Genomic DNA, 57,671 nt, shown 5'->3' on the forward strand with positions numbered 1-57,671 from the left:
TACGCGGTGACGAAGCAGCACGAAAACGCATGATCGAAAGTAACCTGCGCCTCGTGGTGAAAATTTCACGCCGTTACAGCAATCGTGGTTTAGCATTACTTGATTTAATCGAAGAAGGTAACTTAGGCCTTATTCGCGCCGTTGAAAAGTTCGACCCAGAGCGTGGCTTCCGTTTTTCTACCTATGCAACATGGTGGATTCGCCAAACTATTGAACGCGCTTTGATGAATCAAACTCGAACCATTCGTTTACCTATTCACGTCGTTAAAGAGCTGAATATTTACCTGCGTACTGCTCGAGAGCTTTCACAAAAGCTTGACCATGAGCCGACAGCAGAAGAAATCGCGTCTAAGCTTGATAAGCCAGTTGATGACGTTAGCAAAATGCTGCGCCTGAATGAGCGTATCAGTTCGGTTGATACACCGATTGGTGGTGATGGCGAGAAAGCATTGTTGGATATTATTCCAGATGTTAATAACTCAGACCCTGAAGTCTCAACTCAAGATGATGATATTAAAAACTCTCTGATTCATTGGCTTGACGAGCTTAACCCTAAGCAGAAAGAAGTACTGGCGCGTCGTTTTGGTTTGCTTGGTTATGAACCATCGACCTTAGAAGAAGTTGGTCGAGAGATTAACTTAACACGTGAACGTGTTCGTCAGATCCAGGTTGAAGGCTTACGTCGCTTAAGAGAGATCTTAATCAAGCAAGGCTTGAGTATGGAAAATCTGTTTAGTGTTACGGAAGAATAGATTAAAGCCGGTAAAGATAAGAAAGCCTTGGCATTGCCAAGGCTTTTTGTTTGCGGGCTATTTAACTAATGGAGGGAAGACTTTGACCAGTTTGATACGATTCTCTTCAAGTTCAACAATCTCCATTGGGTGACCAGAAACCTGAACGCTCAAGTGACTCTCCGGAATGTCTTCTAAGTGCTCTAAGATCAAGCCATTTAAAGTTCTAGGACCGTCTGTTGGTAATTTCCATTTGAGTCCTTTGTTGATATCTCGAATATTGGCGCTACCTTCGATCAAGAAGCTACCATCTCCTTGTGGTGTGATCTCTTCAGATAAGCTTGGCGCAATCGAGGTGGTAAATTCACCGACGATTTCTTCAAGGATATCTTCGAGTGTGACAAGGCCAATAATGTCGCCGTATTCATCTACAATAAGACCAATACGCTGCTTGTTGCGCTGAAATTTCAGCAATTGCACGTTTAACGGTGTACTTTCAGGAATGAAGTAAACCTCATCGGCGGCACGAAGCAGGGTCTCTTTGGTGAATTCGTTTTTTTCGAGCATCAGTCGATATGATTCGCGAAGGCGTAGCATGCCGACTACTTCATCAATTTGATCTCGATATAATACTACTCTGCCGTGAGGTGAGTGGGTTAGTTGGCGAACAATGGATTTCCAGTCATCATTAATGTCGATGCCGGTGATCTCATTACGTGGCACCATAATGTCGTTAACTGTTACATGTTCTAAGTCCAGGATAGAAATCAACATATCTTGGTGGCGGCGAGGAATAAGAGTGCCGGCTTCATTTACCACTGTTCTTAGTTCGTCTGAGCTTAAGTGGTCATCGGCGCCATGATTGGCCTTTATTCCTAATAGTCGAATGAAACCATTGGTAATCATATTGACCAACATAACTAACGGTGAGAGCACCTTCATTAGAATCGTTAGTACAATACTGCTGGCGTAGGAGACTTTTTCTGGGTAAAGAGAAGCAAGTGTTTTTGGAGTCACTTCAGCAAAAACCAGTACGATTAAGGTTAGAAGACCTGTCGCAATGGCCACACCAAGATCACCATATAAACGCATACCAAGAATGGTAGCAATAGCTGAGGCGAGGATGTTAACAAGGTTATTGCCGATTAGGATAAGACCAATTAAGCGGTCTGGACGGTCGAGCAGTTTTTCGACTCGTTTAGCACCTTTATGACCGTTGTTTGCCAAGTGCTTTAGGCGGTAGCGGTTCAAAGCCATCATCCCTGTCTCTGAACCTGAAAAATATCCTGAAATTACGATAAGACACGCGAGTAGCGCAAATAAGATACCCGTTGATATGTCGTCCAAAGCTTATCTTTTCCTTGTTGGGTTTGGTTAATTTATGACCTAATTAATCGTTTAAGTCAATCTAGAATAGGGTGTATTGTATTGTAAAAGAAAGGTGCATTTGATGCACCTTAGCTTGACTGTTATCTAAGAATAATTTCTTGTACAAACCGACTGCCAAAATAGGCAAGGGTTAATAGTGTAGCGCCGGCAACCGCAAACCAAGTGATCTTACGTCCTCGCCAGCCTTTTTGGTAATGGCCCCATAGCAGGGTTGAATAGATCAACCAAGCCACAAAAGAGAGAATAGCTTTGTGCGCTTTACCTTGAGCAAACATATCCTGAACAAAGACAAATCCAGTTAGCAGAGTCCCTGTTAAAAGCAGGGTACCCAGTAAAATGATATTGAACAGTTGTCTTTCTACCATTAACAGTGGCGGTAAGTTAGGGTTAATGGCCAATGCTTTTTTTGCCTTTAATTTGTGGTCAAGCCAAGCTAACTGCAGAGCGTAAAGTGCGCCAATAGTTAAGGTTGAATAAGAGAATAAAGCAAAAGAAATATGGATCAGCAGCTTAGGGTCTTGCTCTAAGTGCGTGATAAAGGTGCTTGGTAAAAAAGCAGCTGCACTTAAATTAATCGCAGAAAAGCTGTAAACCACCGGTAATAGAAACCATAACCGGGTTTTGAGCATGGCCACACTCATGACCACCGAGATAATAAAACTAATTAATGAGGCAACATTGAGGATACTCAGGTTCTGTCCCGAGGTCTCAATAATTAAATCACTGAGTAACCAGGCATGAAAAATGAGCGCTAATGAGGCGCTGATGAATACGGTCTTAGCTCTGATCCCAGTTTGATTTACAAGTCCTGGTACGATTGTCGCGATGGCTAAGAAATAGAGTATTGCAGCAACAACGGCGATTAAGTTGTCCATAGTTCTCTATAAGCTGGTGGATTTTTAACAAATTATACCTTGCATCAACAGCTTGAGCTATGACTTATCTCCCTCATTTACGTGACATGAGATGTCAAAAGTTATTAAGGCAGTGTCCAGTAAGGGTTGGCTAAGGTATAATCACAATAATTGTCGCTAAAATTAACGGGCGAGCCTTCTTGTAAACCGCCTAAGTAAGAGACTTAAGATGTTTGAGAATTTAACGGATCGATTGTCCAAAACGCTGAAAAATATCAGCGGTAAAGGTCGCCTGACTGAGGACAATATTAAAGATACATTACGCGAAGTGCGTATGGCGCTGCTAGAAGCAGACGTTGCACTTCCTGTTGTTCGCGATTTTATTAAACGCGTTAAAGAAGCGGCTGTGGGTGTTGAGGTATCGAAATCTCTGACTCCAGGCCAAGAATTCATCAAGATCGTTCAAACTGAACTTGAAGCGGTGATGGGGGAGTCGAATGAGGCTCTGAACCTAGCTGCGCAGCCACCGGCTGTTATCTTGATGGCGGGTCTACAAGGTGCGGGTAAAACCACATCGGTAGGTAAGCTTTCTAAATTGCTTAAAGAGCGCGAGAAGAAGAAAGTTCTCGTTGTGTCTGCCGACGTTTATCGTCCTGCGGCTATTAAGCAGTTAGAAACGTTAGCATCGGATATCGGTGTTGATTTCTTCCCATCATCTGCAGACCAAAAGCCGATTGATATTGCTAACGCTGCAATTGATCACGCCAAGAAGAAGTTCTACGACGTCTTGGTTGTCGATACGGCGGGTCGCTTAGCGATCGATGAACAAATGATGGGTGAAATCAAAGAGCTTCACTCTGCGATTACACCAGTCGAGACTCTGTTTGTTGTTGATGCGATGACAGGTCAAGATGCGGCGAATACGGCTAAAGCATTCGGCGATGCACTGCCGCTAACGGGTGTTATCCTGACGAAAGTCGACGGTGATGCTCGAGGTGGTGCTGCGCTATCTGTTCGCCACATCACAGGTAAACCAATCAAATTCTTAGGTGTTGGTGAAAAAACTGACGCGCTAGAACCATTCCACCCAGATCGTGTCGCTTCCCGTATCCTTGGTATGGGCGATGTATTGTCTTTAATTGAAGACTTACAACGCAACGTCGATACTGAGCAAGCTGAGAAGCTAGCGAAGAAGTTCAAAGAGAAAAAAGGTTTTGACCTTGAAGACTTCCGCGAGCAGCTTGGTCAGATGCAAAACATGGGTGGCATGATGGGCATGATGGATAAGCTACCAGGCATGAGCAACTTGCCGGACAACGTTAAAGATAAAGTTGACGACAAGATGTTCAAACAGATGGAAGCAATTATCAACTCGATGACAATGAAAGAGCGTCAACGCCCAGAACTAATCAAAGGTTCTCGTAAAAAACGTATCGCAGCGGGTTCTGGTACCCAAGTGCAAGATGTTAACCGCCTGCTTAAGCAGTTCACTCAAATGCAGAAGATGATGAAGAAAATGCAAAAGGGTGGCATGAAAGGCATGATGCGCAATATGCAAGGCATGATGGGTGGCATGGGCGGTATGGGTGGCGGTTTTAATCCGTTCGGTCGCTAATCTCCTGAGACACGAAAATTCAAGGTGTTAGCTAAGTCACAAACTTGGATCTCTCAGATTGTTTTGGAAGAAAAAAAGTAGTTGGCGAAAAAATAGCTAAAGACCTTGCATTGCTTCGGAATAAGAGTAAAATTCCGGAGCTTTATTTTGGCACGAGCCCCAAAATTGTTTATGAGTCATAAATGATTTCTGGGGTTAATTTTATTTTTGAGAAAGCAAAGAGGACGACATGGTAACCATTCGTTTGGCACGTCACGGCGCTAAAAAGCGTCCATTTTATCAAATCGTAGTAGCGGACAGCCGCAATGCAGCAACTGGCCGTTTCATCGAGAAAGTTGGTTTCTTTAACCCAACTGCACAAGGTCAAGAAGAAGGTCTACGTCTAGACCTAGATCGCGTTAACCACTGGGTTGGTCAAGGCGCATCTCTATCTGACCGCGTTGCTAAGCTAGTTAAAGACGCTCAAAAAGCGGCTTAATTCTTACTTAAAAGAAGAAATTAGCTTATGTCGATGAAAGGTAATGAAACGATGAGCGAAGACAAGATTGTTGTGGGTAAGTTCGGTGCTTCTTACGGCATTCGTGGTTGGCTTAAAGTTTTGTCCTACACAGACAATGCTGAAAGCATATTTGATTACGCGCCTTGGTTTGTGAATCAAGGTGGACAGTGGGTTGAGTACAAAGCTGAGAGCTGGAAGCGCCATAACAAAGGTTTGGTGGTAAAGCTTGAAGGTCTGGATGTGCGCGAAGAAGCGCAATTACTGACAAATTTTGAAATCTCAATTGACCCTGCGGTATTACCAGAATTGCCATCAGACGAGTTCTATTGGCGTGATTTGATTGGAATGCAAGTAGTAACTGATAAAGGTTACGATCTAGGTACTGTCTCTGACATGCTAGAAACTGGCTCCAACGATGTTCTAGTAATTAAAGCAAATCTAAAAGATGCTTTCGGGCAAAAGGAACGATTAATCCCGTTTCTTGAAGAGCAAGTGATCAAAAACATTGATCGCGAAGCTCAACGGATCGAAGTTGACTGGGATCCTGGATTCTAATTCCAAAATTACAGAGCGAGAGAACACATGTGGGTCGGCGTAATTAGCCTTTTTCCTGAAATGTTCCGTTCTGTTACTGATTTTGGAGTAACAGGTCAAGCGGTTAAAAAAGGTCTTTTATCTATTGAGACATGGAGTCCTCGTGATTTCACTCATGATAAACATCGCACTGTTGATGATAGACCTTACGGTGGTGGTCCTGGCATGTTGATGATGGTACAGCCTTTGCGCGATGCTATTCAGACAGCCAAACAAGCCTCACCGGGTAAGACGAAAGTCATTTACCTATCACCTCAAGGTCGTAAACTCGACCAACAAGGGGTTGAAGAGCTGGCAACGAACGAGAACTTGCTTCTTATTTGTGGCCGTTACGAAGGGGTAGATGAGCGTATCATTCAATCCGAAGTTGACGAAGAATGGTCAATTGGGGATTTTGTGATGACGGGTGGTGAGATACCAGCCATGACGTTAATTGATTCTGTATCTCGGTTTATTCCGGGTGTACTTGGAGATTTTGCGTCAGCAGAGGAAGATTCTTTTGCGAATGGTTTGTTGGATTGCCCTCATTATACGCGTCCTGAAGTGTTGGATGGCAAAGAAGTACCAGCGGTACTGATGTCAGGCAATCATAAGGACATTCGTCACTGGCGATTAAAACAATCGTTGGGCCGTACTTGGCTAAGAAGACCAGAACTCCTGGAAAACCTAGCTCTGACTGACGAACAGGAACAATTACTGGCCGAATTTATTAAAGAGCATCGCTCTGGTAAAAAGTAAGCAGTAACCTATTTAATTAAGTATCAGTTTATTCTAGGAATTTATTAAAATGAGTAACATCATCAAGGCTCTTGAAGAAGAGCAACTAAAATCAGGCCTACCTAAATTTGCACCAGGTGACACTGTTGTAGTTCAAGTTAAGGTAAAAGAAGGTGAGCGTGAGCGTCTACAGGCTTTTGAAGGCGTTGTAATCGCAATCCGTAACCGTGGCCTACACTCTGCTTTCACTGTACGTAAGATCTCTAACGGTGAAGGTGTTGAGCGTACGTTCCAAACACACTCTCCAATCGTTGATAGCATCGAAGTTAAACGCCGTGGTGCAGTACGTCGTGCCAAGTTGTACTACCTACGTGAGCGTTCTGGTAAGTCAGCTCGTATTAAAGAGAAACTTGCTAAGAAGTAATGCTATAACTAGCGTTCTCATATTAAACGGAGCCCATGTGGCTCCGTTTTTTTATTTTAGGCACTATGCTAGTGGTATTTCACGATAGCGTCGGCGTCGGTACTCATTTACTGGCGTAAACTCCGTTCCTCCTTCTTGCTCTCGTAAAATACTCCTGCGCATATCGCTCTAAAATATAGAAAGTTAGGTAAGAAAAAAAGCCGATGTTTTCACATCAGCTCTTTAAGGTTTCGTCTCTTCGTTAGTGGCGACTTAATATTGGTCTTCTGACCATCCATCTGAATCAGACATATCAGGCGCGCCTGGGATGCTGTTCTCTTCATCTGCCCATTCACCAAAATCAATCATTTGGCACTGTTTGCTACAAAAAGGGCGGTAAGGGCTTTGCTCACCCCATTTAACGTCGCTGCCACACTGTGGGCAAGGAACAATGGTAATTTTCGACATGCTTGTTCTCTAGTCAGAGGGAATAGATAGGTTTCTAGTATAGTAAGGTATGCTTAGCTTAGCTGCACACCGCTAACTTGAATTCAATATTGGCAGTTGAAGCTTGCCCTGATTCAAATTCAATGAACTTGATGGCAAAGCGGTTCTTATGACCAGAGATCATCGGATAGACGCCAAACTCCATGGGGATTTCTAGACGTAGGATATTGGCCTCGTCGGCATCACTTTGATAAAAACCTGCTTGAGCGCTTCTTGGTGACAAATGGCCGGTTTCACGAGTCAGTTTTAGCCAAAGCTTAAGAGCATCGGCGAGTGGTTGTAGTGAGTTGAGCCAATGATTCGCATCAGATTGCTTTTGCGCAATAGGAAGGTGCAACCAATGATGCAGAGCGGGTAAATCAAAGCAACAAGAGCCGCCTGGTAGATTAAATCGTTGGCGAATCGCACTAAGAAAACGATCTTCTTTTAAACTTTGACCAAAACGTTCTGCCGCCATAAGTTTGCTGTGTGCGGTATCGACTTCACGCAAGATCCCTGTCAGCATTTCTTGATCAACGCCATCGACATTGAGCCAAGCTCGATAGGTCAGGCGCTGTTTTTCAATATCTTTCGCCAATTCACTTTTCAGTTGGATTTGTTCGAAAATTTCCAACAGATCGAACAGTGAGCGATAAAAGACTAAGTGCTGCATATCGTCACCAAAATCGGCTGCCAAACGCAACTGATTAAGTAACGCTTCCACTCTTAGGTAGATGCGTGTTTTTTCATTCAATGGGTGTTCGAAGTAATGAGTGGTCATTTAAATGCAGTCGTGAATGGCTCTTCCTTTATTCTCACAGATCTTCCCTACACATTTCTAGGAACTTTTGATGTAATTCTGTGATTTGAGGCAAAAGTTTTTGGTTTTCTGTATCATTTTTAATCACGTGGTCAGCGATTGCTAACCTTTGCTCTCGAGTTGCCTGAGAGGCCAGAATCGCTTTTGCTTGTTTATGGTCGACATTATCGCGATCAATGGTTCGTCTTAGCTGTGTTTCTTCCTCGACATCGACCACGATAACGGTGTCAGCAAGGCTTTGTAGCCCGTTTTCTGCCATTAAAGGAATGACCAATAAGGCGTATTCTGAGCGTGTCTTATCGAGGTCATCAAGCATCTTTGCTCTGATCATTGGATGGAGCAGTTGATTGAGCCACTCTTTTTCGTCTGGATGAGCGAAAATGATCTCTCTAAGTTTAGCGCGATCAAGTGTCCCATCGTTTCGCAATATGCTTCGACCAAACTTATCTATAATAGCATTAAGCCCTGAACTGTTCGGCTCGACCACTTCTCTGGCAACGATATCAGCATCGACAATATCAATGTTGTATAGCTGATTAAACAGGTTGGCAACCGTGGTTTTTCCACTGGCAATCCCTCCGGTTAATCCTACGACAAATGGCATGTTAGTATCCTAAAAGTTGGGTTAAGTACCAGTTCCAGATTTGATCGCCCCACATCATGCTTATCCAACCCGCAATTGCTAAGTAAGGGCCAAATGGGAAGGCTTTATCGATACCTTGCTTTTTGAGACGTAATTGAATTAAGCCAAAGACGACACCGACAAGTGATGAGCCAAGGATGATCATTGGTAATTGCTGCCAACCAAGCCAGGCGCCCAAGGCTGCTAGGAGTTTAAAGTCGCCATAACCCATACCTTCCTTACCTGTCACCAGTTTAAACAGCCAATAGACCGACCAGAGAGCCAAGTAGCCGGCCATGGCACCAATCACAGAATCTTGGAGACTTATTGGGCTGATTTGCAATAGTGCTAATGCGATACCAGCCCAAGTGAGTGGCAAGGTGAGTGAGTCGGGCAATAGCATGGTGTCGAGGTCGATAAAAGTCGCCGCAATAAGAACCAGAGTAAACGCCATCAATGCAATCGCGTAATAGCTAAATCCCATTTGACTGGCGATTGCAAAGCAAGCGATGCCACTGAGCAATTCTACCAGTGGATAGCGAGCACTGATTGGGTGGCTGCACTTGCGACATTTTCCTCGCAACATCAACCAACTAAAAAGTGGGATGTTGTCTAAGATACGGATCGGAGTGTTACAGCTTGGGCATGTAGAACGGGGAACACTAAGGTTATAAGCCCCTTCTGGAGGTGTGATTTTGTATTCAGGAAAGCTTTCTGCGCACTCTTGTCGCCACTCTCGCTCCATCATTTTAGGCAATCGGTGAATAACCACATTGAGGAAACTACCAATGATCAAACCAAATAGTGTGGCAAAAGTAGGGAATAACCACGGGTAGTAATAAAACAGGTCTATCAAACTCATATCGCCTTAGAATTCATTTGCAGTGATTCTATCCTAACACGCTCATTAAGTTAAAGATTGGCAAATACATCGCGACAACTAGCCCACCGACTACGACCCCGAGAAAAATGATGATCATTGGCTCTAAAATTTTGCCCAAGTTATCGACGGTGCTATCGATTTCAAATTCATAGATGGTTGCCACGCGGTTGAGCATCTCATCTAAGCTGCCAGACTCTTCACCTATCATCACCATCTGCAAGACCATTTCAGGAAAGGTATCTGAGTTTCGCATGGCGATATACATAGGCATGCCAGCGGCGGTATCGCTGTGGACTTGGGCAATAGCGTTTTGATAGTGGATATTGTTGGCTGTTTTAGCTGAGGTTTTAAGCCCTGCAAGAATAGGAATACCAGCACTAAAACTGGTTGCCAGTGTTCGGCTGAACTTTGCAATGGAGGCCTTGCTGATGATAGTGCCGACAACTGGGATCTTTAAGCTGGCGCGACTAGATATCAGCTTGATACGAAATGATCGTTTGCGAGCAATGTGCAATGAGAACAAAGCGGCGAGTAAAGCAAGAAAAACAAAGCCACTGTATGCCTGCACCCAATGGGATAAGTGTAATACTTGGGAAGTAAACCAAGGCAAATCGGCGCCAAATCCGCTAAACATAGACTCAAACTCTGGGATTACCATAGTCAGCATAAGGTAAGAAACAGCCAAGGCGGTCAATACCACCATGCTTGGGTAGATCAGCGCTTTGATGACCTTTGCTTTTAGTTGTTCTGATTTTTCACGGTAGTGTGCGATCCGTTCAAACACTTCGGCTAAGTTACCAGACTGTTCACCTGTCGCAACCAAATCAATATAGAGTGAATCAAAGTGGTGGCTTGCAGCACTGATCGCACGTGATAATGGAGTGCCGGACTCCACGCTTTTAACAATTTGTGCCAAGATGGATTTCATCTCAGCTTTGTTGTGGTTATCCGCGACGAGTTGTAATGCTTGAACGAGTGGTACGCCAGTAGTTAGCATGGTCGCGAGTTGGCGGGTTAAGAGAGTAATATCTTTTCTTTTGACGCGTTGAGTCAGTTTATTGAAGAATGAAATATTTCGTTTCTTCAGTTTTTTGACTTGGATACGTTGCTGTTTGAGTTTGTCTCGTACTTCGGTTTCGCTTAACGCCAGGAACTGGCCAGAAACTGATTTTCCATTGGCACTGATGCCTTTCCAGCGATAGCTTTTTAGCTGATGGGGATGCTTTTTCTTCAATGCTTCAGCTCCATACTATAAGAACAACACACGCTGTAGTTCCTGTAAGCTAGTCATGCCTTGGCAGAGTTTTTCAATACCTGACTCTTTTAAGGTTTGCATGCCATTTTGTTGTGCAGCAGATTCAATTTGTTGAATCGATGCACCGTCTGCGACCGCTTGGGCAAGTTGGCGATTGAACGTCATTACCTCATAAATCCCAATGCGACCTGAGTACCCATTGTTGCATTCGGAGCACCCTTTCGGATTCGCCTGATAAATATTAGCGTCTTTTGGTAGTGTCAATTGGTGCAGACTTTCGTCTTGATAAGGCACGGCTTTTTTGCAATGAACGCAGAGCTTACGAGCCAGTCGCTGCGCAATAATCAAGCTGAGTGAGGAGGCAATATTAAAAGGCGCAATACCGATGTTACTGAGTCGAATGACGCTTTCTGCTGCAGAGTTGGTATGTAAGGTCGACAAAACTAAATGGCCTGTTTGAGCTGCTTTTACCGCGATTTCTGCGGTTTCGAGATCGCGAATCTCACCGACCATCACAATATCAGGATCTTGGCGTAAAAAGGCGCGCAGAGCTTGGGCGAAACCAAAGCCGATTTGTGGTTGAACTTGCACTTGGTTAATACCTGACAAATTAATCTCTACCGGATCTTCTGCGGTCGCAATATTGACTTCTGGAGTGTTCAAAATCTTCAGGCCAGTATAGAGAGAGACGGTTTTGCCACTGCCTGTCGGCCCCGTCATTAAGATCATACCTTGCGGCTTTTTAAGAGCTTGTAGGTATTGTGACTTTTGCTGATCGTTGTAGCCTAAGGTATCGATGTTTAAGCTCGCCTCACTGCTATCGAGTAGGCGTAAAACGATCTTCTCTCCCCACATGGTCGGTAATGTGGACACTCGCATATCTATCGCTGTTTGCGCGCCGAGTTTGAGTTTTATTCGACCATCTTGTGGCAAACGACGTTCGGCAATATCGAGCTTAGAGAGAATTTTGACTCGAGCCGCTAAGCGTCGGCTAAGGTGATGATCGGGTTGCTGAACTTCAATCAGAATACCATCGCATCGCAGTCGCACTCGATAGGACTCTTCATAAGGTTCAAAATGGATATCAGAGGCTCCCTTTCTAACTGCGTCGAGTAAGATCTGGTTAATGTAGCGACTGACAGGGGCATCATCTTGGCTAAGATCTTCGATTTGACTGATTTCATCGTCAGAGATATCGACCAGGCTTGCCAACTCCTGCTCGTTGATCTCTTTATTGTGGTTTTGGTTGGTCTCGAGCGTGCGCCCATACAAGCGGCGAATAGCACTTTGCAGGGATTTAAAATCACTAAGAACCAGTTCGACTCTTAAACCTGTGGCAAAGCGAAATTCATCTTCAATATCGAGGTTGGTTGGGTCGGCAACTGCTACAATGAGCTGCTGTGAACTGCGATGGAGAGGCAATGCTTGAAAGCGAGTGATCAGTTCACGCAGGCCCAATTGTTGACAGAGTGGGGCGTAGTCGTATTGATCGATATTGGTTTCTGGTAAGCCAAAGATGTTAGCTAGCTGCTGAGCCAGTTCATTGTTATGTATTAGGTTTAATGCAATCACCGCCTCAGGCGTAGATTGGCCTGAGGCGCTAACATACTCAATAATCTGTTGTTCTTGCGCCGAGTCTAACAAGTTGGCCTGGCGCAATATTGAGGGGAGGTTGGTTAGCACTATGAACAGCCTGTAATACTTACAGCAGATGAAACAGTACAATTCCAATTACCATCAGAATTACGTTTTAAGGTAACTAGTTGGCCTTTTCCCGAGCCCTTAGTAATAGAGGCAACGATATCGTTGGTATTAGAGCCTGTAGCTATAGCTCCTGAAGTAGCGGTGATGGTCCCTATTCCAAATGCTTGGGAAATTGCAGGGAAAGAACCTTCCATCGCTATTGAATCTTCAGCAATAGTCTTATATGCAGTTGCTGAAGCAAGTGCAGTTCCTAATGCTCCTTTTTTGACATAGTTTTGGTACTGAGGAATCGCAATAGCGGCTAGTACACCAATAACTGCCACGACGATCATCAGTTCGATAAGGGTAAAGCCTTTTGCCTTACGATGGTTTTGCTTTTGCATTGTTCTCTCCATAAGTGAATGCGATATGTGCTGGAGAGCATAAAAGGGATGCTGGGTTGTAGGTATGTTCTCACCCGAGCTTTCCGAGTGAGCGAGAGAAAGTTGATGTTTGCTTACATTGGGTCAGCAAAACTATTCGAGCAAGTGCAAGGTTTAATCTTAGTATGGGGACGGAAATAAAAAACAGAGACTTAAAAATCTCTGTTTAGTATTTGATAATTAAAGGTTTTTATCAATAACCATTTGGTGCTTTTTATTTAAAACGCATTGATAAATCTAATGCTTTTAGGTGTTTTGTTAATGCGCCAACCGAAATGTAATCTACACCAGTTTCTGCATATTCACGCAATGTGTCTAGAGTGACGTTACCTGAGTTCTCAAGAGCTGCGCGACCAGCGTTTAATTTAACCGCTTCACGCATCATGTCGGTGGTGAAGTTATCTAGCATGATAATGTCGGCGCCGGCATCAATCGCTTCTTGTAGCTCTGCTAGGCTTTCTGTTTCGACCTCTACAGGTTTTCCCGGATTTAGCTCTTTGGCCGTTTTAATGGTTTGAGCAATGCCACCATTGGCGATGATGTGGTTCTCTTTGATTAGATAAGCATCGAATACCCCAATTCGGTGGTTGAAGCCACCACCACACGCGACTGCGTATTTCAGTGCACTGCGCAGGCCAGGAATGGTTTTACGTGTATCCAGTAATCGGCAATCCGTCCCTTCCAGTTCCGCAGCGTATTGAGCGGTAATTGTGGCGCAACCTGACAGTGTTTGGATAAAGTTCATTGCATTGCGCTCACCAGTCAGTAAAGCACGAGAAGGGCCAGACAGTGAACAAAGTACTTGATTCGGTTCGACTTTGTCACCATCTTGAACATGCCATTCGATGGTAACTTCACCACCAAGTTGCTTGAAGACTTCATCTGCCCATGCCTGACCACAGAATACCCCGTGTTCGCGAGTGATAATGGTCGCTTCATTTTGTGCATCGGCAGGAATTAGACTTGCGGTAATATCAGCGGCAGGGTCGAGTGTGCCACCGAGATCTTCTTTGATTGTCTCAGCGACAGCGCGAGAGATTTCTAAAGGAAGTTGTTGCTTCAAATATTCAAGGCGTTCTTGGCTATTGTGTGTGTTTTTCATCGCAAATCTAATAGTCAGTTGGACAAGAGGTGGGCATGATACGATGACTAGGTACGAAATTCAGCCATTAATCTCGCATTTAGTTATCAAAAAGCTAAAATCGCGGAGTAATTGTAATCAATGGGCCAAAACATGATTGATGCACAAGGTTGGTATAGTGGTGCTAGGCATGTACCTTCGCCATTTTATGATCAAAGAAGTGATTCAGCGGATATTTCGCTGTTGGTGGTACATAACATTAGTTTGCCACCGGGTCAGTTTGGTGGGCCGTATATCGAGCAGTTTTTTACGGGAACATTAGACCCTGACGCGCACCCATTTTTTAAAGTGATTCACAAAATGGGAGTGTCTGCACATTGCTTGATTCGGCGCGATGGAGAAGTGGTTCAGTTTGTCCCATTTAGCAGTAGGGCGTGGCATGCTGGAGTATCAAGCTTCGCTGGAAGAGATAAGTGTAATGACTACTCGATTGGTATTGAGCTTGAGGGGTGTGACAATCTCGCCTACACCGATGCGCAATACCGGGCATTGACAGAGTTAACCAAGCAGATTCAGCAGCAGTATTCGTTGATTACCTTGCCACGAATTACGGGCCATCAGTATATTGCGCCGCTGCGTAAAACTGATCCTGGTTTGGTGTTTGATTGGGTGAGGTTTAGGAGTGGGCTAGGGGATTGATTTGGCACTAGAGAGGCTGTGGTCATTTTATTGTGTGACGAAGGAGCAAGTAGGGAGTCTCTTTAGGTTTCTAATCGCTTTAAGAGATTCCCTACTTGGTCGTCTTTCCCTCTCAGGAATGACGATGTTTAATTAGCTCAAACTGTCTCTTACAGTGTTTCTTGATATTCCACTAAGATTTGCTCTACCCAAGTGGCTATGCGCTCATCACTGAGCTCATATTGAGAATCTTCATCTAGCGCTAAACCAACAAACTGGCTCTCATCTTCAGTCAGTGCTTTTGACGCTTCGAACTCATACTTTTCATCATTGGGCCAATAACCAATGAAATTAGCTCCAGTTGCTTTGAGCTCATCGTGTAGCATACCCATTGCATCCAGATACCACTCTCCGTACCCCTCTTGGTCACCTAGGCCAAACAGTGCCACTGTTTTACCATTCAGGGAAAGTCCGCTCACTTGATCCCAAAGCTCATTCCAATCTTCTTGGATTTCACCAAAATCCCAAGTTGAAATACCCAGAATTAACAAATCGTAGTCGGCCATTAAAGACAGCGGTGTCTCTTTCACATTGTGGAGGTCGATAAGATCTTCCCCGATAATCGCACGCATTTTTTCTGCTGCCATTTCGGTATAACAAGTGGTTGAGCCGTAAAATAGACCGATTTTCATAACTTTTTGTTTCTTTCCAAGGAGTCGATAGCGAATTCTAACCACAAAATGGCGAGCTTTGCAGCGAATATCCACTGGAAGAGGGAAATTTTATGGCTTTATTGGTCGATGACACTTACATTGAGGCCATCATCATAAATCGAGGATTAGCGTGTCTGAAGTAATGTCTCCCGATCAAGGGATAGTTGAACAGTTTCTGGATGCGATGTGGATGGAGCGCGGGTTGTCAGAAAATACGCTTGCCTCCTATCGAAATGATTTAACCAAGCTGTTGCAGTGGATGACTGATAATAACTATCGTCTAGATTTCATTAGCTTATCAGGTTTACAAGAATATCAAGCTTGGCTTGTCGACCAAGAGTATAAGCAGACTTCACGTGCGCGGATGTTGTCGGCGATTCGACGCCTGTTTCAATACTTGCATCGTGAAAAAGTACGTGCTGACGATCCGAGTGCGCTGCTTGTGAGCCCGAAATTACCTAAGCGTCTGCCTAAAGACTTGAGTGAAGAACAAGTTGATGCTCTGTTAGATGCTCCGGATCCAAATGATGCGATGGAACTTCGTGATAAAGCCATGCTTGAACTTCTGTATGCTACAGGCCTGCGTGTAACTGAGTTAGTCAGCTTAACGATGGAAAACATCAGCTTACGACAAGGTGTAGTTCGCGTTACAGGTAAAGGTGGTAAAGAGAGGTTGGTGCCAATGGGCGAAAATGCCATCGATTGGATTGAAACTTTTCTTCGGCAAGGCAGGTCTGAGTTACTTGGGGAGAATACCTCTGATGTGGTTTTCCCAAGTAAACGTGCAAGACAAATGACTCGCCAAACCTTTTGGCATCGTATAAAGCACTATGCTGTGATTGCAGGGATTGATAGTGAAAAGCTTTCACCCCATGTATTGAGACACGCATTTGCAACGCACTTGCTCAATTATGGTGCCGACCTGCGGGTTGTACAGATGTTGCTAGGACATAGTGACTTGTCTACCACGCAAATTTATACTCACGTTGCAACAGAACGATTGAAACAACTACATAGCGAGCACCACCCAAGAGCGTAGGCTCTCGCAAACTATTTAAGGTGAACTGAATGAGCGTATTACGCCGAATGACTCTACTTACGTTGCCATTATTGCTAGCCGCACAAACGGTATCGGCAACTGAAGTTAAATTTGATCAAGCACAGCTGCAAAAGCGATTCGCTCAGTTGGGTTTAGAAGTAACCAAAGTGGTACCTGCTGATATTGAAGGTCTTGTCGAAGTCCAAACTAGCGGCGGCGTATTATTCGCTTCCCCAACCGGTGACTATTTCTTAGCAGGTACTTTGTACAAGCTCGATGGTAATGGCCAGTATGAAGATGTGTTGGCTAAACGTCAGGCTCCAATTAATGCAGCAAAAATCGAGTCATTTAAAGACAGCATGATTGAGTTTAAGGCTGATGATGAAAAATACGTCGTCACCGTCTTTACTGATATTACCTGTGGTTACTGTGTACGCCTTCATAATCAGATGAATGGCTATAATGATTTAGGTATTACTGTTCGCTACATGGCGTATCCTCGCCAAGGAAATTCTGGTTCTGTTGCGGATCAAATGGCGGCAATTTGGGGAGCTGAAAATCCTCAATCAGCGATGCATGATGGTAAGGTTAACCGTCAATTCCCAGAGAAAGGCAAAGACTTTGCTAAGTATCAGCAGATCATCAAAGATCATTACAACCTAGGCCGAGAGTTGGGCATCAGCGGTACGCCTGCGATTTTCTTGCCTAACGGTGAAATGGTAGGTGGTTACCTGCCGCCAGAAAAACTGTTGCAGCGTCTTCAGCAAACTCAATAACGAACCCAGATTTTTATGATAGAAATTCAACGTCGCCCGGAAGTCGACTTAACTCTACTTCCGGATAGCATCGCGCCTCTTTTAAGACGTCTGTACATTAGCCGAGGGATTACATCGCCTCAGCAGCTAGAAACGGCGGCTCGCGCGTTGCACTCATATCAAAAACTTCATGGTATTGAGGCGGCAGTTGAATTGCTGTTTGCTGCCATTACTCAGCAGAAACGTATCATCGTGGTTGGAGATTTCGATGCTGATGGCGCAACCAGTTCAGCGTTGTCGGTACTTGCTCTGCGTATGCTGGGCTCCAACAACGTGGATTACTTGGTTCCGAATCGATTCGAAGATGGCTATGGCCTTAGTCCAGAGGTCGTTGACCAAGCTATTGAGATTGGCGCAGAAGTGATCATGACGGTAGATAATGGGGTCTCTTCAATCGAAGGAGTCCGTTACGCCAAAGAGCAAGGTCTGCAGGTTTTGGTGACTGACCATCACTTACCGGGCCATGAGCTACCGATTGTTGATGCAATGGTTAATCCTAACTTACAAGAGTGTGCGTTCCCATCGAAAGCATTGGCGGGGGTTGGGGTCGCGTTTTATCTGATGATGGCATTGTGTGTTCACATGCGTAAGTTGGGTTGGTTTGCCGAGCAAGGTATGGCAGAGCCGAAATTGATGGAGCTTATCGATTTGGTTGCGTTGGGTACCGTTGCTGATGTGGTACCGCTGGATGAAAACAATCGTATTTTGGTCCACCAAGGTTTACAACGTATTCGAGCTGGTAAAGCGCGCCCGGGCATTCAAGCGTTAATTGAAATTGCGAAACGAGATGCTCGCCGTTTGGTGGCTGCCGATTTTGGTTTTGCCTTAGGTCCACGAATTAACGCTGCTGGTCGCCTTGATGATATGTCGTTTGGTGTTGAGCTGCTGATGAGTAATAACATTCATGCAGCTCGACGCATGGCGAGTGAACTCGATGGGCTAAATCAAACACGCAAAGAGATCGAAGAGGGGATGAAGCAAGAGGCAATGGCATTTTGTGAGCGTCTTCAATTTGGTGAAAACAGTGCCTTACCTCATGGTTTAGTGTTGTTCCAACGTGATTGGCACCAAGGTGTGATTGGTATTTTAGCTTCACGCATCAAAGACAAATTCCATCGACCGGTGATTGCCTTTGCTGATGGCGGTGAAGGGAGTATCAAAGGCTCCTGCCGTTCTATTCCCGGCTTGCATATGCGTGATGCACTAGATCGAATTGATACTCAAAACCCAGGCTTGATCATCAAGTTTGGTGGTCATGCAATGGCTGCGGGTTTGACTATCATGGAGAAAGATTTTGATCGATTCTCCAAACTGTTTGATGACACCGTTAAGCAAGAGCTGGATGAAGCTGCGCTTAAAGGTGTGATACTTTCTGATGGAGAGCTGGCTCCAGAAGAGTTCTCTATGCATGTCGCAGAGATGCTGCGCGCTGGTGGCCCTTGGGGACAGACTTTCCCTGAGCCATTGTTTGATGGCGAGTTTAAGGTCTTGCACCAAAAGCTGGTGGGAGAAAAGCATTTGAAGTTGATGCTAGAGCCACTACATAAAGGGCATCCAACCAATATTATGATTGATGGGATAGCCTTTAATGTCGACCTACGCCGCTGGCCTGATGCGTCTGTAAAGACCGTTCGGTTAGCTTATAAACTAGACATTAACGAGTTCCGTGGCAATCAGTCTCTACAGCTGATGATTGATCATATTGAGGCTAGGTAGTCTTTAAAATATCTCATACCTAAAATCAGTCATTTCATAGACTGATGAAGAAAAGAGTAGGGGATCTCTAAAGCTTTCTACAGGTTTTTAGAGATCGTCAATTCATTTGTCTCTCACTTTTGAGGTGACAGTCGTCCCATTTTATTACTCTTGTAAACCATCTATCCCCTCGCACTTTTCAACGTATCCACTAACAACCTTTCATATTTCTTTAAAACTGACCAATTAAAGTGTGATACCTAGCACGCTTCATCCCCATCTGTTTATATTTTGTAATTGGTCTGACCAATTTGATTGCCGTTTTAATCTGTTCTTGTTAACAAAGTGTTGAAGCGTGACTCGTTCTATGATTTGGGTCAATTTTTGACTGGAACTTGCGTTTTAATTATGTTAATTTTCTCGCCAATAAAAAATTGGTAATACCAATTGACTGCAAAGAGTAAGAAGAAAAATAACTATGGCTTATCAAAGGATTCGTCAGCCAAAACTCTCAGATGTTATTGAACAAGAGTTAGAAAGGTTGATTGTGGAAGGAACACTGTCTCCGGGGCAACAACTGCCACCTGAGCGGGAGCTGGCTAAACAGTTCGATGTGTCTCGTCCTTCAATCCGTGAAGCGATTCAACGCTTAGAGGCTAAACGTCTTCTTACTCGTCGTCAGGGCGGTGGTACATTTGTTAGTGAGAATATCTGGACAAGTTTTTCAGATCCTCTGCTAAATTTATTGTCTAGCCACTCTGAAACTCAGCTCGATTTACTAGAAACGCGTCATGCGATGGAAGGTATTTCAGCTTATTTTGCAGCCGTTCGTGGTACCGATGAAGACTTTGCTCGTATTCAAGCTTGCTTGAAAAACATCAGCGAAGAGCAAACTAAGAAAAATGTGGAAGCAGAAGCCGCTGCAGTAATGCAGTTCTTGATCGCTTTAACCGAAGCCGCTCACAACGTGGTACTTCTTCACATTGTTCGAAGTTTAGCGCCTTTGCTTGAGCAAAATGTCTTACAGAATTTAAAGCTCTTGCATCGCCGCGATGAAGTGGTCGATAAAGTAAGTAAACATCGAGCTAATATTGTGGATGCGATTGTTTCTGGTCAGCCTGAGAAGGCGCGTGAAATGTCACATTCTCATTTAGCTTATATCGAAGAGACATTGTTGGATTTGACTCGTGAAGAGTCGCGTAGAAAACGTTCTTTACGTCGAATTCAGCAAGGTAACGATTCTTAAAACAAGAAACGGTTACTTTAAATAACTAGATCCAACCAATAGAAGGATAGATCGCCATGTCTGACATGAAGCATGACGTAGACGCACTGGAAACTCAAGATTGGCTACAAGCCCTTGAATCAGTTGTTCGTGAAGAAGGTGTAGAACGTGCACAGTTTCTACTAGAAACAGTTCTAGAAAAAGCACGTCTAGACGGCGTTGATATGCCAACAGGTATCAACACAAACTACATTAACACGATTCCAGCAGCACAAGAGCCAGCTTACCCAGGTGACACGACTCTTGAACGCCGTATTCGCTCAATCATTCGCTGGAACGCAATCATGATCGTATTGCGTGCATCTAAGAAAGACCTCGACCTTGGTGGTCACATGGCTTCTTACCAGTCAGCGGCTGCATTCTACGAAGTATGTTTCAACCACTTCTTCCGCGCTCCAAATGAGACGGACGGTGGCGATCTAGTTTATTACCAAGGTCACATCTCACCAGGTATCTACTCTCGTGCATTCGTTGAAGGTCGTCTAACTGAAGAGCAGCTAGATAACTTCCGTCAAGAAGTAGACGGCAAAGGTATCCCATCATACCCGCACCCTAAACTGATGCCTGAATTCTGGCAGTTCCCGACAGTATCTATGGGTCTTGGCCCAATCTCTGCGATCTACCAAGCGCGTTTCCTTAAGTACCTAGAAGGTCGTGGTCTGAAAGATACTTCTGCTCAACGTGTATACGCTTTCCTAGGCGACGGTGAGATGGATGAGCCAGAATCACGTGGTGCTATCTCTTTCGCTGCGCGTGAGAAGCTAGACAACCTATGTTTCCTAATCAACTGTAACCTACAGCGTCTAGACGGCCCTGTAATGGGTAACGGTAGCATCATCCAAGAACTTGAAGGCCTATTTAAAGGTGCAGGTTGGAACGTTGTTAAAGTTATCTGGGGTAGCAACTGGGATTCTCTACTAGCTAAAGACACTACTGGTAAGCTTCTTCAACTAATGAACGAAACTATCGATGGTGACTACCAGACATTCAAATCTAAAGATGGCGCATACGTACGTGAGCACTTCTTTGGTAAGTACCCAGAAACAGCTGCACTAGTTGCAGACATGACTGACGACCAAATCTTCGAACTGAAGCGTGGTGGTCACGATTCTTCTAAACTGTTCGCTGCATTCAACAATGCAAAAGAGACAGGCGGCAAGCCAACAGTAATCCTAGCTAAGACAGTTAAAGGTTACGGTATGGGTGAAGCTGCTGAAGGTAAGAACATCGCGCACGGTGTTAAGAAGATGGACATGACTCACGTACAATACCTACGTGACCGTCTAGGCCTACAAGACATCCTTTCTGATGAGAAAGTGTCTGAGCTTCCTTACCTGAAACTGGAAGAAGGTTCTGCTGAATACGAATACCTACATGCTCGTCGTAAAGCCCTACAAGGTTACACGCCAGCGCGTCTGCCAAAATTCACTCAAGAATTCAAAGTACCAGAGCTAGAAGAGTTTGCTCCTCTACTAGGTGCACAGAAGCGTGAAATTTCAACGACTATGGCTTACGTACGTACGCTAAACATCCTACTGAAAGACAAGAACATTGGTAAGAACATCGTTCCTATCATCTGTGATGAAGCTCGTACGTTCGGTATGGAAGGTCTGTTCCGTCAAGTTGGTATCTACAACCCACACGGTCAAGAATACACACCTGAAGATAAAGGCATCGTTTCTTACTACAAAGAAGCAACATCAGGCCAAGTTCTTCAAGAAGGTATCAATGAACTAGGCTCAATGGCATCTTGGGTTGCTGCTGCTACGTCTTACAGCACAAACGATCTGCCAATGATCCCGTTCTACATCTACTACTCAATGTTCGGTTTCCAACGTATTGGTGATATGGCATGGCTAGCAGGTGACCAACAAGCTCGTGGCTTCCTATTAGGTGCTACAGCTGGTCGTACAACACTGAACGGTGAAGGTCTACAGCACGAAGATGGCCACTCGCACATTCAAGCGAACACTATCCCTAACTGTATCTCTTACGATCCAACATTCGCTTACGAGCTAGCAGTAATCATGCAAGATGGTATCCGTCGTATGTACGGTCCTGAGCAAGAAAACATTTACTACTACCTAACAGTAATGAATGAAAACTACGCAATGCCAGCAATGCCAGAAGGTGCTGAAGAAGGCATCCGTAAAGGTATCTACAAGCTTGAGTCTCACGAAGGTGCTAAGGGTAAAGTTCAGCTAATGAGTTCTGGTACTATCATGAACGAAGTGCGTAAAGCAGCGACTATCCTAAGTGAAGAGTACGGCGTAGCGTCTGATGTATTCTCTGTAACGTCTTTCAACGAGCTAACTCGTGATGGCCAAGATGCAGAGCGCTACAACATGCTTCACCCAGAAGCGGAAGCGAAAGTACCGTACATCACAACAGTTCTTGGCAGTGAGCCAGCAATCGCTGCGACTGACTACATGAAGAACTACGCTGAGCAAGTGCGTGCATTCATGCCTACTGAATCATACAAAGTACTGGGTACAGATGGCTTTGGTCGTTCAGACAGTCGTGAGAACCTACGTCGTCACTTTGAAGTTAACGCGGGCTACGTTGTGGTCGCTGCACTAACTGAACTAGCGAAACGTGGTGATGTTGAGAAGTCTGTTGTTGCTGAAGCAATTGCTAAGTTCAACATCGACACTGAAAAAACAAACCCACAATACGCTTAATACAGCGCTTAACTAGAAGGTAAATAAGCAATGGCAATCGAAATTAATGTACCTGACATTGGTGCGGATGAGGTTGAAGTTACTGAGATTCTTGTAAGCGTTGGCGACAAGGTTGAAGAAGAACAGTCTCTGATCACTGTTGAAGGCGACAAAGCTTCTATGGAAGTTCCAGCGTCTCAATCAGGTATCGTTAAAGAAATCAAAGTAGCTGAAGGCGATTCAGTAACAACTGGTTCTCTTATCATGATTTTCGAAGCCGAGGGTGCAGCTGAAGCTGCACCTGCTCCTGTGGCGGAAGCGGCTCCAGCTCCAGCTCCAGCAGCAGCGGCAGCAGAACTAAAAGAAGTTCACGTTCCTGATATCGGTGGCGACGAAGTAGAAGTTACTGAGATCATGGTTAAAGTTGGCGATGCAGTAGAAGAAGAGCAATCACTTCTAACTGTAGAAGGCGACAAAGCTTCTATGGAAGTACCAGCACCATTTGCAGGTACGGTTAAAGAGATCAAGATTGCTGAAGGTGATTCAGTAACAACTGGTTCTCTAGTGATGGTATTCGAAGTTGCTGGTTCAGCACCTGCAGCAGCTCCGGCTCCTGCGGCGGCAGCACCAGTTGCAGCGGCGCCAGCAGCATCAGCTGAAAAAGAAGTAAACGTTCCAGATATCGGCGGTGACGAAGTAGAAGTTACTGAGATCATGGTTAAAGTTGGCGATACAGTAGAAGAAGAGCAATCTCTGATCACTGTAGAAGGCGACAAAGCTTCTATGGAAGTACCAGCACCATTCGCAGGTACCGTTAAAGAGATCAAGATTACTGAAGGCGGTTCAGTAACGACTGGCTCTCTAATCATGGTATTTGAAGTGGCAGGTTCAGCTCCTGCTCAAGCAGCGGCACCTGTAGCAGCACCAGCTGCAACTCCAGCTCCTGTGGCAGCATCTGCTCCAGCAGTAAAAGCTGAAGCTCCTGCAGCTAACGACTTCCAAGAGAACGGTGACTACGCACACGCATCTCCAGTTGTTCGTCGTCTAGCTCGTGAATTTGGCGTTAACCTTTCTAAGGTTAAAGGTACTGGTCGTAAGAGCCGTATCCTGAAAGAAGACGTTCAAGCTTACGTTAAAGATGCACTTAAGCGTCTTGAGTCTGGTGCTGCGGCATCTGGCAAAGGCGGTGACGGCTCTGCGCTTGGTCTACTACCTTGGCCAAAAGTTGATTTCAGCAAGTTCGGTGAAACTGAAGTTCAGAAGCTTTCTAAGATCAAGAAGATCTCTGGTGCTAACCTACACCGTAACTGGGTAATGATCCCTCACGTTACACAGTGGGATAATGCTGACATCACAGAGCTAGAAGCATTCCGTAAAGAACAGAATGCAATCGAAGCGAAGAAAGACACTGGTATGAAGATCACGCCACTTGTGTTCATCATGAAAGCAGTAGCGAAAGCACTAGAAGCATTCCCAGCGTTTAACTCTTCTCTTTCTGAAGATGGCGAAAGCATCATTCTTAAGAAGTACGTAAACGTAGGTATCGCAGTAGATACGCCAAACGGCCTTGTTGTTCCAGTATTTAAAGATGTGAACAAGAAAGGTATCTACGAGCTGTCTGAAGAGCTAATGGCTGTGTCGAAGAAAGCACGTGCTGGCAAGCTAACTGCAGCTGACATGCAAGGTGGTTGTTTCACAATCTCTAGCCTTGGTGGCATCGGCGGTACTGCATTTACACCAATCGTAAACGCTCCAGAAGTGGGTATCCTAGGTGTATCTAAGTCTGAAATGAAGCCAGTGTGGAACGGTAAAGAGTTCGAACCACGTCTACAACTTCCACTATCTCTATCATACGACCACCGTGTGATTGATGGTGCTGAAGGTGCACGTTTCATTACGTTCCTAAATGGTGCGCTATCAGACATTCGTCGTCTTGTTCTTTAATCGAAACTAGATGACAGAGAGGCGGCAAGTGAGCCGCCTCTATTACGAATAATTACCAAACAATTTGATGCGAGACCTTAGTATAAATAGGGTTTTCTCAATTGAATTGTTGTCTAGCTCACAGGCTAAATTGATTTACTTTTCACTCCATTAACATCTCTGTAAACTGTTGGCGGTCTGAAAAATAACTGTTTAAAACAAATCGACTTGAACAAATAAATCAATACCCACTCAGCCTGTTAGGGATAATGACTACAAGAGGTCACAATGAGCAAAGAAATTAAAGCCCAAGTTGTTGTACTTGGTTCTGGTCCTGCTGGTTACTCAGCTGCATTCCGTTGTGCAGACTTAGGTCTTGAAACTGTACTTATCGAGCGCTACAGCACCCTAGGTGGTGTATGTCTGAACGTGGGTTGTATCCCATCAAAAGCGCTACTTCACGTATCTAAAGTAATCGAAGAAGCGAAAGCAATGGCTGATCACGGCGTTGTATTCGGTGAGCCGCAAACAGACATCAACAAGATTCGTATCTGGAAAGAGAAAGTTGTAAACCAACTGACTGGCGGTCTTGGCGGTATGGCTAAGATGCGTAAAGTTAACGTGGTAAACGGTTACGGTAAATTTACTGGTCCTAACTCTATCCTTGTAGAAGGTGAAGGCGAGTCAACAACAGTTAATTTCGATAACGCTATCATCGCGGCGGGTTCTCGCCCTATCAAGCTACCATTTATCCCGCATGAAGACCCACGTATTTGGGATTCAACGGATGCACTAGAACTTAAAGAAGTTCCTGGAAAACTACTTATCATGGGCGGTGGTATCATCGGTCTAGAAATGGGTACGGTTTACCAATCTCTTGGTTCTAAAGTAGACGTGGTTGAAATGTTCGACCAAGTTATCCCTGCTGCGGATAAAGATATCGTTAAAGTTTACACTAAACGTGTGAAGAACAAGTTCAACCTAATGCTAGAAACGAAAGTGACAGCGGTTGAAGCTAAAGAAGACGGTATCTACGTTTCAATGGAAGGCAAAAAAGCGCCAGCAGAAGCTGAGCGTTACGATGCTGTTCTTGTTGCCATTGGCCGTGTACCAAACGGTCAGCTAATTGATGCAGAGAAAGCGGGTCTTGAAGTAGACGAGCGCGGTTTCATCAATGTTGATAAGCAGATGCGTACAAACGTACCTCATATCTTTGCTATCGGTGACGTTGTTGGTCAACCAATGCTTGCGCACAAAGGTGTGCATGAAGGTCACGTAGCAGCTGAAGTTATTTCTGGCAAGAAGCATTACTTCGACCCTAAAGTTATCCCATCAATCGCTTACACTGAGCCAGAAGTGGCATGGGTTGGTAAAACAGAGAAAGAAGCGAAAGCAGAAGGCATTAACTACGAAACAGCAACATTCCCATGGGCTGCTTCAGGTCGTGCAATCGCATCTGACTGTTCAGACGGTATGACTAAGCTGATCTTTGATAAAGAGACTCACCGCGTAATTGGTGGTGCTATCGTTGGTACAAACGGTGGTGAACTACTAGGTGAAATCGGTCTTGCTATCGAGATGGGTTGTGATGCTGAAGATATCGCTCTAACTATCCACGCTCACCCAACTCTACACGAGTCTGTTGGTCTAGCGGCGGAAGTGTTTGAAGGTTCAATCACTGACCTTCCAAACCCTAAAGCGAAAAAGAAGAAGTAATCGCTTCTAAATAGATAATAGAAAGCCGCTGAATCTGTTCAGCGGCTTTTTTGTTTGTGTGACAAATTTTAGTAATGCTATAAAAAAAGCTGACACCTAAGTATCAGCTTTTTCTCATCGATAACTGCGATTAGTGGTCGCGGTTATAAATACACAGCATATCTAAGTAACTTTGTGTTAGTTTGTTCAGTGCTTCAGGATTTTGTACACGGTTTGCCTGTACAAACAGAGAGTAACAAATTCCGTGGAACAGCGTCGCAAGATCAGCTGGGTCGTGTTGATCGCACACTTCACCACGCTCAATCGCTTTAATGAACATATTTTGAACCAGCAATTGGTTAGTGCGATTTGTGGTGACAAACAGCGGCCACACTTCATCACGTGTTGATGCACTCCACTCAAACCACACTTTAAGCCAGTGACAATCATTCACTACCAAGTCTACCATTGCAGATGTTAGGTTCTGTAAATTGTCTTTTGCGTGTAAGTCTAAGTCGATGTTATCAGATAGAAAGTTAGAGAATTGGCGTACGACGTAGTTGAGTACGTCATCAACGAGGTCTTCACGAGTTGGGAAGTAGTTAAAAACCGTCGCGACTGAAACCTGAGCGATTTCAGCAATGTCTGCATGACCACCACGACCGATACCGCGGCGTGCGAACACTTCCAGTGAGATTTCCATAAGTTGTTGTTTTCTCTTTTGCGGAGAAAGACGCGTGCGCGGCCTTTTAGCTATAGAGTCCATATCAATTTCCTTGCCATTTGAGTTGTAGTGGGCTTTGCCCTATTTAGTATTTTATTATTTGCTTAAAGCATAATGAGTGTAATGGTGCATATAAAATAGGTCAACGTTTTCAGTACACTTTATAACCATAATTGTTAATATCCGTGCTACGTATCATATGGTTTGCGTTGTTGATGTTTGTTTTCTGATGCATGAGACTGTTTCATTGCGCTGCAGCAGTGTTAAACTACGCGCTCGAAAACATCAGCTAGTATTTAGTTGGACTAAATAGTAGACAACGTGATAAATGAGATTGGTATGAAACATACAGTAGAAGTAATGATTTCTGAGCAAGAGGTTCAGGAGCGTGTACGTGAACTTGGTAAACAAATTACTGCTCACTATGAAGGTAGTGAAGATTTGGTTCTAGTCGGCCTACTGCGTGGCTCTTTTGTCTTTATGGCAGATTTAGCTCGTAGCATTGAACTGACTCACCAAGTGGACTTTATGACCGCTTCTAGCTATGGCAATACCATGGAAAGCTCGCGTGATGTTCGTATTCTCAAAGATCTTGATGATGACATCAAAGGTAAAGATGTGCTTTTAGTCGAAGATATTATCGACACCGGGAATACGTTAAACAAAGTGAAAGAGATCTTGAGCCTTCGAGATCCTAAATCTGTTCGCATTTGTACTTTACTTGATAAGCCTTCTCGCCGCGAAGTAGATGTGCCTGTTGAGTGGATTGGTTTTGAGATTCCAGATGAATTCGTTGTCGGTGTTGGTATCGACTATGCTCAAAAATACCGTCACCTACCATATATTGGTAAAGTAGTACCTCAAGAGTAGTTCAGCTCTAGAGTTGATATAAAAAACGCCCGCTTAAATAGCGGGCGTTTTACTTTCCTAGCGTGTAATTATCGACACAGCAGCTTATGATCTGGATTGAGGATCGACTCCATCGCTTTTTGATAGGAAGTTTCGACCGACTCACGAGAGCTAGAGCGCACGCCTAAATACTCTAATTTCCCATCTCCGATTCCGTAGACAACGCCGTGAATCTCAACATCTTGGCCACGCTCCCACGCGTTTTGCATAATGGTAGAGTTACCTAAGTTGTAAACTTGCTCAGCTACGTTTATTTCCCCTAATTTGTCCGCTCTATCAGCGACAGGCATGTCATCAAGGTACTTGCGATGTTTAAAGTACAGATCGCGGATATGTAATAGCCAGTTGTTGATCAGTCCAAGTTGCGGGTTATCGATAGCGGCATTTACACCACCACACCCATAGTGACCACATACAATAATGTGTTTTACCTTGAGTACATCAACAGCGTATTGAACGACAGATAGGCAGTTGAGATCGGTATGAATCACTTGGTTGGCGACATTTCTGTGAACAAATAGCTCGCCAGAGTAGAGGCCTGTAAGTCGTTCAGCAGGCACACGGCTATCTGAACAACCTATCCATAGAAAGCCTGGATTTTGTCCATCTTCCAATTTAGTAAAGTACTCTGGTCGTTCAGCTTTAATAGACTCAGACCACTTTGAGTTATTTTCAAATAGCTGCTTAATTTCTGGCATTTTCTTCATCAATCCCTAAAAAAAACTTGCACCACTATACACAATGTTACAATTTCCTTCCTGTTAAAAATGCGTAAAAAGGCACTCATCTGACGTGTTTGAGCGCGAAAAATCATAAACTTAGGCGCGATCCGAACCAAAAGTTATAAAGTATGAAATATGAGATACGATTAACACTTATCTCGTTCGAGTAACATTTGGTAAAGTGATGAAATTTGCTGCATTTCAACGAAGATTACTACTTATCTACGGAGATGCACTTTTAAAATTCGCGGTTATATTTTTAAATCGTGGTTGGATGTCGTAGTTGTTTATTTTGCATGGAGCAGAGTTGTGTTCGGACGTCGTTTTGAAGATATCAATCTCAAAGGAGATTTGTTTGGTGGTGTAACGACTGCCATTATCTCGTTACCACTTGCATTGGCCTTTGGTGTTGCTTCGGGTGCTGGCGCGGAGGCTGGCTTGTGGGGCGCGATTATGGTCGGTTTGTTTGCCTCATTGTTTGGAGGATCTAATACACTGATCTCTGAGCCAACCGGCCCAATGACGGTGATCATGACCGCCGTTTTGACCAGTATGATGGTCAAGTATCCTGAAACAGGCATGGCGATGACGTTTACTGTCGTGATGATGGCAGGTGCTTTCCAAATACTACTAGGGACATTGAAGTTAGGAAAATACGTAACTTTGATGCCATATAGCGTGATCTCCGGCTTTATGTCAGGGATCGGTGTTATATTGATTATTCTGCAACTCTCGCCACTACTTGGTCACGCAGCCCCTTCTGGTGGGGTGCTTGGTACGCTATCGGCACTGCCTGACACCATCTCTAATTTGAAATTTAGCGAGCTGTTTCTCGGTTTATTGACTCTCGCTATTCTGTTTGGTTTTCCGAAAAAATACCGTAAATATGTACCGGCTCAGTTGGTTGCCTTAGTTGCGGTGACGCTTCTATCAGTTACGTTTTTCGATATGGACTCGATTCGTCGAATCGGTGAAATTCCAGCAGGTTTACCTTCTCTTGTCGTTCCGCACATTAACCCTGACATGTTTGTTGAGATGGTGATTGATGCACTCGTCCTCGGCACATTAGGCTGTATTGATACCTTGCTTACTGCTGTTATCGGTGACTCACTGACACGTAAAGAGCATGACTCGGACAAAGAGCTGCGAGGCCAAGGTTTGGCTAACATGATCTCTGGTTTGTTTGGTGCGCTTCCAGGTGCGGGTGCAACAATGGGGACAGTCACCAATATTCAGGTAGGCGCTCGTTCTCCGCTGTCAGGCGTTATTCGAGCCTTGATGTTAGCATTAGTCGTACTTGTTGCTGGTGGACTGACTGAACCGATCCCGATGGCAGTATTGGCAGGCATTGCGGTTTATGTTGGTTTTAATATTCTCGACTGGAGCTTCATTCAACGAGCGCACAAAGTCAGTTTTGCTGGTATGGCGATCATGTACGGCGTGATGCTATTAACGGTGTTTGTTGACTTAATTGTCGCGGTAGGGCTAGGGGTATTTATTTCTAACGTGATTATCATTGAGCGCTTGAGCCGTGAACAAGCTCGCCAAGTTAAGGCCATCAGTGACGCCGATGAAGATGATGTGCCGCTTACAGACAGTGAACGTGGCTTGCTCGATATGGCCAATGGCAAGGTGCTGTTCTTTTACCTTTCTGGCCCGATGATCTTTAGCGTTTCGAAAGCGATCTCTCGTCAACATACCAGTATTTCAGATTATGAGGTGATGATTCTCGATCTGACCGATGTACCAATGATTGATGTGACGGTCGGATTAGCATTAGAAAACGCGATTAAAGATGCACTGGATGCGAATTGTCAGGTCTATTTGTTGTGCCCGAATGAGCGCACCAGACAGCAACTTGAGAAGTTCCACGTTATTGACTTAGTGCCTGACGATAACACGTATAAGTTCCGCTATGAGGCATTGAAAGCGGCGATTCGTCACGTTGAAAGCGATGAGCATCAGTTAGAGTCAGTCTAACTACTTAAAGAACTTGTAGTGAATAAAGCGCCATAGAGGAAAACTCTACGGCGTTTTTTTATTGTTAATAGTTATGATATTTCCAAAAGAATCGAAAGGTTTAATTGTAATCATCGTTATTCAACGATAAACTAATTTGAAAATAATAGAATAGATAGCAATGTTATGTACGCTCTAGAAATAGAACAGCTGCGCAAAACCTATGCTGGAGGTTTTGAGGCACTGAAAGGTATTAGTCTCAAGGTTGAAAAAGGTGACTTTTACGCTTTGCTTGGGCCCAATGGCGCAGGTAAATCAACCTCGATTGGCGTTATTTCGTCTTTGGTTAACAAGACTTCAGGCACTGTGAAAGTGTTTGGCTACGATATCGATACTGACCTCGAACTGGCTAAGCAAAATTTAGGCTTGGTTCCACAAGAATTCAACTTTAATCAATTTGAAACCGTAGAGCAGATCGTGCTTCAGCAGGCGGGCTATTATGGTGTGCCTAAGTCTGTGGCAAAAGAACGTGCGCAAAAATATCTGACTAAGCTCGATCTTTGGGAAAAGCGCAATGAGCGTTCACGCAACTTATCTGGTGGTATGAAGCGTCGCTTGATGATCGCGAGAGCGTTAATGCACGAGCCACAATTGTTGATTTTGGACGAGCCTACAGCTGGTGTTGATATAGAGCTTCGCCGCTCTATGTGGGGATTCTTAAAAGAGATCAATAGTGAGTTAGGTATTACGATCATCCTGACGACACATTACTTAGAAGAAGCGGAAATGCTCTGTCGTAATATTGGCATCATCAATAAAGGTGAGTTGATTGAGAACACCACCATGAAAGCGCTACTCGGTAAGTTGCATGTGGAGACCTTTATTCTCGATCTGGAGGAAGGTTGCCCTGAACCTGAGTTGTCAGGTGTGAACTCGCAGGTCTACGTGAATGGTTCATTGGAGATTGAAATCGACAAAAGCCAAGGGCTCAATGCCATCTTCACTCAATTGACGGAACAAGGCATTAAAGTGCTTTCTATGCGTAATAAAGCCAATCGTCTTGAAGAGTTGTTTATCCACATTGTACGCGAACAGAGTGCGGAGGCGTTGTAATGTATCAGTTGTATTGGGTTGCTTTTCGCAGCTTGTTAGGCAAAGAGGTCAACCGTTTTGCCCGTATTTGGGTACAGACCTTAGTGCCGCCTGCGATCACTATGACGCTTTATTTTATTATTTTTGGCAACCTTATCGGATCGCGTATTGGCGAGATGAATGGTTTTAGCTATATGGAATATATCGTCCCTGGTTTGATAATGATGTCGGTGATCACCAACTCGTACTCAAATGTTGCTTCATCTTTCTTTAGTGCTAAGTTGCAGAAAAATATAGAAGAGCTACTTGTTGCACCTGTACCAAATTACGTGATCATTGCTGGTTATGTGATGGGTGGTGTGACGCGAGGCTTATTAGTTGGTGCAATCGTAACTTTCGTTTCGCTATTTTTTGTTGATCTGCAAGTAGAGCATTGGGGCATCATTGTTGCCACGGTATTTATGACCTCGGTGGTGTTTGCCTTGGGCGGTTTGATCAATGCCGTGTACGCAAAAACCTTTGATGACATCTCGATTATTCCGACATTTGTTTTAACGCCGCTGACATACCTTGGTGGTGTTTTTTACTCAATCAGCTTATTGCCTGAGTTTTGGCAAGGGGTGTCTAAGATTAACCCAATCGTCTATATGGTGAATGCATTCAGATACGGGTTCTTAGGTGTTTCTGATGTAGGTATTGTGACATCGTTCAGCGTTCTCGGTGTATTTATTGTTGCGCTTTACGCGGTAGCACACTATTTAGTGACACGCGGAATTGGCTTACGTAGTTAGAAACAAAAAAGGGTTGATGCTTTCACATCAACCCTTTTTATCTTGTCACTGAGCTCTATTCAGCGCTTTCTGGTGGTGTCTCAGAAGCTTCTTCTTCTTTCGACTCTACCACCATCTCAACAACTTGGTTATCGATTAAACGGGCTTTTCCTAAGAACGCAGCCATTAGAATCACCGCTTGAGTAGTATCTTCTGTCACAGTTTGTAGTGTACGTGCATCGCGTATAAAGATTTCGTCTGGCTGTAGACCAGCAGCGCGAAGTTGATCGCTTGCATCTTCAATCACAGAATCGTAATCATCACGACCGCCACGTATTGCGCTACTGATCCAGCGCATCGTGCGTGCAAGCACTGGTGCACGTTGACGTTCATCTAGAGTAAGTAGGCCATTGCGTGAGCTCATGGCTAAGCCATCCATTTCACGTACGGTCGGTACACCAATGATTTCGATATCTAAAGCCAAGTCTTCGGTCATCTTGCGAATCACAGCCAATTGCTGGAAATCTTTCTCACCAAAGCAAGCGACATCCGGCTGAACAATGTTGAACAGCTTGGTCACGATAGTGGAGACACCGCGGAAGTGACCCGGACGAGATGCGCCTTCAAGAATCGTTGAAAGTCCAGGTACGTCGACAGAAGTTTGTGTATCCAATCCTTCAGGGTAGATAATCTCTGGCGTTGGCGTAAATACTAATTCTACCGATTCACCGCCCAGTTTAGCTAAGTCGTCTTCAAGAGTGCGTGGGTAGTTGTTCAAATCGTCTGCACGCTCAAACTGCATTGGATTGACGAAAATACTTACTACCACAACATCAGCATGTTCGCGGGCTTTTTTGACCAAAGTTAGGTGACCTTCGTGAAGGTTACCCATGGTTGGTACAAAAGCGATCTTTCGACCATCACGCTTAAACTGTTTAATTTGCTCACGAAGAGCAGCAATTTCAGCAAAAGTCTGCATGATATTTATCCTTAGGCAATGGTATGAGCTTCGTCAGGGAAGGCTCCGCTTTCTACATCTTGTTTGTATTTTGCGACTGCTGCTCGCATCTCGCCAGTTTCAGCAAGGAAGTTCTTTGAGAATTTCGGCATATAGTTCGCAGCAATACCAAACATATCGTGCATCACTAGGATTTGACCATCAGTGACGTTACCTGCACCGATACCAATGACTGGAACTTCACACACCTCGGTAATACGCGCTGCCAATTCTTGAGGTACACACTCAAGTAGGATGATTTGTGCGCCAGCTTCTTGTAGAGCCAGTGCATCACGTACCATACGATCTGCTTTTTCTTGTTCACGTCCTTGAACTTTGAAACCGCCAAAAATGTTGACTGACTGAGGTGTTAAACCTAAGTGAGCACAAACTGGAACCGCACGTTCAGTCAGTATTTTTACAGTGTCGACTAACCAATCGCCACCTTCAATTTTTACCATGTTTGCACCAGCACGTATTAGCTGACCAGCACTCTCACACGCTTGCTCTGGAGTCGCATAGCTCATGAATGGCATATCAGCCATTAGAAGGCAGTTTGGGCTGCCAGCACGAACACAGCGTGTATGGTAAGCGATCTCTTCAACCGTTACCGGTAGGGTAGATGTCTCACCTTGAAGTACCATGCCGAGAGAATCCCCAACAAGGAGTACTGGCATTTCTTGGCTTTCAAACAGCTGGGCAAAGCTTGCGTCATAAGCTGTTGAAGTTGCAAATTTACGACCTTCTTGCTTCCATTTCATTAGATCGCTAATGGTAATTTTTTTCATGATTGTTCCTTACAGGAGTTGGCTATGATTGCCAAATACGCAGACCGTTTTGCTCAACAACTTTTAATAAGTTTTCCAGTCTGGTCCCACATGGGAGGGTTAAATTTGGTGCGATTTCTGAAAGCGGATAGAGCACAAATTCACGCTCTTTCATTCCATAATGTGGAACGACTAAACGTTCAGAATCAATCACCTCATTGCCATAAAGAATGATATCGAGATCTAGAGTTCTTGGTCCCCAGCGCTCTTCTTTACGGACACGCCCTTGTTCTAACTCAATGGTTTGTGTGCAATTGAGTAGCTCAAGTGGCGTTAATTCTGTTTTTATTTCAACCACAGCATTGATGTAGTCGGGCTGATCTTGCGGCCCCATAGGTGTACTACTATACAAGCTCGACGCGGTTACAAACTCTGATTTAGGCAGGGTTTTTAGTGCATCGATGGCGGCATTTGCTTGAGTAACTGGATCAGACAAGTTACTGCCTACTGCGATAAAGACCGAGATCATGACGAGGCCTTAGGCTTCTTCTTGCGATACGTTTTACGACGGCGCTGTCTTGGTTGATCTTCACCGCTACCATCTAAATCTGCCACCATAGCTTGGCGCATATTACGGCCAGCATTTTGGAATGTTTCCCACCATTTAGCGAGCAGCTGTGTTTCGCCTTCTTCGATTTCACCGCGCATTTCAAGGAAATCATACCCTGCTCGGAACTTGTTTAGCTCCATTAGGCGGAATGCACGTTTACCGTTACGTCGTGGCATACGCAATTGTAGCTGCCAAATCTCGCGGATAGTTGCAGTGTGGCGACGAGGAATGGCAATAGAGCGCACTTGGTCATCTAGGATGGTGTTACTTGCTTCCATGATGGCATCGTAAAAGGATAGCTTGCGTTTGCTCATCATCTGCTCAGCTTTCGCTTGTAGCGGATACCAAAGCATCGCGGCAAACATAAACGCTGGGTTAATGCGTTTTCCTTCTTCAATTCGCTGGTCAGTCGAATCAAGGACTAGATCTAGCATCTGCTCTGTTGGTGAAGAGTAATCTTCAGTGAAGAATTCAGCAATGGTTGGGAAAAGCTGTTGGAATAGGTTGTATTCACGCATCAGGTGGTAGGTTTCAAGACCATGACCTGACTGAAGCATTTTGAGTGACTCTTCGTATAGACGAGCCGCTGGAATTTCTTGCAGTAGTGGCGCCATCTCTTCGATAGGGGCTGCTGTCTCTTCTTCGATGTCAAAATCCAGTTTCACTGCAAAACGAATCGCGCGCAGCATACGTACTGGATCTTCACGATAACGTGTTTCTGGATCTCCGATAAGACGGATCAGCTTATCTTCCATATCTTCAATACCACCAGCATAATCGTGGATTGAATAGTCAGAAATGCTGTAATACATCGAGTTCACTGTGAAGTCACGGCGCTCAGCGTCTTCGTCGATGGTACCGTAGACATTGTCTCGCAGTAGCATGCCTTCTTTGGACTGCTGTGCAACATTCTTACTCGGCTCTTGGTGATGGCCTCGGAATGTGGCAACTTCAATAATATCGCGGCCGAACATAATGTGAGCTAAGCGGAAACGGCGACCAATTAGGCGGCAGTTTTTAAATAGCTGACGGATTTGCTCTGGCGTTGCGTTAGTCGCAATATCAAAATCTTTTGGTTGTTGACCAAGCAGTAGGTCGCGAACTCCGCCACCTACTAGGTATGCATCAAAGCCCGCGCCATGAAGTCTGTATAGCACCTTCAATGCATTATCGCTGATCTTCTTACGAGAGACGTTGTGCTCTTGGCGAGTAATGATATTCAGAGAGAGCTCTGGGTATATGTTTTTTTCGCTTGGTGTATAGTCGTTTTTATTCATGTGCATCTGGCAATAATATGGTGATAACCAACCTTGCTACAGGCCTGATTTGTGCCTAATAAGGCAAATTTGCGGCTAATAATAGCTTACAGCGAGCGGTTTGAGAATCTTGGTGTGATCTCGATCGAGCCAGGCAGTTGTTCTAAACGCCATTGGCTCACGCCCCAAGCTATGATTTCAGCCAAATTAGCTTGCTCTATATCTCTTGAAATTTCAAAGCCTAAAAAGCGCATTGCATCTAAAAGTGCAGGCTTTGGATTACTGTTGTCGATGGCAGGAGCATGATTTTGTTTGGACAACTTTTGTCCGTTACTCCCCAGTGCCAACGGTAAATGTAGATAGCTAACTGCTGTCGCTCCTAACATTTGGTAAAGACTGATTTGACGACCAGTAGGTTCGATTAAATCAGCACCACGCACGACCTCTGTAATACCTTGATCGATGTCGTCTAATACTACGGCAAGGTTGTAGGCAAATAAGCCATCTCGGCGTTTTATAATAAAATCTTCATCTGCCAACGCGTGGGGGATACTCAAAGGGCCGTGTTTTTGGTCATTAAACTGGTAGACCGGATGAGTCATTTTCAGTCGAATTGCACACTCAAGGTGATTGGTGAGTGCTAAGTCACGACAAGTTCCAAGATAAAATCCACCGGACTCTTTAATTTGTTTACGCGTGCATTGGCAATAATAGGCTTGGCCTGAAGATAGCCAGTCGTCGATTTGCTGTTGATATAGAGAATGACGTTGGCTTTGGTATACCACTTCGCCATCCCAATGCAGTTGATAGGCTTCTAATGTGTTTAGAATCAACTGGGATGCGCCAGGCATCTCCCTTGGTGGATCAAGGTCTTCAATCCTAACCAGCCACTGTCCATTATTCGCTTTTGCTTGGAAATAACTCCCAAGAGCGGCAACTAATGAACCAAAATGCAATGGACCAGAAGGGGATGGGGCAAAACGACCGATGTAACTCATAGCTATTTTCTAAATCAAAAAGGGAGCCAAAGCTCCCTTTAATATTATTTTAAATCAGGTAATTAACCTTGCATTTGCTTCTCTTTGATCTCTGCAAGTGTTTTACAGTCGATACAAAGGTCTGCAGTTGGACGAGCTTCCAAACGACGGATGCCAATCTCAACGCCACAAGAGTCACAGAAACCGAAATCATCATCTTCGATTTTTGTTAGTGTCTTTTCGATCTTTTTGATCAGACGACGCTCGCGGTCACGGTTACGAAGTTCAAGACTGAACTCTTCTTCTTGAGAAGCTCGGTCAACTGGATCTGGAAAGTTTGCCGCTTCATCCTGCATATGGTGAACAGTACGATCAACTTCTTCTCTGAGCTGGTTACGCCAAGCTGTCAAAATTTTTGAAAAATGAGCCATTTGCTCTGGTGACATGTATTCTTCACCAGCTTTCTCTTGGTATGGCTCAACCCCTGCAATGGCTAGGATGCCTAGCGCTTTTTTCTTTGATTCTGGCATGCAGCATCTCCTACTAACACCTAGTCAACTGCGCTCGCAGTTAATTTTAAGGCGGGTATCTATAGCAAAAAGAACTAATTGAGGCAAACTCTGAATCGTAAACTTGCTGTCATTGTGAAGGGGACACCATTTTTACTGTCAATTGATAAATTCAATCGCCTTGACCAGTTTTATCTCAGAGTGAGAAAGCTCGGCTTTGTAGCACATAACTTCCACTCCTTGTTCTCGCGCAGTTTTTAGTAATTGTGAATATTTGGCGTCTATATGGTGGGCGACGGAGACTTTTTCAATGCCTGAATGTAAAACAGTGAATAAAAGTACAGATCTACTTCCATTTTGTGCCATTTCTGAGAGTTCTCTCAGGTGTTTTTGGCCACGTGTTGTTACAGCATCTGGGAAATACCCTTGTCCCTCTTTCTCCTCATCCAATAAGGTGACGCTCTTAACCTCTATATAGCATTTTGGTTTGCTCTTTGAGTTGAGCAAGATATCAATCCGACTATTTTCATTACCATACTTTACTTCAGTTTGAAGTTGGTCATAGCCTTGTAATTCTTTGATAACGCCGGACTCTATCGCCTCGACCGCTAATTGGTTTGCTCTAGCGGTATTCACACAGATGCTATGACCTTTCGATGTAACGCTGAGTTCCCAACTATTTGGATATTTGCGCTTTGGGTTGTCAGAAGTGGAGTACCACACCTGATTTCCTGCTTCGGCGCAGCCTGTCATGGCGCCTGTGTTAGCACAGTGAATGGTGCGCTCAGTGCCATCAGGTAAAGTGATGTCTGCCAAGAAGCGTTTATAGCGCTTAATTAGCGTCGCAGGCTCAAGTATAGGTTCAAACTTCATTTACAACTGGATTTATGTACAATATTTGCATTATTACACCATAAGGTCCTTCCATTGTCACAATTGCCTATTGAAGGCGTGATGCCAGAGCTACTCTCAGGTGTTCGCGATTGTTCCCAGTTGATTCTCAAAGCAGCGCCTGGCGCAGGTAAATCGACTCACTTCCCTTTACAACTCGTAAAGCAAAATTGTGTGGTGGGTAAAATCATCATGCTCGAACCTAGGCGTCTGGCTGCGCGTAACATTGCTCGTTATTTAGCTCAACAGTTGGGTGAGCAAGTAGGGCAACAAGTCGGGTATCGTGTTCGTGGTGAAACAAAAGTCAGCCAAGAAACCAAGCTTGAAATTGTCACGGAAGGGATCTTAACTCGCATGATCCAATCTGATCCCGAATTAGCAGGGGTCGATATGGTCATTTTTGACGAATTTCACGAGCGGAGTATTCACGCCGATACTGCGCTGGCGTTGTGTCTAGAGATCCAAGAAGCCTTGCGTGATGATCTGAAGTTAGTCGTGATGTCCGCGACTTTAGATGACAACGCTCTGCTTCAATTGCTACCAGATGCTCGTTATGTGGAATCTCATGGCCGCTGCTATCCTGTTGAGTTTCGTTATAACGCCTTAAAAACTCATGAGCGACTAGAAGAGGTGATGAGCAAACAAATCATCAGCTTGATGGCGAAGGAGTCGGGTTCGCTTTTAGCTTTCTTGCCGGGTGTTGCAGCGATTAAACGTGTGGAAGAAAGGTTGGGGCAACTGCCCAGTGATATTGAAGTCTGTCCTTTATATGGCCAGCTTAATTTCACTCAGCAGCAAGCTGCTATTCAGCCCGCGCCTGTTGGTAAGCGCAAAGTGGTATTGGCGACCAATATTGCGGAAACCTCATTAACGATTGAAGGGATTCGCTTAGTGGTAGACTCTGGTTTAGAGCGAGTTGCTAAGTTTGATCTGAAAAGTGGTGTAACACGTCTTGAGCAAAGTCGAATTGCTCAATCATCTGCAGAGCAGCGTGCAGGGCGAGCCGGTCGTACCGAAGAAGGCATCTGTCTACGTTTGTATAGTGAGAGTCAACTTCGCCAGCAACCGACTGTCCCTGTGGCAGAGATCCTCCATTCTGATCTCGCAAGTTTAACGTTGGAATTGATTCAGTGGGGAACACAAGACGCAGCTGATTTAAAATGGTTAGACATTCCGCCCTCGACGGCCGTCAATCAAGCGAAATATCTATTACATGGATTGAACCTTTTAGATGACAAATGCCAGTTAACCGAATCCGGCAAGTTAGCGGTGAGGTTGGGCGTTGAGCCTCGCACTGCAGCGATGTTGACCTTGGCGAAACAGAAGGGTTTGGAGAGCACTGGTGCGATGGTCGCAGCCTTACTGGAAGAGCCAGAGCGCAATGTTGTTGATTTTAGCCACAGCGTCCATCGTTTTCTGATGGGGAAACACTCAAAACAGAAAGTGGTTCTTCAGCGAGCACAAGCGTTGGCCAAAAAGCTTGAGTCCCGATTTGAAGTTAATCGGTGTGACGAATCTGTGGTTGCGGTATTAATTGCTACGGCTTTTCCTGACCGCATTGCTCAAGCACGAAAAAATCAGGCAGGCCGCTTCTTGTTAGCCAATGGCCATGGCGCAGAGATGCAATCGATGGAATCATTGGCAAATAGTCCCTACCTTGTAGCGATTGATTTAATGCGCAGCCAATCGGACTCATCGATGATTTTCTCAGCCTTGGGGTTAGATATCCATCAGCTAGAGTTGTTCCGCCCCGATCTAATTGACGAGTCTGAACGTGTTGATTGGGATGAAACTAAAGGTCGTTTGGTGGCTGAGCAGCAACGTAAAATCGGGCGTTTGGTCATAGATAGCCAATTACTGCCAGAACCTCCTCGCGAAAAAATGACGCAAGCTTTACTCAGTTTTATTCGTCGTAAAGGGATTTCAGTATTAAATTGGGACGATAACAGCTCTTCAACTCTTGAACGATTGCGATGCGGTGCTCAGTGGTTACCTGAACATGACTGGCCGATGCTCGACGAAGACGCACTGCTCGAACAGTTAGAGCTGTGGCTTGAGCCTTATCTTACTGGAGTTAACTCGGTTAAAGGGTTAGCAAAAGTAGACTTAACGGCGGCCTTAATGGCATACATTGGCTGGCCTCTCAATCAGGAAATCGACCAATGGTTGCCGACACACTATCAATTGCCGACGGGAACGAAGAAAAAGATTCGATATCAGTTCGGACAAGAGCCAGTGTTATCGGTCAGAATGCAGGAGGTGTTTGGTGAGCAAGCGTCACCTCAAGTCGCACAAGGCAGAAAAACCTTGGTGATGGAACTACTCTCTCCAGCGCAGCGGCCATTGCAAGTGACCCGAGATTTAGCCAGTTTTTGGCAAGGTGCTTACAAAGAAGTACAGAAAGAGATGAAAGGGCGTTATCCAAAGCACGTGTGGCCGGATGATCCTGCAACTCATGTTGCAACCACTAAAACCAAAAGACATTTTAATCAGTAACGATGACCAATAAAAAGACCCCAGCGAACAGTAAGCCGAAAACCACCAAAACGGCCAAGAAGCCTGCTCGCAAGCCTGCGGCTAAATCACCGAAACGCAGAAGTAATAAAAAGGTGCAGCGGAATTGGCTAAAGGTCCTTTGGGGCATTAGTTGGAAGCTCGCCGTTGCGGGTTTTGCGATCCTGTTGTTTGTTGGCATTTACCTCGACAGCGTGGTGAAGCAACGTTTTGAAGGGCAGTTGTTTGATCTGCCGACGGTGGTTTATGCCCGAATTTTGAACCTGGCTCCAGGGGATTCGATTTCTATCCAGGAAGTGCGTAATGAACTGGATGTATTGAGCTATCGAAAGGTACGTCAGCCTCGCTACCCTGGGGAATACTCATCGTCATCGACCAAAATTGAAATTATTCGTCGTCCTTTTGAGTTTACTGATGGCCCAGAGCCAGATCGCCACGTGATGCTACATTTCAATAGTGGTGGTTTGCAGCGTATTCAATCATTAGAGAAAAATGGTGACTTAGGCTATTTGCGTATTGAGCCGAAAATGCTTGGCATGCTGGAAAAAAATCATGATGAGCAACGACTGTTCCTGCGCCGTGATCAGTTCCCTGAAGTCATGGTTGATGCGTTATTGGTAACAGAAGATAGAAACTTTTATCAGCATGACGGAGTATCGCCACTAGCGATTGCGCGCGCTTTAGTAGCAAATGTAAAGGCAGGTCGCACTGTGCAAGGGGGCAGTACTCTCACTCAGCAGCTAGCCAAAAATATCTTCCTTTCTAGCGATCGCACCTTATGGCGTAAAGTGCGAGAAGCGTACATTGCGTTGATCTTAGATTACCGCTACAGCAAAGACCGTATTTTAGAAGCCTATCTGAATGAGGTCTATTTAGGTCAAAGTGGTGGGGAGGCTATCCACGGTTTTGGTTTGGCATCTCGCCTCTATTTTGGTCAGCCAGTGCAAGAGCTACGAATCGATCAGTTAGCGTTATTGGTCGGTATGGTCAAAGGTCCGTCATATTACAACCCAATTCGTTTCCCTGAACGAGCAAAAGAGCGTCGTGATTTGGTGCTGCGCTTGATGATGCAGCAAGGAATCTTGACAGCTAATCAATATGACATGGCCGCAAGTCGCCCACTTGATATTCAAGATAACCCTCGTATCGCTAGTCGCCAGCCTGCTTATTTCCAACAGTTAAAAATTGAGCTTAAACAAAAGGTTGGTGATGCGTTCCAGTCAGATGCCGGTTTACGCGTCTTTACCTCTCTGGATCCTGTTTCTCAAAAAGAGTTAGAAGCGGCAATTGCGAAAAAAATCCCTGAATTGGGTAAAACCGCGGGGAAATCTTTAGAGGGCGCAGCAATAGCCGTTGATCGTCATACCGGCGAGATCCGAGCCATGGTAGGGGGTAAACGTACAGGTTATGACGGTTTTAACCGAGCGTTGAATGCCAGTCGTCAAATTGGCTCATTAGCAAAACCAGCGGTTTATTTAACTGCACTAGAGCAACCCGAGAAATATAACTTAGCCACAACGTTGAATGATAAGCCATTGAGTCTAAAAGGCAGCAAAGGCTCCGTCTGGTCGCCAAGAAATTACGATCGTAAGTTCCGTGGTGATGTACCGCTCTATATCGCGCTGGCTAAATCATTGAATGTACCAACAGTACAGCTGGGTATGAAGTTGGGTATTCCAAGTGTGGTTGATACGCTTGAAAAGCTTGGCGTTGATAGAGATGAAGTTCGCCCAGTGCCTTCTATGTTCTTAGGCTCATTTACCTTGACGCCGTTCCAAGTAGCTCAGATGTATCAAACCCTGACTAATTCCGGCCGACGTGCAGAACTGTCAGCGCTGAGATCTGTGGTCGACATGGAAGGCAATGTGTTGTTCCAATCGTTGCCTCGTTCAGCTCAAACCGTAGACCAACAAGCGGCATGGTTAACGACGTATGCAATGAAGCAAGGTGTACTACAAGGGACAGGGCGTTATCTCAATAGCCAATTTGGTTGGGCTGCTTTGGCGGGTAAAACCGGAACCAGTAATGACACTCGTGATAGTTGGTTTGTTGGTGTCGATGGCCGTGAGGTGACCACGATTTGGTTGGGGCGTGATGATAACAAGCCGACCAAATTGACCGGTTCAAGTGGCGCACTACGTGTTTACGCTGAATACCTTAAACATCGTGTTCCGGAGAAGCTGACGTTACCATGGCCAAAAGAGGTCAGCACGGTAGGCTTTGCAAAATCAGCGCAGGGAAGTCTACAACTGGATTGTCGTAATGAATTCAAGTTGCCTGTTTGGGATCAAGATGGCGCATTTAAGCAGCACTGTGATAATCAGCCAGCGCAGTGGATTAAGAAACTGTTTACTTGGTAACAGTTTATTTAGTAAATAGGTTGTAAATACAATAAGGTTGATGTGATTTTAGCCTTAGTGAACGATTAGAAAGGGAATTCAAACGTGAAAAAACTGGCTCTATTGCTGTTAGCTTGTTCGCTCCCAATGACCCCATTAGCTTTTGCTAAACATCTTGGGGATGCCAAGCCAATTGAGCGAACCAAAGTTGCAGTTGTGCTTGCTGGTGGCGGTGCTAAAGGCGCTGCGCATATTGGCGTGCTGAAAGCGTTAGAAGAGTTGAAGGTCCCTGTTGACTACCTGACTGGCACCAGTATGGGCGCGTATGTCGGCGGTTTATACGCGACAGGCATGAGCGCTGAAGAAATCGAAAGTTTTATTGAAACCGTCGATTGGAATAGTGGTTATCGTGATCGAGTCAACCGCAGTGAACGTCGTGTTCGTGATAAAGAGTACGAAGACCGTTACCAGTTGAAAACCGATTTAGGCTTACGCTGGGGCGAAGTGCGAGCACCAAAAGGAATCGTTCAGGGGCAGGGTATGCTTAAGATCCTACGTGAAACCACGGGAAACTTGCCCCCCTTTGAGTCCTTTGATGTGTTGGCGATCCCTTATCGCTCTGTCGCAACCGATATTTTAGAACTGCAACCTGTCACTATCGGTGAGGGGTATTTGGTCGATGCCATGATGGCGAGTATGTCGGTGCCAGGCGCATTGCCTCCTTATGAATTAAACGGACGAATGCTAGTTGATGGCGGTGTGACCAATAACATGCCTGTTGATGTGGCTCGTGACTTGGGGGCGGATGTTGTCATTGCTATTGATATCAGCACCGAATACAAAAACGAAGAGGATTTTACCAATTTCCTTACCGTTGCTGACCAACTTTCTAATTTCTTAGTACGTAGCACCACCAATCGACAAGCTGAAACCCTAACTGATGAGGATGTTTTTTTACGTCCAGATGTCGGAGATATGGAAACGACTGAGTTTGATCGTATGGAAGAGGCTTTCAAGCAAGGTTACCAAGCGGCGATGGATAATCGTGAGCTGTTAGAGCGATACAGTCTATCAACGGCGGATTATCAAGATTATGTTGACCAGAAAGAAGAGGCACGAAAGCATCTTCGTTACGGCGATGAAATCGAAATTGAAGATGTGATAATTAACAACAATAGTCACTACAGCAAGAAGTTACTTGAAAACCGTTTGGATCTTCACCCTGGAAATACTTATACCGCAGCAGAAGTTGAACAAAGTGTACTGGACTTGTATGCCTTAGACCGTTTTGAATTGGTAAGCTATCGATATGATGAAATTGACGGTCAAGACACCTTAGTTGTCGATGTAAATGAAAAGTCCTGGGGGCCTAATTACGTTAACTTCCGATTCTTTTTGGAAGATGATTTCAGCTCTGATAGTCAATATTCGATAGGTGTGTCAGCCAATTTTACCGATCTTAATATTCACGGTGCAGAGTTTCGGACTAACCTAGAAATGGGTACGGACAAGCTGATTGAAGGCGTACTGTACAGTCCGTTGCTCTCTAGTCAAAACCTCTTTACGACCCTTGGTTTTACTTACAATAAGGAGAAGCGTAACGCACCTTATAACGGTTTTGATGATACTTCGTTAGAGGCGACAGAAAACTTCCTTCCTGTCTCCTACACAGAGTTAGTTGGCGAGGCCGCGTTGGGATACCAGCAGACCCTATGGCGCGAGATGAAATTTGGTATTCGTTACACTGATGGTGAAGGAGAATTGTCGACATTGCCTATGATGGGAGATGTGGCATTTAAACGTTTAGGGGCGTTTTTCAACTATCGTATTGATACTTTGGATAGCTTTAGCTTACCGACTAAAGGTGTTTATTTAGATTTAGATTACCTGATCTCTCATGATAAAAGTGTTGGAACGAGTGACTTAGTTAGCGAACCGCGAGTTGAAGATACTTCTTATGAAATTGGCGCAACTTTAAAAGCGGCGAAGAGCTTTGATCGCCATACTTTGGTCGCAAATATCGACTTCGGTTTTGTGACCAGTAAGAATTCATCGGTTCCTATTGATCCTAAAGAAATTGGTGGATTTTTGAATTTGTCAGGTATTCCGCGTAATAGCTTAATTGGTCAAAATAAGGCTTTCGGCAGTTTAGTATATCGATACCGTTGGTTTGACAATGATTTCGGCCTGTTTACTTCACCATTTTATTTGGGAGCGTCGCTCGAGTACGGTGGGGTCTGGTCTGATCCCGATCTGGATTTTCACGAAGCACCACTTTATTTTGCCGGTTCTGTATTTGCAGGTGTCGACTCACCGATTGGCCCTATGATGTTTGGCTATGGCCGTACAGAACGAAATTATGACTCTATCTATCTGATTATCGGTACAACATTTAAGTAGCCGATGAGTATCTAAACAGACTATTCTCGTATTCTTATGGTGTGGGAATAGTCATGATAAGTGAGTAAAAATCATAAAACTTTAGTCTTAAGTTGCTATGTTGGTCAAAATGATGAGATTTTAATTTAAGGTTAAATTTGCTATCCTACCGCCCACAGTTTGGCCTCTCTGGCACTGTTTCTCAGTCAGCATTGAATGAAAAATATGGCAAGGAGAGCCAAGTTTCCAAGGATGTTCACTCCCTTATTCTTTGAATAAATAGCAATAAGAGGGAGGAACCGCAATGAGAGGAAAAAGTCGTGCTTGAAGCCTACCGTAAACACGTCGCAGAGCGTGCTGCCGAAGGAGTTGTTCCTAAACCACTAGATGCCGAGCAAGTTGCAGGCCTTGTGGAACTTCTAAAAAATCCCCCTCAAGGTGAAGAAGCATTTATTCTTGACCTTCTAGAGAATCGTATTCCACCAGGTGTTGATGAGGCTGCTTACGTAAAAGCGGGTTTCTTAACGGCAATCACTAAAGGTGAAGTTGAATCGCCATTAGTCAGCAAAGCAAAAGCAGCTGAGCTACTGGGTACAATGCAAGGTGGTTACAACATTGAATCACTAATTTCACTACTTGATGATGAAGCCCTTGCACCGATCGCAGTTAAAGCACTGTCTCATACTCTGCTTATGTTTGATGCTTTCTATGATGTAGAAGAGAAAGCAAAAGCAGGTAATAGCTATGCGCAGCAAGTTCTACAATCTTGGGCTGATGCTGAGTGGTTTACCTCAAAAGAGAAAGTAGCGGAAAAAATCACCGTTAAAGTATTTAAGGTTACGGGGGAAACTAACACCGATGACCTGTCTCCAGCACCAGATGCATGGTCTCGCCCAGATATTCCAGTACACGCAAAAGCGATGTTGAAGATGGAGCGTGAAGGCATTAACCCTGATGATGCGGGTAATGTTGGTCCAATTAAGCAAATCGAAGAGCTACAGAAAGATGGTATCCCACTAGCCTATGTTGGTGATGTAGTGGGTACAGGTTCTTCTCGTAAGTCTGCAACGAACTCTGTGCTTTGGTTTATGGGCGATGACATCCCATACGTACCAAACAAGCGCACTGGTGGTGTGTGTCTAGGCGGTAAGATTGCGCCAATCTTCTACAACACAATGGAAGACTCAGGTGCACTACCAATCGAGCTTAACGTTCAAGACATGAACATGGGTGATGTGATTGATATCTTCCCGTATGAAGGTGTTGTTCGCAAAGACGGTGCAGAGATTTCTAGCTTTGAATTGAGCAAAGTACTGCTTGATGAAGTTCGTGCTGGTGGTCGTATTCCACTTATCATCGGCCGAGGCTTAACAAGCCGCGCTCGTACTTCTCTAGGCCTAGAAGAGACAGACCTGTTTGCTAAGCCAGTTGATCCATCGGCATCTGATAAAGGCTACACACTAGCTCAGAAGATGGTTGGTAAAGCATGTGGTGTTGAAGGCGTTCGCGCGGGTCAATACTGTGAGCCTAAGATGACAACAGTAGGTTCTCAAGATACGACTGGTCCTATGACGCGTGATGAGCTAAAAGATCTTGCGTGTCTTGGCTTCTCTGCAGACCTTGTGATGCAGTCTTTCTGTCACACATCGGCATACCCGAAACCAGTTGACGTAAACACGCACCACACGCTACCTGATTTCATCATGAACCGTGCTGGTGTTTCACTACGCCCAGGTGATGGTGTTATCCACTCGTGGCTAAACCGTATGCTTCTTCCTGATACTGTTGGTACAGGTGGTGACTCGCATACTCGTTTCCCTCTAGGTATTTCATTCCCAGCAGGTTCTGGTCTAGTAGCATTCGCAGCAGCAACAGGTGTTATGCCTCTTGATATGCCTGAATCAATCTTGGTGCGCTTCAAAGGTGAAATGCAACCAGGTATCACGCTACGTGACCTAGTACATGCCATTCCACTGTACGGAATCAAGCAAGGCCTATTAACGGTAGAGAAAGCAGGTAAGATCAACGAATTCTCTGGTCGCGTACTAGAAATTGAAGGTGTTGAACATCTATCTGTTGAGCAAGCGTTTGAACTTTCTGATGCTTCTGCTGAGCGTTCAGCAGCAGGTTGTACAGTGAAGCTGTCTCAAGAATCTATCGAAGAGTACCTGAACTCGAACATCACTATGCTTAAGTGGATGATCGCAGAAGGTTACGGTGATGTACGTACAATCGAACGTCGTATTACCGCAATGCAAGAGTGGCTAGCGAACCCAGAATTACTTTCTGCAGATGCTGACGCAGAATATGCTCACGTAATCGAGATTGATCTTGCTGATATCACAGAGCCTGTACTTTGTGCGCCAAACGACCCTGATGACGCGCGTCTACTGTCTGACGTTCAAGGCACAGAGATTCAAGAAGTGTTCATCGGTTCTTGTATGACTAACATCGGTCACTTCCGTGCTGCTGGTAAGATGCTAGAAGAGTTCAATGGCTCTCTAAGCACTCGCCTATGGGTTGCGCCACCAACTAAGATGGATAAAGACCAGCTAACGGAAGAAGGTTACTATGGTATCTTTGGCCGTGCAGGGGTTCGTATTGAAACTCCGGGTTGTTCTCTATGTATGGGTAACCAAGCACGCGTAGCAGACAAAGCAACAGTAATGTCTACTTCAACGCGTAACTTCCCGAACCGTCTAGGTACAGGTGCTAACGTTTATCTAGCGTCAGCTGAGCTTTCTGCAGTTGGTGCGATTCTAGGTCGCATCCCGACTAAAGAAGAGTACCTAGAGTACGCTCAAAAGATTGATGCAACGGCCGCGGATACTTACCGTTACCTGAACTTCCATAAGATGGGGCAGTACACGGAAAAAGCGGATACGGTTATTTTCCAAGAGCCAGCCTAATCCCTTCTCATATTTGATTGAGTTCTAGATATAAGAGCGTCTACTTCGGTAGGCGCTTTTTTTGTGCTTGCGATGGGAACGCTATATACTCTCGGTCCAAAATTTTGAGGGTGCTGTTCAATGGAATTCGAATTTATTAGAAATACTTTAATGGGCGAATACTATGTTAAATCGAGCATGGGCCACGAGATTGTCGGTCGTTGGCTACAAGAAGAAATTGGCAAGGATTGGGATAAGATTTCCGAAGTTGAACAGTTAACTGATCAAGCTCGAATGGAGCCACAAAAAGAGCACCTACTGCTTGGCACTGAGATCAGCGTGAACATTCAGGGTGATGAAGTGATTGTCCAAGAGAACGTTCTGGCTCATGGTGATGAGATGGATGCTGACAGTGAATTTGATTTTTATGACAGTGAAAGTACCGCAAGTTGTGGTCTTGAAGACTTCGAGATCATGTTGGAGAAATGGAAAGAGTTCCTGACTACAAAATAGATGCACAGCAATGGTGAGGTAGATATATCTTGCGTTAAATTTGGGAAAACGGCGCACCGTATTGGTGCGCCGTTTTTGTTTTTAGCGTTTATATTTATGGTATCTGCAACTAAATCAATAAGTTAAATACCTGGCACGCAGCTTGGATTATAGAAGTGAAAAGGATGACAGCTTCAGAGAGGATGCGATGAAACTAATAAATGCAATTATCAAACCGTTCAAACTAGATGATGTACGAGAAGCACTAGCCGATGTTGGTATTGAAGGGATGACGGTGTCAGAAGTGAAAGGCTTTGGTCGCCAAAAAGGTCACACCGAGCTTTACCGTGGCGCTGAGTACCAAGTGGATTTCCTGCCAAAAGTAAAATTAGAAATAGCGACGCAAGCTGAAAATGTTGATCGCGTAATTGAAGCGGTAACGAAAGCGGCCCATACCGGAAAAATCGGTGACGGTAAGATTTTTGTGTATGACCTAAGCCAAGCAGTACGTATCCGTACAGGTGAAATGGACGCAGAAGCGCTTTAACAGCGTAAAGAATTCAAAGGACTGGAGACAATACGATGGAATTAACAACAACGGTAACAGAGTTACGTTACGCACTAGACACCTTTTTCTTTCTCATTTCAGGTGCGTTGGTTATGTGGATGGCAGCGGGCTTTGCCATGTTAGAGGCTGGTCTTGTACGCTCTAAAAACACAACTGAGATTTTAACTAAGAACATCTGCTTATACGCGATTGCTTGTACTATGTACTTAGTCGTCGGTTATAACATTATGTATGTGGACAATGGTGAAGGCGGTTGGCTGCCATCTTTTGGGGCGTTGATTGGTACGCAAGGTGAAGGCGCGGATCACTCACTTGAATCAGATTTCTTCTTCCAAGTTGTTTTTGTCGCAACAGCTATGTCAGTGGTATCTGGCGCTGTGGCTGAGCGCATGAAGCTTTGGTCATTCCTAATTTTCTCAGTTGTGCTTACAGCATTTATCTACCCAATGGAAGGCTACTGGACTTGGGGTGGTGGTTTCCTATCAGAAGCAGGTTTTAGTGATTTTGCTGGCTCAGGTATTGTCCACATGGCGGGCGCTGCTGCGGCATTAGCGGGAGTACTTTTACTTGGTGCACGTAAAGGTAAATATGGTAAGAACGGTGAAATTTACCCAATTCCTGGTTCAAATATGCCACTAGCGACGTTAGGTACTTTTATTCTGTGGTTTGGTTGGTTCGGCTTCAACGGTGGTTCACAGTTGATGGTTTCTGATTTTGAAAATGCGACAGCAGTAGGTCAAATCTTCTTAAACACTAACGCAGCAGCAGCGGCAGGTGCTATTGCAGCACTGTTTGTATGTAAAACCACATGGGGTAAAGCTGACCTAACTATGATTCTTAACGGCGCCTTAGCTGGTCTTGTTGCTATCACAGCAGATCCACTTTCACCATCACCGCTATACGCAGTGGTTATTGGTGCAGTATCTGGTTCGATTGTCGTATTCAGTATCGTTGGCTTAGATAAGCTTAAGATCGATGATCCAGTTGGTGCAATTTCAGTGCACGGTGTGTGTGGCTTCTTTGGCTTAATGGTTGTGCCACTGAGCAACGGTGATGCAACATTTGGTGCTCAGCTTCTTGGTGCTGCAGTCATCTTTGCTTGGGTATTTGGTGCAAGTTTAGCAGTGTGGGCAGTATTGAAAGCGACAGTGGGTATCCGAGTTTCTGAAGACGAAGAGATGGAAGGTATGGATATGCATGATTGTGGTGTTGGCGCCTACCCAGAATTTGTCACCGTAAAATAGGCGAATTCAATGTGATGTAACATATACTTACAAATATAATTATCAAAAACCTGCTTCTAAAAGCAGGTTTTTTTGTGTTGCCTCATTGTTTTCTAAATTGTGATGAATATAATAACGCAACTGATAGACATTATCATTACGAATACCTAAAGGATTAAACCGATGAAAAAACTGCTAACTCTTTCTGCATTAGCATGTGCAACAATTGCTCCTTCTGCTGCAATGGCTGCTGAAGAAGTAAACGTATACTCTTACCGCCAGCCATTCCTAGTTGAGCCAATGTTCAATGAGTTCACGAAAGAGACTGGTATTAAAGTAAACGTTAAGTTTGCTAAGAAAGGTCTAGCAGAAAAGCTGGCTCAAGAAGGTGAGTACAGCCCAGCTGACGTTATCCTAACTGTTGATATCAGCCGTCTAGCGGAACTGACTAAGAAAGATTTGGTTCAAGCAGTAGAAAGTGAAGTGTTAGAGAAAAACATCCCGGCTCAGTACCAAGATACGGATAACGAATGGTTTGCACTAACAACTCGTACTCGTAGCGTATACTCTTCTCGTGACCGCGTTGGTAAGCTTGGTGAAGACTTCAACTATGCTGACCTAGCGAAGCCTGAGTTTAAAGGTAAAATCTGTACTCGTAGCGGTAAGCACCCATACAACGTATCTCTAGTGTCTGCAATGATCGCTCATGAAGGTGAAGCGGCAACAAAAGAGTGGTTAGAAGGCGTTAAAGCAAATCTAGCGCGCAAGCCGCAAGGTAACGACCGTGCACAGGTTAAAGCAATCAAAGAAGGTCTATGTGACGTTTCTCTAGGTAACAGCTACTACCTAGGTAAGATGGTTAATGATGCAGAACAGAAAGCGTGGGCTGACGCTGTTTACATCAACTTCCCTAACCAAAAGACGACTGGTACACACGTAAACATCTCTGGTATGGCAATGGCTAAGTACTCTCCAAACAAAGAGAATGCAGTGAAGCTAATGGAGTTCCTATCAGGCGACCAAGCACAAAGCATGTACGCGGAAGTGAACTACGAATACCCAGTGAAAGACGGTGTTAAGCGTTCTGAGCTAGTGGCATCTTGGGGTGACTTCAAGCCAGATACAATTTCTCTAGATGACGTTGCTAGCCACCACGAAGCAGCAATTAAACTTCTAGATGAAGTTAAATTCGACCTATAATCGTTTAGTAGCAGACCAATTGGCTTGCTAAAACACAACCTCAAGTCGCTCTTTTCTCTGGGTAACTTGAGGTTGTTTGTTTATAAGGGTATAAATACCCCTAAACTATTAAAGGGATATGAGATGTATTTGCAACTGCATTTATGTTTCATACTGCCTCGTTGTAATTAGGCGATGAAAGAAAAGAATTACGTATGGAAAACCAGTAGTGGGGCACTTGCTTTGCTACTGGTTTTACCGATCTTAGCGATATTTACTACAGCTGTTGGCGAGACAAATGAGCTATTTAGCCATTTAATGTCAACGGTCATGCCCACTTATGCTTACAACACGGTCGTTCTGGTTATCGGGACGATGGTTTTGTCTCTCCTGTTTGGTATCCCTTCCGCTTGGATTATGGCGATGTGCCGTCTACCGAGCGAGCGAGTATTGCAATGGGCACTCGTTTTACCTCTCGCGATGCCGGGATACATAGTTGGTTACATTTTTACTGACTGGTTCGATTTTGCTGGACCTATTCAGATTTTACTGCGTGATATTACGGGGTGGGGACCGGGTGAATATTGGTTCCCAGATATCAGGACTCTGCCCGGTGCGATCATCGTGCTTTCGCTGGTGCTTTATCCGTATGTCTATCTACTTTGTCGCGCCGCCTTCATGGAGCAAAACGTCTCTTTGCTCCAATCGGCTCGACTATTGAAGTGTTCTCCTTGGGAAAGCTTCCGTCGAATCTCTTTACCATTAGTTCGTCCATCTATTGTGGTTGGCCTCTCGCTAGTTGCGATGGAAACAATAGGTGACTTTGGTACAGTGAGCTATTTCGCTGTGAATACGTTGACGACGGCGGTATATGACACTTGGTTAGGTTATTCGAGTTTGACTGCAGCAGCTAAAATCTCAGCCATCATGCTGGTGGTCGTTATTTTGTTACTGAGTGCTGAGCGATACAGCCGCCGAAAGCAGAAGTTATTTCAGAACCAATTCAGTAGCCGCGAAGATTTTCGCTATGAGCTTGCTGGTTGGAAAAAGTGGCTAGCACTAACCTGGTGTTGGGGACTTGTATGTATTGCCTTCATCTTCCCTCTTGGGCAGCTGATTATCTATGCATATAAATATTTTGCTCAAAGCTGGACAGCAGAATTCCGAGAGTATGCACTGAACAGTTTATACGTTTCGTTTACTGCGGCTTTCTTTGGTGTGTTGGTCGCGCTTATTGTGAACTTCTGTCAACGTGTTAGCCCTGGCGGTAAAAGCTTGGCGTTCATGCGTCTCTCTTCAATGGGATACGCAGTACCGGGAACCGTGCTAGCGATTGGTGTGATGGTACCTGTCTTGTTTATGGATCACTTCGTCAATGACGTGGCAAAGTACATGGATTGGGGACGACCTGGACTGATTTTTTCCGGCTCAATGTTTGCCATTATTTTTGCCATGGTTGTCCGCTTTTCTGCGGTGGCGATTGGTAGTATCGAAAGTAGTCTAAGTAAGGTTTCGCCTTCGCTTGATATGGCGTCACGAACTATGGGCTGTAATTCGAATACCATGCTTTGGCGTATTCATTTCCCGCTAGTTCGACGAGGTGCTTTGATTGCCGCTTTGTTGGTTTTTATTGAGTCAATGAAAGAGCTTAACGCAGCGCTATTGCTAAGGCCGTTCAACTTCGAAACTCTCGCAACCTATGTTTATAATTTTGCCTCTGATGAGCATCTAGAACTTGCGGCTATGCCTGCTGTTCTTTTGGTTCTCGTTGGTTTAGTCCCGTTGGTTATTGTTAACCGTTCACTGGAGCATTCACACTGATGAGCTGTGCATTATCGATTCAAAACTTAACATGTAAGTATGACGAGCAAACTACGGTTTTAGAGTCGTTGTCGTTGGAAGTTGAACAAGGTGAGATTGTTTGTCTGTTGGGGGCAAGTGGCTGTGGTAAAACAACATTGCTCAAGGCGATTGCAGGGTTACTGCCATTAAGTTCTGGCACTATGAGCCTGAACTGCATGTTGATCGATGATGGTGAAAACTGGTTACCTCCAGAGCAGCGTAATATTGGCATGATCTTCCAAGATTATGCGCTGTTTCCGCACCTCACCGTTTCCGAAAACGTTGCATTTGGACTGCGAAATCTTCCTAGCCATGAGCAAAAAGCTAAAGTTGAAGAGATGCTTGGTCTGGTGCATTTGACAGGTTTTGGAGAGCGTTATCCTCATCAGCTGTCAGGTGGACAACAACAACGTGTGGCGATTGCTCGTTCATTAGCTTACAAGCCAGATTTGTTATTGCTTGATGAACCGTTTTCAAATATTGATACGCAAGTGCGTCACGAACTGATTGGAGAAATCCGTAAGATCTTCAAAAAGCAGGGGGTGACCGCGATTTTCGTTACCCATAGCCGAGAAGAAGCATTTGCGTTTGCAGATAAAATGGCCGTAATGAATCATGGTGTGATTGAACAATATGGCACGGCTAGTGAACTGTATTATCAGCCTTCGAGCAAATTTGTTGCTGACTTTTTGGGTGGTGGTAGCTACCTAACGGCAACACGTGCCTCTGAGTCAGAATACGAAACACAACTTGGCTTAGTAGAAGCAACCGCTCAACAACAAATCCCAGTAGGGGAAAATTGTGAATTGCTATTACGTCCTCAGCATGTCCAAATTAGTGCAGCAGAAGAAAGCAGCGTTACGGTATTAGAGCAGCAGTTTATGGGTGATCACTGTCGCTATGTCATTGATGCAAGCGGCCATCGTCTATTAGCTAGTTCATCAGAGCCACTTTCTATTGGTCAGCAAGTATCAGTGAAAGTCGAAACACAAGGTGTACTGGCTTTTTAACTCGATATGGGTGATATCATATCTGGATACGTTTGCCACCGTTTAAATAAGTGGTGCACGCTACCCTTAGCAGCGAGGCGAAGTTACCCAACTCGCCTCGTTGATGAATCACTTCGTTGTAGATTCGAGTTAAAAACTCAGCGACCGACATATCACCTTCTAAAGCAATATCTTCAATAATTTTCCAAAACACGGCTTCGAGCCGGATACTGGTTACGACGCCTTCTATGCGGACAGAGCGAGTTTTAAGTTCGAATAAAGCCTCTTCTGCGCCTGAATAAATCTCGCACATTTTCGACCTTCCTTAAATTTCATTGATGATATTGTTAGCGTAGTGAGTTTGATAAAAAACTCACTACGCCTTTGGTCTAACTGAGTTGTGTATGAAACTGAGCTAGCCATGCGGGGTGAGCGGGCCATGCTGGAGCGGTGACAAAAATACCATCGGTGATTGCCTGATCCATTTCTAGCTCAGCATATTGTGCACCAGCAAGTGTAACCTCTGGCGCACATGCTGGGTAAGCTGAGATGCTCTTACCTTCAATGATGTTGGCAGCAGCGAGCAGTTGTGCGCCATGACAAATCGCGGCAATCGGTTTTTGCTGATTGGCGAAGGATTGGATGATCTCGATAACCGCTGGGTTTAGTCGCAGGTATTCTGGAGAGCGGCCGCCAGGAAGTAGTAATGCATCAAATTGATCTGGGCTTATCTGCTTAAAGTCGGCGTTAATACTAAACTGGTGTCCAACTTTTTCGGTATAGGTTTGATCGCCCTCGAAATCATGTATCGCTGTCTTAATTGTATCGCCAATGTTCTTTTCTGGGCAGACAACTGCAACCAGGTGACCTACCATTTGCAAAGCTTGAAACGGCACCATGAGTTCGTAATCTTCCACAAAATCACCAGCGATGATCAGTACGTTTGCCATATTAAATTCCACGTTTGGTTAGGGGATGTTTAATTTAACAACTTGATTACATTTGTGGGTAGTAGTGGGTTACTACAGGTAGATTGGCTCGGTTGAAATGAAAAAAAGCCCGACGAAATCGCCGGGCAAGTGCTCTTCACCTATAGGGTAGGGAAGTGGTTTGAATCACTTACAGTTGCAAGAATTCTTTGACTTGCTGAAGAACACGTTCAGCGGTCTCTTTGTCTGCCATTTCAGCGAAGATTCGCAACAAAGGTTCCGTACCTGAGAAGCGGGCAATAACCCAGCCACCGTTTTTGAAGTAAACTTTAGCCCCGTCTTCGTAGCTGACTTTTTCTATCTCATATTCAAATTCAGGCAACTGTTTCTCTACGTAAATCTTGCTGTAGAGGGCTTCTTTCTCTGATGCTTTAAACTTGCAATCACCTTCGGCAGTGTATACGTAGCCATATTTAGCGTAGATTTCGTCTAGCATTTCAGACAGCTTTTTACCTGTCACTGAAATCATCTCGACCAATAAGCTTGAGGCAAAAACACCATCCTTACCTTTAATGTGGCCGCGAATCGTTAAGCCGCCAGAGCTTTCGCCACCAATCAGTGAATCATCAGCTTCCATTTGAGAGCTAATGTGTTTGAATCCTACAGGGACTTCAAACGCTTTCTCGCCATGGTCTTCAGCAATCTTATCGAGTAGGTGAGTGGTTGCGATGTTACGTACTACGGAACCTTTCCAGCCTTTGTATTCCAGTAGGTAGTAGTACAGTAAGATCAGCACTTCATTGGGGTGAATAAAATCGCCTTTTTCATCGATGATTCCCAGGCGATCGGCATCGCCATCAGTACCAATGCCAATGTCGTATCCTTCTGCGGCAACAAGGTGCTTTAAGCGATAAAGTGTTGCTGCGCTTGGAGATGGCATCAAGCCACCAAAATCAGGGTTTTTACCGTCATTGATAACGTCAACGTCACAACGACCATTGATCAATACTGTTTGAAGAGCATTTTTAGCTACGCCAAACATAGGGTCGATCAGTACGCGTAAGTTTGCGCGTTTGATCGCTTCTATATCAATGAAATCGATGATGGAGTCAACAAACTCGTTCATAGGGTTGATCACTTCGATCAACTTATCTTCAATCGCTTGCTCAAAGTCGACAGATTTAACCTGATCTTGAGTTAGTGCTGCGATTTGAGTTTCAATCTTTTCCGTGATGATTTCATCGGCATCGCGTCCACCTTCAATGAACACTTTTACGCCGTTGTAGTCCGCAGGGTTATGTGAAGCGGTAATACAAGCTGAGTACGCACAGCCCATCTCTTTCGCCTTAAACATTACGATCGGCGTAGGGACGAACTTGTCGATAAAGCTAACCGTAACACCATTCGCCGCAAGAACCTCAGCGAACCAACGTCCTGCTTTGTCTGATAGAAAACGACGGTCATAACCGATAACGAAGCCTTTATCTGCAACGTTTTCGTTGTTGATGATGTTCGCCAAGGATTGCGCCACCAAACGAACATTATCTTTGGTGAATTCTTCACCAATA

Annotated in this window: 51 protein-coding genes (2 of these 51 only partly in view); 28 read left to right on the forward strand and 23 right to left on the reverse strand. The window is 44.7% G+C overall.

Features of this window, described 5'->3' with window-relative positions; translation table 11 throughout:
- Positions 1 to 752, forward strand: partial view of an RNA polymerase sigma factor RpoS gene (rpoS, locus tag GVO60_RS15450; RefSeq protein ID WP_159655584.1) — the 3' portion only. The gene continues 244 nt to the left of window position 1, outside the view; the window shows 752 of its 996 coding nt (coding positions 245-996); its start codon lies beyond the left edge, outside the window; its stop codon occupies positions 750 to 752.
- A 57-nt stretch (positions 753 to 809) separates the two neighbouring features.
- Here rpoS and GVO60_RS15455 read toward each other — a convergent pair whose 3' ends face one another.
- Both GVO60_RS15455 and GVO60_RS15460 read right to left on the reverse strand, forming a co-directional pair.
- A complete protein-coding gene (locus GVO60_RS15455) occupies positions 810 to 2,078 on the reverse strand; it encodes an HlyC/CorC family transporter (protein WP_159655586.1) in 1,269 nt (422 codons plus the stop codon).
- A gap of 122 nt (positions 2,079 to 2,200) precedes the next feature.
- Positions 2,201 to 2,995: a cytochrome C assembly family protein gene (locus GVO60_RS15460; RefSeq protein WP_159655588.1), complete on the reverse strand. Its 795-nt coding sequence runs from the start codon at positions 2,993 to 2,995 to the stop codon at positions 2,201 to 2,203.
- A 208-nt stretch (positions 2,996 to 3,203) separates the two neighbouring features.
- Here GVO60_RS15460 and ffh point away from each other — a divergent pair, with 208 nt between their 5' ends.
- The 5 genes from ffh to rplS all read left to right on the forward strand — a co-directional run bounded on the left by ffh (position 3,204) and on the right by rplS (position 6,823).
- A complete protein-coding gene (ffh, locus tag GVO60_RS15465) occupies positions 3,204 to 4,589 on the forward strand; it encodes a signal recognition particle protein (RefSeq protein ID WP_159655590.1) in 1,386 nt (461 codons plus the stop codon).
- A 229-nt stretch (positions 4,590 to 4,818) separates the two neighbouring features.
- Complete coding sequence (gene rpsP / locus GVO60_RS15470; protein ID WP_004410028.1) at positions 4,819 to 5,067, forward strand: 30S ribosomal protein S16; 249 nt, start codon at positions 4,819 to 4,821, stop codon at positions 5,065 to 5,067.
- Between the two features lie 27 nt (positions 5,068 to 5,094).
- Positions 5,095 to 5,643, forward strand: a complete 549-nt coding sequence (rimM, locus tag GVO60_RS15475; RefSeq protein WP_159655592.1) for a ribosome maturation factor RimM — start codon at positions 5,095 to 5,097, stop codon at positions 5,641 to 5,643.
- A 27-nt stretch (positions 5,644 to 5,670) separates the two neighbouring features.
- Entirely contained in the window at positions 5,671 to 6,420 is a 750-nt protein-coding gene (gene trmD / locus GVO60_RS15480; RefSeq protein WP_159655594.1) for a tRNA (guanosine(37)-N1)-methyltransferase TrmD, read from the forward strand.
- Positions 6,421 to 6,469: 49 nt separating this feature from the next.
- Positions 6,470 to 6,823, forward strand: coding sequence for a 50S ribosomal protein L19 (rplS, locus tag GVO60_RS15485; RefSeq protein WP_159655596.1), 354 nt, complete (start codon positions 6,470 to 6,472; stop codon positions 6,821 to 6,823).
- A 252-nt stretch (positions 6,824 to 7,075) separates the two neighbouring features.
- Here the strand turns inward: rplS and yacG are convergent, their stop codons facing one another.
- The 8 genes from yacG to nadC form a co-directional block, all read right to left on the reverse strand.
- The gene (gene yacG / locus GVO60_RS15490) at positions 7,076 to 7,270 is read right to left on the reverse strand and encodes a DNA gyrase inhibitor YacG (RefSeq protein WP_159655598.1); all 195 of its coding nucleotides are present in this window, start codon (positions 7,268 to 7,270) and stop codon (positions 7,076 to 7,078) included.
- Positions 7,271 to 7,328: 58 nt separating this feature from the next.
- Positions 7,329 to 8,069, reverse strand: a complete 741-nt coding sequence (gene zapD / locus GVO60_RS15495; RefSeq protein ID WP_159655600.1) for a cell division protein ZapD — start codon at positions 8,067 to 8,069, stop codon at positions 7,329 to 7,331.
- A gap of 34 nt (positions 8,070 to 8,103) precedes the next feature.
- Entirely contained in the window at positions 8,104 to 8,712 is a 609-nt protein-coding gene (gene coaE, locus GVO60_RS15500; protein WP_159655602.1) for a dephospho-CoA kinase, read from the reverse strand.
- Between the two features lies 1 nt (position 8,713).
- Positions 8,714 to 9,583 (reverse strand): prepilin peptidase, encoded by an 870-nt coding sequence (locus GVO60_RS15505; protein ID WP_159655835.1) that lies wholly within the window; start codon positions 9,581 to 9,583, stop codon positions 8,714 to 8,716.
- Positions 9,584 to 9,620: 37 nt separating this feature from the next.
- Positions 9,621 to 10,847 (reverse strand): type II secretion system F family protein, encoded by a 1,227-nt coding sequence (locus tag GVO60_RS15510; RefSeq protein ID WP_159655604.1) that lies wholly within the window; start codon positions 10,845 to 10,847, stop codon positions 9,621 to 9,623.
- Positions 10,848 to 10,862: 15 nt separating this feature from the next.
- Positions 10,863 to 12,551: a type IV-A pilus assembly ATPase PilB gene (pilB, locus tag GVO60_RS15515; RefSeq protein ID WP_159655606.1), complete on the reverse strand. Its 1,689-nt coding sequence runs from the start codon at positions 12,549 to 12,551 to the stop codon at positions 10,863 to 10,865.
- On the reverse strand, positions 12,551 to 12,955 hold the full coding sequence (locus GVO60_RS15520; RefSeq protein ID WP_159655608.1) for a pilin: 405 nt from the start codon (positions 12,953 to 12,955) through the stop codon (positions 12,551 to 12,553). The genes pilB and GVO60_RS15520 overlap by 1 nt, the downstream gene beginning before the upstream one ends.
- A 253-nt stretch (positions 12,956 to 13,208) precedes the next feature.
- Complete coding sequence (gene nadC, locus GVO60_RS15525; RefSeq protein WP_159655610.1) at positions 13,209 to 14,096, reverse strand: carboxylating nicotinate-nucleotide diphosphorylase; 888 nt, start codon at positions 14,094 to 14,096, stop codon at positions 13,209 to 13,211.
- A gap of 132 nt (positions 14,097 to 14,228) precedes the next feature.
- Here nadC and ampD point away from each other — a divergent pair, with 132 nt between their 5' ends.
- Entirely contained in the window at positions 14,229 to 14,774 is a 546-nt protein-coding gene (gene ampD, locus GVO60_RS15530) for a 1,6-anhydro-N-acetylmuramyl-L-alanine amidase AmpD (RefSeq protein WP_159655612.1), read from the forward strand.
- Positions 14,775 to 14,923: 149 nt separating this feature from the next.
- On the opposite strand, the gene fldB is transcribed toward ampD, so the two are convergent.
- The gene (gene fldB / locus GVO60_RS15535; protein WP_159655614.1) at positions 14,924 to 15,445 is read right to left on the reverse strand and encodes a flavodoxin FldB; all 522 of its coding nucleotides are present in this window, start codon (positions 15,443 to 15,445) and stop codon (positions 14,924 to 14,926) included.
- Positions 15,446 to 15,608: 163 nt separating this feature from the next.
- Between fldB and xerD the strand changes: the two genes are divergently transcribed.
- The 7 genes from xerD to lpdA all read left to right on the forward strand — a co-directional run bounded on the left by xerD (position 15,609) and on the right by lpdA (position 26,599).
- Entirely contained in the window at positions 15,609 to 16,505 is an 897-nt protein-coding gene (xerD, locus tag GVO60_RS15540) for a site-specific tyrosine recombinase XerD (protein WP_159655837.1), read from the forward strand.
- Between the two features lie 29 nt (positions 16,506 to 16,534).
- Positions 16,535 to 17,281 carry a thioredoxin fold domain-containing protein gene (locus tag GVO60_RS15545; protein WP_159655616.1) on the forward strand — a complete coding sequence of 249 codons (747 nt, stop codon included), beginning with the start codon at positions 16,535 to 16,537 and terminating at the stop codon, positions 17,279 to 17,281.
- Between the two features lie 15 nt (positions 17,282 to 17,296).
- Positions 17,297 to 19,036, forward strand: coding sequence for a single-stranded-DNA-specific exonuclease RecJ (gene recJ, locus GVO60_RS15550; protein ID WP_159655618.1), 1,740 nt, complete (start codon positions 17,297 to 17,299; stop codon positions 19,034 to 19,036).
- A gap of 457 nt (positions 19,037 to 19,493) precedes the next feature.
- Positions 19,494 to 20,261 (forward strand): pyruvate dehydrogenase complex transcriptional repressor PdhR, encoded by a 768-nt coding sequence (gene pdhR, locus GVO60_RS15555; RefSeq protein ID WP_159655620.1) that lies wholly within the window; start codon positions 19,494 to 19,496, stop codon positions 20,259 to 20,261.
- Between the two features lie 56 nt (positions 20,262 to 20,317).
- A complete protein-coding gene (gene aceE, locus GVO60_RS15560; protein WP_159655622.1) occupies positions 20,318 to 22,981 on the forward strand; it encodes a pyruvate dehydrogenase (acetyl-transferring), homodimeric type in 2,664 nt (887 codons plus the stop codon).
- Between the two features lie 30 nt (positions 22,982 to 23,011).
- Positions 23,012 to 24,904 carry a pyruvate dehydrogenase complex dihydrolipoyllysine-residue acetyltransferase gene (gene aceF / locus GVO60_RS15565; protein WP_159655624.1) on the forward strand — a complete coding sequence of 631 codons (1,893 nt, stop codon included), beginning with the start codon at positions 23,012 to 23,014 and terminating at the stop codon, positions 24,902 to 24,904.
- A 267-nt stretch (positions 24,905 to 25,171) separates the two neighbouring features.
- Positions 25,172 to 26,599: a dihydrolipoyl dehydrogenase gene (gene lpdA, locus GVO60_RS15570; protein WP_159655626.1), complete on the forward strand. Its 1,428-nt coding sequence runs from the start codon at positions 25,172 to 25,174 to the stop codon at positions 26,597 to 26,599.
- A gap of 130 nt (positions 26,600 to 26,729) precedes the next feature.
- On the opposite strand, the gene GVO60_RS15575 is transcribed toward lpdA, so the two are convergent.
- Entirely contained in the window at positions 26,730 to 27,344 is a 615-nt protein-coding gene (locus tag GVO60_RS15575; RefSeq protein WP_159655628.1) for a LuxR/HapR/OpaR family quorum-sensing transcriptional regulator, read from the reverse strand.
- A 297-nt stretch (positions 27,345 to 27,641) separates the two neighbouring features.
- Here GVO60_RS15575 and hpt point away from each other — a divergent pair, with 297 nt between their 5' ends.
- Positions 27,642 to 28,172: a hypoxanthine phosphoribosyltransferase gene (hpt, locus tag GVO60_RS15580; RefSeq protein WP_159655630.1), complete on the forward strand. Its 531-nt coding sequence runs from the start codon at positions 27,642 to 27,644 to the stop codon at positions 28,170 to 28,172.
- A 68-nt stretch (positions 28,173 to 28,240) separates the two neighbouring features.
- On the opposite strand, the gene can is transcribed toward hpt, so the two are convergent.
- Positions 28,241 to 28,909, reverse strand: a complete 669-nt coding sequence (can, locus tag GVO60_RS15585) for a carbonate dehydratase (protein ID WP_159655632.1) — start codon at positions 28,907 to 28,909, stop codon at positions 28,241 to 28,243.
- Positions 28,910 to 29,242: 333 nt separating this feature from the next.
- On the opposite strand from can, the gene GVO60_RS15590 reads away from it, so the two are divergent.
- From GVO60_RS15590 to GVO60_RS15600, 3 genes are all read left to right on the forward strand, one after another.
- Positions 29,243 to 30,913, forward strand: coding sequence for a SulP family inorganic anion transporter (locus GVO60_RS15590; RefSeq protein WP_159655634.1), 1,671 nt, complete (start codon positions 29,243 to 29,245; stop codon positions 30,911 to 30,913).
- Positions 30,914 to 31,078: 165 nt separating this feature from the next.
- A complete protein-coding gene (locus tag GVO60_RS15595) occupies positions 31,079 to 32,005 on the forward strand; it encodes an ABC transporter ATP-binding protein (protein ID WP_159655636.1) in 927 nt (308 codons plus the stop codon).
- Positions 32,005 to 32,775: an ABC transporter permease gene (locus tag GVO60_RS15600; RefSeq protein WP_159655638.1), complete on the forward strand. Its 771-nt coding sequence runs from the start codon at positions 32,005 to 32,007 to the stop codon at positions 32,773 to 32,775. The genes GVO60_RS15595 and GVO60_RS15600 overlap by 1 nt, the downstream gene beginning before the upstream one ends.
- Before the next feature lie 55 nt (positions 32,776 to 32,830).
- On the opposite strand, the gene panC is transcribed toward GVO60_RS15600, so the two are convergent.
- The 7 genes from panC to sfsA form a co-directional block, all read right to left on the reverse strand.
- A complete protein-coding gene (gene panC / locus GVO60_RS15605; RefSeq protein ID WP_159655640.1) occupies positions 32,831 to 33,733 on the reverse strand; it encodes a pantoate--beta-alanine ligase in 903 nt (300 codons plus the stop codon).
- Positions 33,734 to 33,744: 11 nt separating this feature from the next.
- Positions 33,745 to 34,539 carry a 3-methyl-2-oxobutanoate hydroxymethyltransferase gene (gene panB, locus GVO60_RS15610; protein WP_159655642.1) on the reverse strand — a complete coding sequence of 265 codons (795 nt, stop codon included), beginning with the start codon at positions 34,537 to 34,539 and terminating at the stop codon, positions 33,745 to 33,747.
- A 22-nt stretch (positions 34,540 to 34,561) separates the two neighbouring features.
- Complete coding sequence (gene folK / locus GVO60_RS15615; RefSeq protein WP_159655644.1) at positions 34,562 to 35,047, reverse strand: 2-amino-4-hydroxy-6-hydroxymethyldihydropteridine diphosphokinase; 486 nt, start codon at positions 35,045 to 35,047, stop codon at positions 34,562 to 34,564.
- Entirely contained in the window at positions 35,044 to 36,411 is a 1,368-nt protein-coding gene (pcnB, locus tag GVO60_RS15620) for a polynucleotide adenylyltransferase PcnB (protein WP_162596550.1), read from the reverse strand. The genes folK and pcnB overlap by 4 nt, the downstream gene beginning before the upstream one ends.
- Positions 36,412 to 36,491: 80 nt before the next feature.
- The gene (gluQRS, locus tag GVO60_RS15625; RefSeq protein WP_159655648.1) at positions 36,492 to 37,382 is read right to left on the reverse strand and encodes a tRNA glutamyl-Q(34) synthetase GluQRS; all 891 of its coding nucleotides are present in this window, start codon (positions 37,380 to 37,382) and stop codon (positions 36,492 to 36,494) included.
- 62 nt (positions 37,383 to 37,444) lie between these two features.
- Positions 37,445 to 37,891 carry an RNA polymerase-binding protein DksA gene (gene dksA / locus GVO60_RS15630; RefSeq protein WP_159655650.1) on the reverse strand — a complete coding sequence of 149 codons (447 nt, stop codon included), beginning with the start codon at positions 37,889 to 37,891 and terminating at the stop codon, positions 37,445 to 37,447.
- Between the two features lie 138 nt (positions 37,892 to 38,029).
- Entirely contained in the window at positions 38,030 to 38,743 is a 714-nt protein-coding gene (gene sfsA / locus GVO60_RS15635; protein ID WP_159655652.1) for a DNA/RNA nuclease SfsA, read from the reverse strand.
- A gap of 54 nt (positions 38,744 to 38,797) precedes the next feature.
- Between sfsA and hrpB the strand changes: the two genes are divergently transcribed.
- The 10 genes from hrpB to GVO60_RS15685 all read left to right on the forward strand — a co-directional run bounded on the left by hrpB (position 38,798) and on the right by GVO60_RS15685 (position 55,195).
- Positions 38,798 to 41,257 carry an ATP-dependent helicase HrpB gene (gene hrpB / locus GVO60_RS15640; protein WP_159655654.1) on the forward strand — a complete coding sequence of 820 codons (2,460 nt, stop codon included), beginning with the start codon at positions 38,798 to 38,800 and terminating at the stop codon, positions 41,255 to 41,257.
- 2 nt (positions 41,258 to 41,259) lie between these two features.
- Positions 41,260 to 43,635, forward strand: coding sequence for a penicillin-binding protein 1B (gene mrcB, locus GVO60_RS15645; protein ID WP_159655656.1), 2,376 nt, complete (start codon positions 41,260 to 41,262; stop codon positions 43,633 to 43,635).
- 126 nt (positions 43,636 to 43,761) lie between these two features.
- Positions 43,762 to 46,014: a patatin-like phospholipase family protein gene (locus tag GVO60_RS15650; RefSeq protein WP_159655839.1), complete on the forward strand. Its 2,253-nt coding sequence runs from the start codon at positions 43,762 to 43,764 to the stop codon at positions 46,012 to 46,014.
- 299 nt (positions 46,015 to 46,313) lie between these two features.
- The gene (gene acnB / locus GVO60_RS15655) at positions 46,314 to 48,902 is read left to right on the forward strand and encodes a bifunctional aconitate hydratase 2/2-methylisocitrate dehydratase (protein WP_159655658.1); all 2,589 of its coding nucleotides are present in this window, start codon (positions 46,314 to 46,316) and stop codon (positions 48,900 to 48,902) included.
- Between the two features lie 120 nt (positions 48,903 to 49,022).
- Entirely contained in the window at positions 49,023 to 49,394 is a 372-nt protein-coding gene (locus tag GVO60_RS15660) for a YacL family protein (RefSeq protein ID WP_159655660.1), read from the forward strand.
- Positions 49,395 to 49,581: 187 nt separating this feature from the next.
- Complete coding sequence (locus GVO60_RS15665) at positions 49,582 to 49,920, forward strand: P-II family nitrogen regulator (protein ID WP_070962313.1); 339 nt, start codon at positions 49,582 to 49,584, stop codon at positions 49,918 to 49,920.
- Between the two features lie 35 nt (positions 49,921 to 49,955).
- The gene (locus tag GVO60_RS15670; protein WP_159655662.1) at positions 49,956 to 51,185 is read left to right on the forward strand and encodes an ammonium transporter AmtB; all 1,230 of its coding nucleotides are present in this window, start codon (positions 49,956 to 49,958) and stop codon (positions 51,183 to 51,185) included.
- A 162-nt stretch (positions 51,186 to 51,347) separates the two neighbouring features.
- Positions 51,348 to 52,364 carry a Fe(3+) ABC transporter substrate-binding protein gene (locus GVO60_RS15675; RefSeq protein ID WP_159655664.1) on the forward strand — a complete coding sequence of 339 codons (1,017 nt, stop codon included), beginning with the start codon at positions 51,348 to 51,350 and terminating at the stop codon, positions 52,362 to 52,364.
- Between the two features lie 174 nt (positions 52,365 to 52,538).
- Positions 52,539 to 54,164, forward strand: a complete 1,626-nt coding sequence (locus GVO60_RS15680; protein WP_159655666.1) for an ABC transporter permease — start codon at positions 52,539 to 52,541, stop codon at positions 54,162 to 54,164.
- Positions 54,164 to 55,195 (forward strand): ABC transporter ATP-binding protein, encoded by a 1,032-nt coding sequence (locus tag GVO60_RS15685; RefSeq protein ID WP_159655668.1) that lies wholly within the window; start codon positions 54,164 to 54,166, stop codon positions 55,193 to 55,195. The genes GVO60_RS15680 and GVO60_RS15685 overlap by 1 nt, the downstream gene beginning before the upstream one ends.
- Before the next feature lie 16 nt (positions 55,196 to 55,211).
- On the opposite strand, the gene GVO60_RS15690 is transcribed toward GVO60_RS15685, so the two are convergent.
- The 3 genes from GVO60_RS15690 to GVO60_RS15700 all read right to left on the reverse strand — a co-directional run.
- Positions 55,212 to 55,487: a ribbon-helix-helix domain-containing protein gene (locus tag GVO60_RS15690; protein WP_159655670.1), complete on the reverse strand. Its 276-nt coding sequence runs from the start codon at positions 55,485 to 55,487 to the stop codon at positions 55,212 to 55,214.
- A 76-nt stretch (positions 55,488 to 55,563) separates the two neighbouring features.
- Positions 55,564 to 56,124, reverse strand: a complete 561-nt coding sequence (locus GVO60_RS15695; RefSeq protein WP_159655672.1) for a DJ-1/PfpI family protein — start codon at positions 56,122 to 56,124, stop codon at positions 55,564 to 55,566.
- A 169-nt stretch (positions 56,125 to 56,293) separates the two neighbouring features.
- Positions 56,294 to 57,671: the 3' portion of a phosphoglucomutase/phosphomannomutase family protein gene (locus GVO60_RS15700; protein ID WP_159655674.1), read on the reverse strand. The gene runs 35 nt beyond the window's last position; only the last 1,378 of its 1,413 coding nucleotides appear in the window; its start codon lies off the right edge, out of view; the stop codon is at positions 56,294 to 56,296.

Source organism: Vibrio atypicus, assembly GCF_009811315.1.
Taxonomy (GTDB): domain Bacteria; phylum Pseudomonadota; class Gammaproteobacteria; order Enterobacterales; family Vibrionaceae; genus Vibrio; species Vibrio atypicus.

Coding starts and splice junctions, on each gene's coding strand:
- GVO60_RS15695 (WP_159655672.1), bottom strand. CDS start 56,124: ATGGCAAACGTACTGATCATCGCTGGTGATTTTGTGGAAGATTACGAA.
- gluQRS (WP_159655648.1), bottom strand. CDS start 37,382: ATGAGTTACATCGGTCGTTTTGCCCCATCCCCTTCTGGTCCATTGCAT.
- panB (WP_159655642.1), bottom strand. CDS start 34,539: ATGAAAAAAATTACCATTAGCGATCTAATGAAATGGAAGCAAGAAGGT.
- GVO60_RS15675 (WP_159655664.1), top strand. CDS start 51,348: ATGAAAAAACTGCTAACTCTTTCTGCATTAGCATGTGCAACAATTGCT.
- rplS (WP_159655596.1), top strand. CDS start 6,470: ATGAGTAACATCATCAAGGCTCTTGAAGAAGAGCAACTAAAATCAGGC.
- GVO60_RS15520 (WP_159655608.1), bottom strand. CDS start 12,955: ATGCAAAAGCAAAACCATCGTAAGGCAAAAGGCTTTACCCTTATCGAA.
- GVO60_RS15665 (WP_070962313.1), top strand. CDS start 49,582: ATGAAACTAATAAATGCAATTATCAAACCGTTCAAACTAGATGATGTA.
- GVO60_RS15670 (WP_159655662.1), top strand. CDS start 49,956: ATGGAATTAACAACAACGGTAACAGAGTTACGTTACGCACTAGACACC.
- dksA (WP_159655650.1), bottom strand. CDS start 37,891: ATGCCAGAATCAAAGAAAAAAGCGCTAGGCATCCTAGCCATTGCAGGG.
- recJ (WP_159655618.1), top strand. CDS start 17,297: ATGATAGAAATTCAACGTCGCCCGGAAGTCGACTTAACTCTACTTCCG.
- nadC (WP_159655610.1), bottom strand. CDS start 14,096: ATGAAAAACACACACAATAGCCAAGAACGCCTTGAATATTTGAAGCAA.
- folK (WP_159655644.1), bottom strand. CDS start 35,047: ATGATCTCGGTCTTTATCGCAGTAGGCAGTAACTTGTCTGATCCAGTT.
- sfsA (WP_159655652.1), bottom strand. CDS start 38,743: ATGAAGTTTGAACCTATACTTGAGCCTGCGACGCTAATTAAGCGCTAT.
- GVO60_RS15650 (WP_159655839.1), top strand. CDS start 43,762: ATGACCCCATTAGCTTTTGCTAAACATCTTGGGGATGCCAAGCCAATT.
- pdhR (WP_159655620.1), top strand. CDS start 19,494: ATGGCTTATCAAAGGATTCGTCAGCCAAAACTCTCAGATGTTATTGAA.
- GVO60_RS15680 (WP_159655666.1), top strand. CDS start 52,539: ATGAAAGAAAAGAATTACGTATGGAAAACCAGTAGTGGGGCACTTGCT.
- ampD (WP_159655612.1), top strand. CDS start 14,229: ATGATTGATGCACAAGGTTGGTATAGTGGTGCTAGGCATGTACCTTCG.
- ffh (WP_159655590.1), top strand. CDS start 3,204: ATGTTTGAGAATTTAACGGATCGATTGTCCAAAACGCTGAAAAATATC.
- xerD (WP_159655837.1), top strand. CDS start 15,609: ATGTCTCCCGATCAAGGGATAGTTGAACAGTTTCTGGATGCGATGTGG.
- pcnB (WP_162596550.1), bottom strand. CDS start 36,411: ATGCACATGAATAAAAACGACTATACACCAAGCGAAAAAAACATATAC.
- GVO60_RS15600 (WP_159655638.1), top strand. CDS start 32,005: ATGTATCAGTTGTATTGGGTTGCTTTTCGCAGCTTGTTAGGCAAAGAG.
- trmD (WP_159655594.1), top strand. CDS start 5,671: ATGTGGGTCGGCGTAATTAGCCTTTTTCCTGAAATGTTCCGTTCTGTT.
- fldB (WP_159655614.1), bottom strand. CDS start 15,445: ATGAAAATCGGTCTATTTTACGGCTCAACCACTTGTTATACCGAAATG.
- aceE (WP_159655622.1), top strand. CDS start 20,318: ATGTCTGACATGAAGCATGACGTAGACGCACTGGAAACTCAAGATTGG.
- GVO60_RS15575 (WP_159655628.1), bottom strand. CDS start 27,344: ATGGACTCTATAGCTAAAAGGCCGCGCACGCGTCTTTCTCCGCAAAAG.
- GVO60_RS15595 (WP_159655636.1), top strand. CDS start 31,079: ATGTACGCTCTAGAAATAGAACAGCTGCGCAAAACCTATGCTGGAGGT.
- rpsP (WP_004410028.1), top strand. CDS start 4,819: ATGGTAACCATTCGTTTGGCACGTCACGGCGCTAAAAAGCGTCCATTT.
- lpdA (WP_159655626.1), top strand. CDS start 25,172: ATGAGCAAAGAAATTAAAGCCCAAGTTGTTGTACTTGGTTCTGGTCCT.
- can (WP_159655632.1), bottom strand. CDS start 28,909: ATGCCAGAAATTAAGCAGCTATTTGAAAATAACTCAAAGTGGTCTGAG.
- panC (WP_159655640.1), bottom strand. CDS start 33,733: ATGCAGACTTTTGCTGAAATTGCTGCTCTTCGTGAGCAAATTAAACAG.
- zapD (WP_159655600.1), bottom strand. CDS start 8,069: ATGACCACTCATTACTTCGAACACCCATTGAATGAAAAAACACGCATC.
- GVO60_RS15460 (WP_159655588.1), bottom strand. CDS start 2,995: ATGGACAACTTAATCGCCGTTGTTGCTGCAATACTCTATTTCTTAGCC.
- hpt (WP_159655630.1), top strand. CDS start 27,642: ATGAAACATACAGTAGAAGTAATGATTTCTGAGCAAGAGGTTCAGGAG.
- GVO60_RS15660 (WP_159655660.1), top strand. CDS start 49,023: ATGGAATTCGAATTTATTAGAAATACTTTAATGGGCGAATACTATGTT.
- aceF (WP_159655624.1), top strand. CDS start 23,012: ATGGCAATCGAAATTAATGTACCTGACATTGGTGCGGATGAGGTTGAA.
- mrcB (WP_159655656.1), top strand. CDS start 41,260: ATGACCAATAAAAAGACCCCAGCGAACAGTAAGCCGAAAACCACCAAA.
- rimM (WP_159655592.1), top strand. CDS start 5,095: ATGTCGATGAAAGGTAATGAAACGATGAGCGAAGACAAGATTGTTGTG.
- coaE (WP_159655602.1), bottom strand. CDS start 8,712: ATGCCATTTGTCGTAGGATTAACCGGAGGGATTGCCAGTGGAAAAACC.
- GVO60_RS15545 (WP_159655616.1), top strand. CDS start 16,535: ATGAGCGTATTACGCCGAATGACTCTACTTACGTTGCCATTATTGCTA.
- GVO60_RS15685 (WP_159655668.1), top strand. CDS start 54,164: ATGAGCTGTGCATTATCGATTCAAAACTTAACATGTAAGTATGACGAG.
- GVO60_RS15690 (WP_159655670.1), bottom strand. CDS start 55,487: ATGTGCGAGATTTATTCAGGCGCAGAAGAGGCTTTATTCGAACTTAAA.
- yacG (WP_159655598.1), bottom strand. CDS start 7,270: ATGTCGAAAATTACCATTGTTCCTTGCCCACAGTGTGGCAGCGACGTT.